Annotated in this window: 39 protein-coding genes; 10 read left to right on the top strand and 29 right to left on the bottom strand. The window is 37.9% G+C overall.

What is annotated here, in order from left to right:
• Positions 1–361 (top strand): hypothetical protein (locus A9Y75_RS28600; RefSeq protein ID WP_177176219.1); only part of this gene is annotated, 361 nt, incomplete at its 5' end.
• A gap of 165 nt (positions 362–526) precedes the next feature.
• Here the strand turns inward: A9Y75_RS28600 and A9Y75_RS16555 are convergent.
• Entirely contained in the window at positions 527–1,708 is a 1,182-nt protein-coding gene (locus A9Y75_RS16555) for a M20 family metallopeptidase (RefSeq protein WP_071190648.1), read from the bottom strand.
• Between the two features lie 506 nt (positions 1,709–2,214).
• Here A9Y75_RS16555 and fba point away from each other — a divergent pair.
• The gene (gene fba / locus A9Y75_RS16565; protein ID WP_071190650.1) at positions 2,215–3,288 is read left to right on the top strand and encodes a class II fructose-bisphosphate aldolase; all 1,074 of its coding nucleotides are present in this window, start codon (positions 2,215–2,217) and stop codon (positions 3,286–3,288) included.
• 301 nt (positions 3,289–3,589) lie between these two features.
• Here the strand turns inward: fba and A9Y75_RS16570 are convergent, their stop codons facing one another.
• From A9Y75_RS16570 to A9Y75_RS16590, 5 genes are read right to left on the bottom strand one after another with little or no spacing between them, the layout of a single operon-like run.
• Entirely contained in the window at positions 3,590–5,959 is a 2,370-nt protein-coding gene (locus tag A9Y75_RS16570; RefSeq protein ID WP_071190651.1) for a hypothetical protein, read from the bottom strand.
• Between the two features lie 3 nt (positions 5,960–5,962).
• Positions 5,963–7,669: a phospholipase D-like domain-containing protein gene (locus tag A9Y75_RS16575; RefSeq protein WP_071190652.1), complete on the bottom strand. Its 1,707-nt coding sequence runs from the start codon at positions 7,667–7,669 to the stop codon at positions 5,963–5,965.
• A 17-nt stretch (positions 7,670–7,686) separates the two neighbouring features.
• Positions 7,687–9,273, bottom strand: a complete 1,587-nt coding sequence (locus A9Y75_RS16580) for an AAA domain-containing protein (RefSeq protein ID WP_071190653.1) — start codon at positions 9,271–9,273, stop codon at positions 7,687–7,689.
• Entirely contained in the window at positions 9,270–10,844 is a 1,575-nt protein-coding gene (locus tag A9Y75_RS16585) for a DUF2357 domain-containing protein (RefSeq protein WP_071190654.1), read from the bottom strand. The genes A9Y75_RS16580 and A9Y75_RS16585 overlap by 4 nt, the downstream gene beginning before the upstream one ends.
• The gene (locus tag A9Y75_RS16590) at positions 10,841–13,018 is read right to left on the bottom strand and encodes an AAA family ATPase (protein ID WP_071190655.1); all 2,178 of its coding nucleotides are present in this window, start codon (positions 13,016–13,018) and stop codon (positions 10,841–10,843) included. The genes A9Y75_RS16585 and A9Y75_RS16590 overlap by 4 nt, the downstream gene beginning before the upstream one ends.
• 406 nt (positions 13,019–13,424) lie before the next feature.
• On the opposite strand from A9Y75_RS16590, the gene A9Y75_RS16595 reads away from it, so the two are divergent.
• On the top strand, positions 13,425–13,925 hold the full coding sequence (locus A9Y75_RS16595; RefSeq protein ID WP_269086312.1) for a bifunctional DNA primase/polymerase: 501 nt from the start codon (positions 13,425–13,427) through the stop codon (positions 13,923–13,925).
• Between the two features lie 137 nt (positions 13,926–14,062).
• Here A9Y75_RS16595 and A9Y75_RS16600 read toward each other — a convergent pair whose 3' ends face one another.
• The 5 genes from A9Y75_RS16600 to A9Y75_RS16620 form a co-directional block, all read right to left on the bottom strand.
• Positions 14,063–14,875, bottom strand: coding sequence for a carbon-nitrogen hydrolase family protein (locus A9Y75_RS16600; RefSeq protein WP_071190656.1), 813 nt, complete (start codon positions 14,873–14,875; stop codon positions 14,063–14,065).
• Positions 14,876–15,254: 379 nt separating this feature from the next.
• Complete coding sequence (locus A9Y75_RS16605) at positions 15,255–15,908, bottom strand: HAD family hydrolase (protein WP_071190657.1); 654 nt, start codon at positions 15,906–15,908, stop codon at positions 15,255–15,257.
• 356 nt (positions 15,909–16,264) lie between these two features.
• Entirely contained in the window at positions 16,265–17,458 is a 1,194-nt protein-coding gene (locus tag A9Y75_RS16610) for an NAD(P)/FAD-dependent oxidoreductase (protein WP_071190658.1), read from the bottom strand.
• A 41-nt stretch (positions 17,459–17,499) separates the two neighbouring features.
• Entirely contained in the window at positions 17,500–18,072 is a 573-nt protein-coding gene (locus tag A9Y75_RS16615) for a GNAT family N-acetyltransferase (protein WP_071190659.1), read from the bottom strand.
• A 213-nt stretch (positions 18,073–18,285) separates the two neighbouring features.
• Entirely contained in the window at positions 18,286–19,917 is a 1,632-nt protein-coding gene (locus A9Y75_RS16620; protein WP_071190660.1) for a DUF655 domain-containing protein, read from the bottom strand.
• A 312-nt stretch (positions 19,918–20,229) separates the two neighbouring features.
• On the opposite strand from A9Y75_RS16620, the gene A9Y75_RS16625 reads away from it, so the two are divergent.
• Positions 20,230–21,396, top strand: a complete 1,167-nt coding sequence (locus tag A9Y75_RS16625) for a cysteine desulfurase family protein (RefSeq protein WP_071190661.1) — start codon at positions 20,230–20,232, stop codon at positions 21,394–21,396.
• 134 nt (positions 21,397–21,530) lie between these two features.
• Positions 21,531–22,265 carry a DUF1995 family protein gene (locus A9Y75_RS16630; protein WP_071190662.1) on the top strand — a complete coding sequence of 245 codons (735 nt, stop codon included), beginning with the start codon at positions 21,531–21,533 and terminating at the stop codon, positions 22,263–22,265.
• 243 nt (positions 22,266–22,508) lie between these two features.
• On the opposite strand, the gene A9Y75_RS16635 is transcribed toward A9Y75_RS16630, so the two are convergent.
• The gene (locus A9Y75_RS16635; RefSeq protein ID WP_071190663.1) at positions 22,509–25,364 is read right to left on the bottom strand and encodes a zinc-dependent metalloprotease; all 2,856 of its coding nucleotides are present in this window, start codon (positions 25,362–25,364) and stop codon (positions 22,509–22,511) included.
• A 229-nt stretch (positions 25,365–25,593) separates the two neighbouring features.
• Between A9Y75_RS16635 and A9Y75_RS16640 the strand changes: the two genes are divergently transcribed.
• Entirely contained in the window at positions 25,594–26,274 is a 681-nt protein-coding gene (locus A9Y75_RS16640; protein WP_071190664.1) for a uracil-DNA glycosylase, read from the top strand.
• 16 nt (positions 26,275–26,290) lie between these two features.
• Here A9Y75_RS16640 and A9Y75_RS16645 read toward each other — a convergent pair whose 3' ends face one another.
• The 3 genes from A9Y75_RS16645 to tyrS form a co-directional block, all read right to left on the bottom strand.
• Complete coding sequence (locus tag A9Y75_RS16645; RefSeq protein ID WP_071190665.1) at positions 26,291–26,884, bottom strand: hypothetical protein; 594 nt, start codon at positions 26,882–26,884, stop codon at positions 26,291–26,293.
• The gene (gene pyrF / locus A9Y75_RS16650) at positions 26,881–27,597 is read right to left on the bottom strand and encodes an orotidine-5'-phosphate decarboxylase (protein ID WP_071190666.1); all 717 of its coding nucleotides are present in this window, start codon (positions 27,595–27,597) and stop codon (positions 26,881–26,883) included. The genes A9Y75_RS16645 and pyrF overlap by 4 nt, the downstream gene beginning before the upstream one ends.
• A 260-nt stretch (positions 27,598–27,857) precedes the next feature.
• Positions 27,858–29,087 carry a tyrosine--tRNA ligase gene (gene tyrS / locus A9Y75_RS16655; protein ID WP_071190667.1) on the bottom strand — a complete coding sequence of 410 codons (1,230 nt, stop codon included), beginning with the start codon at positions 29,085–29,087 and terminating at the stop codon, positions 27,858–27,860.
• Positions 29,088–29,260: 173 nt separating this feature from the next.
• Between tyrS and A9Y75_RS16660 the strand changes: the two genes are divergently transcribed.
• Complete coding sequence (locus A9Y75_RS16660; protein WP_071190668.1) at positions 29,261–31,183, top strand: transglycosylase domain-containing protein; 1,923 nt, start codon at positions 29,261–29,263, stop codon at positions 31,181–31,183.
• 157 nt (positions 31,184–31,340) lie between these two features.
• Here A9Y75_RS16660 and A9Y75_RS16665 read toward each other — a convergent pair whose 3' ends face one another.
• Together A9Y75_RS16665 and A9Y75_RS16670 are read right to left on the bottom strand one after the other, a co-directional pair.
• Positions 31,341–31,664, bottom strand: coding sequence for a DUF1825 family protein (locus A9Y75_RS16665; RefSeq protein ID WP_071190669.1), 324 nt, complete (start codon positions 31,662–31,664; stop codon positions 31,341–31,343).
• 324 nt (positions 31,665–31,988) lie between these two features.
• Positions 31,989–32,924 carry a DnaJ domain-containing protein gene (locus A9Y75_RS16670; protein WP_071190670.1) on the bottom strand — a complete coding sequence of 312 codons (936 nt, stop codon included), beginning with the start codon at positions 32,922–32,924 and terminating at the stop codon, positions 31,989–31,991.
• Between the two features lie 503 nt (positions 32,925–33,427).
• Between A9Y75_RS16670 and A9Y75_RS16675 the strand changes: the two genes are divergently transcribed.
• Positions 33,428–33,802, top strand: coding sequence for an NINE protein (locus A9Y75_RS16675; RefSeq protein ID WP_071190942.1), 375 nt, complete (start codon positions 33,428–33,430; stop codon positions 33,800–33,802).
• Positions 33,803–33,816: 14 nt separating this feature from the next.
• The gene (locus A9Y75_RS16680; RefSeq protein WP_071190671.1) at positions 33,817–34,350 is read left to right on the top strand and encodes a ComEA family DNA-binding protein; all 534 of its coding nucleotides are present in this window, start codon (positions 33,817–33,819) and stop codon (positions 34,348–34,350) included.
• Here the strand turns inward: A9Y75_RS16680 and A9Y75_RS29720 are convergent.
• The 8 genes from A9Y75_RS29720 to A9Y75_RS16715 all read right to left on the bottom strand — a co-directional run bounded on the left by A9Y75_RS29720 (position 34,327) and on the right by A9Y75_RS16715 (position 42,644).
• On the bottom strand, positions 34,327–34,611 hold the full coding sequence (locus tag A9Y75_RS29720; protein ID WP_177176220.1) for a hypothetical protein: 285 nt from the start codon (positions 34,609–34,611) through the stop codon (positions 34,327–34,329). The genes A9Y75_RS16680 and A9Y75_RS29720 overlap by 24 nt on opposite strands.
• Before the next feature lie 109 nt (positions 34,612–34,720).
• Positions 34,721–35,293 carry a signal peptidase I gene (gene lepB, locus A9Y75_RS16685; protein WP_071190672.1) on the bottom strand — a complete coding sequence of 191 codons (573 nt, stop codon included), beginning with the start codon at positions 35,291–35,293 and terminating at the stop codon, positions 34,721–34,723.
• 219 nt (positions 35,294–35,512) lie between these two features.
• Positions 35,513–36,040, bottom strand: a complete 528-nt coding sequence (grpE, locus tag A9Y75_RS16690; RefSeq protein WP_071190673.1) for a nucleotide exchange factor GrpE — start codon at positions 36,038–36,040, stop codon at positions 35,513–35,515.
• A 2-nt stretch (positions 36,041–36,042) separates the two neighbouring features.
• Positions 36,043–36,648, bottom strand: coding sequence for a molecular chaperone DnaJ (locus A9Y75_RS16695; protein WP_071190675.1), 606 nt, complete (start codon positions 36,646–36,648; stop codon positions 36,043–36,045).
• Between the two features lie 13 nt (positions 36,649–36,661).
• Positions 36,662–39,106 (bottom strand): peptidase M, neutral zinc metallopeptidase site, encoded by a 2,445-nt coding sequence (locus A9Y75_RS16700; RefSeq protein WP_071190677.1) that lies wholly within the window; start codon positions 39,104–39,106, stop codon positions 36,662–36,664.
• The gene (locus A9Y75_RS16705; RefSeq protein WP_071190679.1) at positions 39,103–39,594 is read right to left on the bottom strand and encodes a LysM peptidoglycan-binding domain-containing protein; all 492 of its coding nucleotides are present in this window, start codon (positions 39,592–39,594) and stop codon (positions 39,103–39,105) included. The genes A9Y75_RS16700 and A9Y75_RS16705 overlap by 4 nt, the downstream gene beginning before the upstream one ends.
• Entirely contained in the window at positions 39,591–41,774 is a 2,184-nt protein-coding gene (locus tag A9Y75_RS16710; protein WP_071190681.1) for an Hsp70 family protein, read from the bottom strand. The genes A9Y75_RS16705 and A9Y75_RS16710 overlap by 4 nt, the downstream gene beginning before the upstream one ends.
• A gap of 507 nt (positions 41,775–42,281) precedes the next feature.
• On the bottom strand, positions 42,282–42,644 hold the full coding sequence (locus A9Y75_RS16715) for a hypothetical protein (protein ID WP_071190683.1): 363 nt from the start codon (positions 42,642–42,644) through the stop codon (positions 42,282–42,284).
• 337 nt (positions 42,645–42,981) lie between these two features.
• Between A9Y75_RS16715 and uvrB the strand changes: the two genes are divergently transcribed.
• Positions 42,982–44,979 (top strand): excinuclease ABC subunit UvrB, encoded by a 1,998-nt coding sequence (gene uvrB / locus A9Y75_RS16720; protein WP_071190684.1) that lies wholly within the window; start codon positions 42,982–42,984, stop codon positions 44,977–44,979.
• On the opposite strand, the gene A9Y75_RS16725 is transcribed toward uvrB, so the two are convergent.
• From A9Y75_RS16725 to A9Y75_RS16740, 4 genes are all read right to left on the bottom strand, one after another.
• Positions 44,976–45,323: an STAS-like domain-containing protein gene (locus tag A9Y75_RS16725; RefSeq protein ID WP_071190685.1), complete on the bottom strand. Its 348-nt coding sequence runs from the start codon at positions 45,321–45,323 to the stop codon at positions 44,976–44,978. The two genes, uvrB and A9Y75_RS16725, sit on opposite strands and share 4 nt — an antisense overlap.
• Positions 45,324–45,335: 12 nt before the next feature.
• Positions 45,336–47,426 carry a hypothetical protein gene (locus A9Y75_RS16730; protein ID WP_071190686.1) on the bottom strand — a complete coding sequence of 697 codons (2,091 nt, stop codon included), beginning with the start codon at positions 47,424–47,426 and terminating at the stop codon, positions 45,336–45,338.
• Between the two features lie 78 nt (positions 47,427–47,504).
• Entirely contained in the window at positions 47,505–48,125 is a 621-nt protein-coding gene (locus A9Y75_RS16735; protein WP_071190687.1) for a hypothetical protein, read from the bottom strand.
• 57 nt (positions 48,126–48,182) lie between these two features.
• A complete protein-coding gene (locus tag A9Y75_RS16740) occupies positions 48,183–50,426 on the bottom strand; it encodes a bifunctional serine/threonine-protein kinase/formylglycine-generating enzyme family protein (protein ID WP_071190688.1) in 2,244 nt (747 codons plus the stop codon).
• Positions 50,427–50,741 lie beyond the last annotated feature (315 nt).

Genomic DNA, 50,741 nt, shown 5'->3' on the forward strand with positions numbered 1-50,741 from the left:
AGGGAACAGGGAACAGGGAACAGGGAACAGGGAACAGGGAACAGGGAACAGGGAACAGGGAACAGGGAACAGGGAACAGGGAACAGGGAACAGGGAACAGGGAACAGGGAACAGGGAACAGGGAACAGGGAACAGGGAACAGGGAACAGGGAACAGGGAACAGGGAACAGGGAACAGGGAACAGGGAACAGGGAACAGGGAACAGGGAACAGGGAACAGGGAACAGGGAACAGGGAACAGGGAACAGGGAACAGGGAACAGGGAACAGGGAACAGGGAACAGGGAACAGGGAACAGGGAACAGGGAACAGGGAACAGGAAGAGAGCTTTGGGCGATTTTACTTTTCTTCACATACCTTTAAATTTTTCTGTTAACCTACTTAGTTGATTTTTAGTTAAACTTGCTCAATTCACATCTTGCACCTTTTCAATAAGAGTTGGTGGGCAATGCCCACCCTAGGAAATAATCAGGTTTTTAGACTTGTATTGTCGCGGCGAAGATAACTGTCCATACTTTTTAGAACTATTTATTTTAGTAGCCAATACTTATAAGCTGCATAAGCCAAAGTCACAACCCCGGTAATAATTGCAGACTCATCAACTTCAAATTGAGGATGATGTAAGGGGTGATTAATAATTCTATCTTTGTAGCCGACACCCAAGCGAAACATTGAACCGGGGGCGTGTTCCAAATAAACAGAAAAATCTTCAGCCCCAAGGGAAGGTTCGGGTAAGACTTGGACGAATTCGCTACTCCAAGCTTCTTCTGCTGATGATTGTAATAATTGTGTCAAGGCATAATCATTTTGGACACTTGGTACACCCTGACGATAATTAACTTGGTATTTTGCGCCGTAAGAATTGCAAAGATTAGAGACAATGCTTTCAATCCAGTTTGGTAGTTGGGCGCGGGTTTCTGGGTGGAGCGATCGCACAGTTCCCAACAATTGTACTTTATCAGCAATTACATTTGGCGCTCTGCCACCATTAATCTGTCCAATACTCAACACTACAGGACGTAAAGGATTTTGAGTGCGGCTAATAGCTTGTTGCAGCGCCGTAATCACTTGGGAAGCAATCCAAATTGCATCAACTGCTTCATGGGGACGCGCACCATGTCCCGATTCACCAATAATTATAATCTCTAAATTATCTGCGGCTGCGGTCAAAGCCCCATAACGGATGCCAATAGAACCAGCAGGAATAGAAGGGAAAACATGAACTCCTAAGATAGCTGAAACATTATCCATCACCCCGTCTTTTACCATCCAGTTTGCCCCTTGGGCAATTTCCTCTGCTGGCTGAAATAAAAACCTGACGTTACCCCCCAACTCTGCTGCCATTTGGGATAGTACCATTGCTGTACCTAACCCTACTGTCGTGTGGACATCGTGTCCACAAGCGTGCATTACACCTTCTATCCGAGAAGCATAGTCCAATCCGCTGCGCTCTTGAATCGGTAAGGCATCCATATCAGTACGAATTGCTAATACCCGATCATTTTGCTTAGTGCCTTGTAGTTCACCAATGACACCAGTTTTGCCCACGCATTCTTGTACGTGTAAGCCACTAGAAGACAAGACACCAGCAACAAAAGCAGATGTTTGATACTCTTGTCCGCTGAGTTCTGGGTGTAAGTGGATATGGCGGCGAATTTCCACTAACCGGGGTGCTAGAGTGGTGGCTAAGTCTTTAATTCGGTTCAGCATTGGATTAATTTTAGTTTACAAGCTTTGTTCTCATCATAAAGAAGTGTTATTGAGCAAAATGATCTAGTCTGACAAGACAACGCAGGAAATTAGAAATTTTTACCGAATAATTACTAATTCGTAATTCGTAATCATGCCTACGGTCCCGCTAGGGATACGTAATTAAAGGTTAAGTAGATCAGCGTCAAAAACCCAACCCAAACTCTGTAAAGAAATATGAAATAGGGTACAACCCTGTTTTCGCCTGTCCCCTGTAAGAAAGCCTCTTGTATACCCAGCGACCAAACTTTCTGAGTTGACGGTAGCGAATATTACAGCATCATATGGAAATGATAGATTATTTTGATATAGTAAGACCGCAAAGTTTTTCAGCATAAACATCCGCTACTAGTTATAATTTCCTATAAGTTGAAAAAAACCTTAAGATTAGCGTAAAAATTACATTAAAATAAATATTACGCTTCTATCAAACTGACTGGCTGATACCCAAATTAGGAGGAATATATATGGCGCTTGTACCACTGCGGTTGCTTTTGGATCACGCGGCTGAAAACGGTTACGGCATTCCAGCTTTTAACGTTAATAACTTAGAACAGATTCAGGCAATTATGAAGGCGGCGGCTGACACAGATAGCCCCGTAATCTTACAAGCTTCTCGCGGCGCTCGTAATTATGCAGGGGAAAACTTCCTGCGCCACCTGATTTTGGCAGCAGTAGAAACCTATCCTCAGATTCCCATTGTCATGCACCAAGATCATGGTAATGCGCCTTCTACCTGCTACTCAGCTATTAAGAACAACTTCACCAGTGTGATGATGGATGGTTCTTTAGAAGCTGACGCTAAAACCCCTGCCAGCTTTGAATATAACGTTAAAGTTACCAGCGAAGTTGTCAACGTTGCTCACTCTTTGGGTGTTAGCGTTGAAGGTGAACTTGGTTGTTTGGGTTCTCTAGAAACTGGTGCTGGTGAAGCTGAAGATGGTCACGGTTTTGAAGGTACACTAGACCATTCTCAACTGTTAACTGACCCTGATGAAGCTGTTAACTTTGTAGAAGCAACTCAAGTAGATGCTTTGGCTGTGGCTATTGGCACAAGTCATGGTGCTTACAAGTTTACCCGTAAGCCTACTGGCGAAATTTTGGCTATCAGCCGCATTGAAGAAATTCACCGTCGTCTACCTAACACCCACTTGGTAATGCACGGTTCTTCTTCTGTACCTGAAGATTTGATTGCACTGATTAACCAATATGGTGGTGCTATTCCTGAAACCTACGGTGTACCTGTAGAAGAAATTCAAAAAGGTATCAAGAGTGGTGTTCGTAAGGTCAATATTGACACCGACAATCGTTTGGCTATTACTGCGGCTGTGCGTGAAGCTTTGGCTTCTAATCCCAAGGAATTTGATCCTCGTCACTTCCTCAAGCCTTCTATTAAATATATGCAGAAGGTTTGTGCTGACCGTTATGAACAGTTTGGTACTGCTGGTAACGCAAGCAAGATTAAGCAAATTTCTTTAGAAGATTTTGCTGCTAAGTATGCTAAAGGTGAATTGGTAATGAGAGCAGCGGCTAAAGTTTAATTTTTTGACTTTTTCTCAGCAATAAATAGGGTGTAGCGATACTATGCCCACATTATGAATAAACCGGGGGCGTTTCAGTTTCCCGGTTTTTTTGTTTTTAGCTGAGGAAATGGCAGCAATAAATTATTTAACTACTTGTGGTTGTTCTTCATTCAATGTCATAATATTCAACCGATATTGCGGGTCAGTGTAATATAGTAAGGAGAAGGTATAGATAAGGTTATCTGCTATGACTACCAACTTACAACCTACATCTTTGAATAATCATCTTTTGTCTATAAATTGATTATAAATAGGTTATTTAACCTTGAAGAAGATTTGCTATTTCCTCTGCTGTGGAAGTACCTTCAATCATTTCTTGGAAATACTGATTTAATGACTTTTTTCTACTAATTGTGTTTAAAATAATTTTATCATGCTGGAAATGTTCAACAACTTGCTTTGCTAAAATAAATTCTCGTGAATTTTTACCACAAAAATCTGAGTTATGAGCGCGAAAAGTTAGAAGATAAATTAGGGATAAAAAAGCATTTTGTTTATATCCGTCAGAGAATGTTCTATATTGTTTTGTCAGTAAATAATTTATTATTTTCATAAAATGTTCTTGATAATTTAGACATGAACTGAAAGAATTAAAATTATAGTACCAAAGCAAAATTCTTCCATATCCCCATAGGTACTGACTTTTTTGTAAACTATATTGAGAATCAAATAAACTGAAATATTTTCCTTGTAATTCTTCATTAATTGCTATTCTAGCTAGACATTGCCAATATTCATTATATAGATTACGATATCTAACTTTATCAGCATTATTTAATTGTAATTGTAATTGAGAAAATAATCTATCTGATAATATATATTCGGAAAATTGATATAGTTTACCTATTAAAATAATCGTATCTACTAACAAATCTTTTTTTTGATTATTTAAAGGTTGATTAGATATGAGTGTGTTATATACAATATCAACTAACCTCGAAAGGTTTCCTTGATTTAAGTTTGCTATTAGTTTATTAACAACTAGCTCATTTGATGAAATATCTATAAACTGTAATAAATCAGGTTGTTGATGTATTTTGGACTTAAAACGCTTAATACTTGTATTTAGAACATGATAATTATTTTTTTGAAAATTTTGACTAGTAATTTTATTTAATCCACTAGCAATTTCAGTTAAATTATTTATCAATTCTTGGAAACCACTACGTCTTTCTAATCGTTGAATTTGATCTAATGATCGTTGCTGACGATTCGCTGTAATTTGTTCAGGTAAAATATGACTATAATATTTCTGAGTGCTATTATCTGTCTGTTGTCTATTAATAAAGCTAGTCTTGATTTTATAATTATCTTTTAAATCCCTAACCTTGAGTTCTGGAAAAGAACCAGGTTGCAAATTAAACTGAATTTTGACAAGGGTTTCATCTGATCCTTGATAGTTCTCGATTTGTATTTTATAATCTTGCGGTACACCATTAATACAGTAATCTTTACCATTAACTCGAATAGGTAAATTAGCATTACTTCTACCTTGTGTAATACGTACAAAATCTTGATTTAAACTAGGAATAGCTCCTATTAATAGTGTAGGTTTACCTTCGTAAGAAATAAAATCTTTTTCATCAGATAATTTAATCCATTCTATTTTATCAAAAATAGCAACAGCAAATTCAATTTCATCCAGATAAATCGCAAATAAAGGAAAATTTAAATTATTTTTTTCTCTCCAAATTTGTGGGAACTGTTGATTATTTTGGTAAAGGATAATAAAATTAGGTAGATGTGTATTAATGTTTTTTGAAAAATTATATTGACTAACTAAGACAAATTGATATTGAGAATATTGATTTGCTATTTTCTGGAGATCAGTAAAATTAATTTGCTCAAAAACAATATTAGAAATATCTGATATTATTAAATTAATTTGCTTATATAAAATCTGATTTTCTCGTTTAATTTCAATAATCAAATCTACAGATTCTTGATTTTCACAAGATTGAATGAGTTGTAAAAAGTTAATTTTTTGCAAATAATTAGATAAATGATAAACTGTTTCTACATTTGTTAATAACGGAGGAAATTGATTTAATAAACTTTGAGATACCGCATAACAAATATTTTTGTATATTGCTTGACAGTCAAAAATATTATCTAATAATATTTTATTCTTAGTATCAAGAATAGGGATTTGATAATAACTATTTTCAGTTTGTGTTAACCTGACAGGAATTAAATTAGAAATACCAAAATTATCTAAATCAAGAAATATCAATGGTTTAGTAATTTGATGTTGATGAATTTCGGTATAATGATTCCAATAATGATAAGCACTGCTATATAAATAACCGTCACCACGTCCTAAAATATTACTGTTACTCAGTGTCATTAAATCTAATGTATCACTGATAACAAACAAGTGTTTTTGTTCTCCCGTAGTTAATTCATTTCCTACAGATAAATAATTTAATGCTGAGGAATTAATAGTTAGTTTTGATGAACGATTGTTATTAATAATTGGTGCTGATAAATAACGATTTTCACTATATTTATCTAATAATGCTTTGTATTTTTCTCTGGAGTCAGGAATTGATTGTTCTGGTGAATTTTGAAATATGCGAGTATATTGACAAGCATCAATATAGGATTCTAAATTGAATAATGTAGTCATAGTTTATGAATCTAGTAATGGTAGTTGACGAATTATCTGATTTATTTCTTTTGCGTCGGTGGTTTTATACATTAAATCATGTGTCCGTGAAAAATTAGAATTGAAATTAAAATTAATTCCTCCAATATATGCTACTTGATTTCCTAAAATAGTTATTTTAGCATGGAGATTATTAATTTTATAAATATTCAAGTTTTGGTTTTTAACTGACATACTTGAATCTATAAAAATCTGTGTGTCTAACCGACGTAGACAAGTTGCTATTTCTGCTGATGGTTGAAAACTGCGACTGTAAATTTTTACCTCTCCTTTAAAGTTTGTTAGTTCTTTAATTAAATCTCTTTCATATTGTGATGATGTCAAAAAATCAGGATAATATATATATTGATTTTGATGATTATGCAAGAGAGAACGCAAACGAAAACCATCATTATTTATATCTGGTATTACCTCATCGCTACTGCGTTTTTGCCAAAATTGCTGAAATAAATTAATTAGGTTTTGATGCTGAGAATTATTCCTAAAAACTATCCCCGCTTCTTTATTAATATCTAAACTTCCGCGAGTAAGATTACAAGAACCTAAATAAGAATATTGTTCAGAAATATAGGTTTTTAAATGAAAAGCCCCGCTACGAATGGGAATATCTGCATTGAGTAACATTCTTAAACAAGTTTTTTTCCGTTCATCTGAAATCTTATATTGTTCGGGGATAGAAATATTATCTGATATTTGTTCATCAATACGATCTAAAACTTCGTTTCTCAAGTCTGTTAATATCCAAACTCCTTGAGGTAGTTGCAATGATTTTTCACAAATTAGTGTTGTTAGTTCTTCATCTTCAATAATATAACTAGAAATTAGTAAAAATTGACGAGCATCGTTAATGATTTTATGGAAAATATTCCGATTTTGACGATTACGAATAAACAACCCACTTTGAGGAGTTGAATTAGAGTTAGGTTGTAACTGTTCAGGTAACTTAATTTGTTCATATCTATATCTTGATTGATATTCCTCTACTAATGATTGCACTGATATTGATAAATTTGATGTGTTAGTTTCCTGTAAGCGTAAAAATGTAATTGCTGTTCTTAATTCTAAGGGTAATTCTTGAATAGAAATAAAAGCCGTAATTTTTTGATGATTAATACAAATTTGTTGAGAATTACTAGATTGTAAAATAAATTCTATTTTGTTAATTGCTGGTAAATTCTGCCAATAATCACTAATATTATTCCATATTGTTTGGATAAATTCCTGATCTAAATCAGGATAAATAGGTTGTTTTATGGTAATGATATAATTTCCTGGTTGTTGAGAAATAGCGCCAGGGAAACTGGGAATTTGTGGATCATCTGCTGTTAGTTGAATATTACCTTTTTCAGAAATAAATTGATAAGCATATTTGTTAATAGTTTGGTTGTTTAATTGAGACTCAATAGGGTGTAATAATTTCAGGGAATGTATTTGATAAAGTTCATTATCGTTAGCAATATTTCTTGCTTGTTTGCACAAGTTAATTAATACTGATTCTGGGATAAAATCTAACCCAAAAGATTGACGTAATAGTTGGGGTGTACGTCTGCGATGTTGTGTAGCTACTGCTTGCACTTCCTGCATTAAATCATTTACAGATATAGCTATTTCTTCTGTACCACTCAATAGGAAACGTTGAAATTTTCCTGATATTTGAATTTCGATTTTCATAATTTATATTTGATATTTTATATTAAAACTAGACGTTCCTTATATAATCCTGGTTGATTCAATAATGATTGAATTGGAGATTTATAGGTTTTCCATAAATCATAATCACCGAATAAAAATAAATAGTCTTTTCCTCTTGTGAGTGCTGTATTAATATTTTCTATTGTCATATTTTCAGGAGTTACTGCACAATTAACAATAATTATCTCTTTTTCATTTCCATACCATTCTTCGATTGTACCAATAAATGTTTTATTATTTTCTATGGTTAAGTTGTTTTTTAGATAATTTCGATTTTCTAGGGAAAAAGTAATTATGCCAATTTTCTGGATAATTTCTGAATTTAAATTTTGAAGACTTTGAATAAAGTTAATAATTTGTTGCTCTACATTTCCATGATGTACATCGTGCCAAACTAATCTTTGTGTAGTTTGAGGAAGAGGATCATTAATGTTCCAATATCGCGTTTGTACCCAATCTTTAGAAATACATGGATAAACAATTTCAGCTATTTCTAAATGGATTCTAAATTGTTCCTTTAGCTGATAAACATAAGTTGGTAGCAAATGCTGCTTTAACCACTGGAAACATTGAGGAAAGCGGGTAAAGAATGAGTTTATATTGCGATTTTTCCGATAATATGTAGGGATTTCTTCACCCAATAAAACTAATTTTTGGCATAATCCTGATAATATAATTAATTCTATCCAGTTGAGAGAATGTGCTTCATCCACAATAATTAAATCAAAATTGGATTCCCAAAAATAACAATTTTCTGTTTGCATAAATTCCGCAACAGTTGCCAAAATTGGAATTTGGGAACTTTCCATCATCTGATTAGCAATTTCTGCCAATGCTTTTTCTGATAGATGATTATATATCTGACTTAATTTCAATTGCTGTTCTAGTAATGATTCTAATTGTTTCAGACGATAAGCTAATAGTTGAAGACGTGATTGTGATAAGTGAGGAAATTCGGATTTTAATAGTTCTATTAATTGTTGATGTAAATTATTTTGAATAATTGGCAACCATTTTTCTAGTTTTGCAGATGTTCGCAGTCTTGCTAATTCTACATCTGGTAACAGATGTAATGGCAAATAATCCATCTGCGGTTGTGCGAAATTTTGAGAACGCAATTGATTAATTATCCATTGCTGATAATTTTGTGTTTGAGATAATAAAAAGGGATAAGTTGTTAGGTTATAATAAGCTGTTAAGGACGCAGTGTGATGAGTTAAAATTAGAACTCGATGAGAATGGTTGATAGCTGCATGAGCAAGATTATTTGCAATACGAGTTTTTCCTGTTGCTGCTGTTCCAGAAATTAAAGCAATGGGACTATTTGAAAGTGCCATTTCTAATGCTACTTGTTGATTTCCACTGAGGGAAATATGCGGTATAATTGAGGGAAAGTTTAAATGCGATCGCTCATTAAAATAAACTGCACCATTACACACAGTTTCTATAATTAATTGCGTAGGTAATGATGGAGAATCTTGAATTTGTAATAACTTCTCAGATTGTGCTTGAGTTGTTTCTGAAAGTTCCCTAGATTGATAAATTAATTGTTGTAATTCTCTCCAAAACTCTTGTTGATTCATACTGTTAACTCCATAGATGCTTGAATTACTTTGGCAATAAAATTAACTATTTGATCAAATCCTTGTAATGTAATTGGGTTAGGTAATGGAACTAACCATAATTTTCTATCACAAAAATGCTCTATCTTCACTTTAGTTAACACTTGACTGGGAAGAAATTGTAAATAAAATAATAATCCTAGTTTGACATTTTTGGTATTTATTATATCTTGTACATATTCCTGCATTTGCATAATTATTTCATCACTAGGACGATACCAAAATACCCAAATCGGAAATACTAACTTTTTAGTTTCTAATTCCATCGAATCTAATTGATGAATTTCTAAATCCAATACCAAATCACTTTTGATATCATCAATTTGCTTTTTCACACTAAATACATAAACTTGTTTTTCTAAAAAGACCTTAACTGTAATATTTTCTCCCCTCTCCAGATAACGTCCTTTATCGGGAATTAAACTACCAATAATGGCTAAATTAGCATCTACATCTATTCCTTCAAATTTGAGCAATGCTGCTGCTAAATAAATATAAACAGTGTCCGCTAATAATACACTCCTGAAACTCCATACCCTTTGTTTTTCATTCTTTCGTCGCAGATATTCCAAATAAGCTTGATAGAAACTCCTGTATATAGGATTTTGCTGCAATACATAATTAGGTTTAGTAAATTGATAGCTTCTATCTTGAATAGTTTTCACTATTGGTTGTTGTTTAAATAAATCAATTACTAATCTAATTTTTCTAATTTCTGATTGAAATTGACTTGCTCCACTTTTCTTATATTGAAAACAATTTAAACCTAAAATCTGACCTAGAAACTTATTTTCAGGTGTATTAAAATCTTGATAGCGTTTAATCCCCATTAGCTGTTGTTTTGAACCCGCTTTTTCTACAGCAGTTAACCCAGGTCTACGGACATAATCACGCAAACAATAACTATCCATTTCTTGAATTCTACCAACAGGCATTAATTCCGCTTGTCTTCTCAGTTGGTGACGCAATCTATCACTGATTGCTTCTAGTTTTCGGTGCAGTTGATATTTTCTATCTAAGCTAATTACAATGGGTAAATTAGCATCTTCAAGATTAATTATAGCTAACTTTTCAGATAAATCAATTAGTAATATTTGAGCTTTCGCTGATTTTTTATCTGTCAATATTTCAGTAAACATTCCAATAAATAAACGGATTAATTCAGCCGTTGTTTTATCTACCAAAGATTTACCTAATTTATTTTCCCATGCTTCTATTTCTGATTCTTCTTTGATAGTTTCTACATCTAATACTTCATCACTAATATTTACAGTACAAGATTGTCCAGAAATATCTAAATTTAACTTAGATACTAAATTAGGCTGATCATGTTGTAAATCTGTAGGTTGTAAATAAGGAAAACCTACTTCATACACTCTATCATCAATAGGAATTAACCAAGGTATTGCTGATAAAACTTCCTCTGATTCTAAAACAATAACTGGACGTTGACTAGCTTTGAGTAAGTTATCATCATCGGAACTCATAGGTGAGTTATTCAAATAAGCAAACAAACTAGGGTAAATCTTCATGATACTTGCTCATCCTCATAAACTAAACCTTGCCAGCTAAATTGTCCATAACGTCCTTTTCGTGCTTTCTTAAAAGCTGTAATTAATGGTTTATCATCAATTTCTAAAATAATTTTCTCCAGTTCGTCTAATTCTTTTGATGCTTCATCAACCATCACACCCCGCAGTTTTGGTAATAATTTTTGTCCAAATTGATCAGCAATGGCAAATTTAAAATCAGATGAATTAATATTCTCAACTCCTGGATAATTAACCACATATTGAGTAATAGCTTGATAAACACGATGGGCAAAAGGATGACCCAATTTTTCCATCACTTCATTAGTATAATTCAAGATATCTTTAACTTTTTTAACTAACTCAGAATTAGGATCTGGGATTTTAACCCATTTTTGAAAATGACTGTAAGGCAAATATTCTGAACGTTGATTTCTACTATTTCCATTTTGGTTTTCCTGACGTAATTTCAAATTTTGTGGTTTACCAAAAGTTAACACATTTGCCCGATCTAAAACCTTATCTGATAAAGTTTGTGTAGTTTCATCTTCATTCATTGTTCCCACAAACAAAAACTCATTGGGAATCTTTAACCGACGTTCATTTTCGCTTATCCTTAAACTACCAACATCAATTTCTAAATAAGTTGCATGATTACGACGACTTTCTAATTTAGATAAAAACTCACTGAAATAATATTCTACTCTAGCTAAATTCATTTCATCGAGCAACACAATCACAATTCTATCTTGCATTTTTGGATCATGATTATATTGATATAATCCCCGCATTAAATCAGTCGGTTTAAACTTCTTCTCCACATAGTTATAAAAACCCTGTAAATCTTGTGGAGAATCCCAACGAGGTTGTACAGCTAAAGTTAATAATTGCGCTCCAATGTAATTTGCATATCTTTGTGGTAGTTCACTTTTACCTGTGCCACTAATTCCTGCTAAAATTGCCAAAGCTGATATATCTTGTACTTTTAAAGATGTATGAAAAGCGTTAATTACTCGTGTTGAAAAAGTTAATCCTTGAGATTGAATATTACTAATAAAATCTCTAATAAATTCTGTTTCTTCTAGTTGTAATTGGATGACAGGTAAATACTGCCAAAGATTTTCTCTAAGAGATTGTAAAGCTAGTTTAGCACTATTTTCTATTTCTGTAATTTCTCCTTTAAGTCTTTTAATTATTTCTTCAAGTTCCTGTTTTTCTACTTGTAAATGAGCAATATTCTCTTCCAGTGCTGATTTGATACCCTGTAAATGCTGGATTTCCCTGTCTAACTGTCTTAATTCTGATTCATGATCTCTGATGGTAATTTTTAAGTTATGTAATATCCGACGCAGTTCTTCAACTTTATGATAGTCATTTTGGCTTTCTTGAATTGCTTGTAAAACGCGTTGTTTTTCAGCTTCTAATCTTTCTATTTCTGGCTTTAGCTGATTGACTCTTGTTTCAAAATTTTCTTTTTCTCCTAAAAGACCATCATAAGTAACACGCAATAATTCTACTTCTGTTGCCCGCTGTTCTAATTGTTGAGCTTGATTTTGCAGTTTTTCAAATCCTATATTAAGATTATCCAAACTTATTTGTTTAGCTGCTAATTCTGATTCAACATTCTGGAGAGTTACTTTTTGTGACTCCAAAGATTTAACTTGAGAATTTAAGGCATTAATTTGACCTTCTAACCCACTTTTATCAATTTTAAATTTTTCAATTTGTTGTTGCAGCTTTTCTAGTTCAGACAAATCTGGCTTTTTCTGATTAATTACAGCAATGCGGTTTTCTAATTCCTGTTCTTGCTGTTTCAGAGCAGTTAAATTTTGATTAATTTGTTTTAATGCTGCTAGTTTTTCCTGATATTGTCCTTTAACTGGTGCTAGTGCTGCTTGCTCTTTTTGTAAATCTTCTACTCTTGGTTGGAGAATTGCTACTTGTTGATTTAACTTTGTTAATTCCTCTTGTGTAGCTACTAATTTCTTGAGTTTATCTAATTCATTTACTGTATCATGCTGTCTCTTATCCTGTAATTTCCCTGAAACAGCAGCACCTATAACTGCTCCTGTAGTGCTTCCTAGCAAACCTACGCTGACTTGTCCTGTCAAAGAACCAGTTATACCAACACCAAACGTAAAAGCACCAACTATCATCCAGTCTGAGAACTGCGCCATTTCGACCCCCTTAACAATTTTTATACTAACTTACTTTTATTAAATCACACCATGTACAAGTAGTCATCTTACTGTCAATGTGCTGTTACTTACACCGTTTTTTAGAAAGCTGATTGCAAAGTGATTAAAGATTTCCAAATACAAAAATATCCCATAGCTTTTAGGGTAGGAGAGCAGGGGAAAAAAAATCGTTTTGATCCTGTGAAAATGAATCATTTATTTGTTGGATTTCTCTTAGCAGCTTGAGGAGGTAGTGGTAAAAAGTTCCAGTTTGTAGCGTTGTGGAGTGAATTGTCTGCTAACGCAGACCTCATTGAAAAACAAATAGGTAATAAAAGCTTGATTAAAAAAACCACCAATCCAAAAGCTGATTGATACCCTCAAACTACTCCCTCCACACTGGCCTATCATTCCCACTCAAGGAAAAAGACCATTAGGGTATCAATGGGAACAACATCCCTGGTCTCCTCAAACATTGCTGAATGAACTACAGCAATATGAAAAAGTACCAGTTAGAAACCGACATCACGGGTTTTACAAAGTCACCCCCACCGGTATAGGTGTCCTTTGCGGTCAAAACTCCCAAGAATTTTTAATCGCCATAGACTGTGATGGATACAGCGCCCAGGCAGCAATTATCGCTCATCAACCACTACCCACCACAGTTGCATTTACATCAGGACGACCAGGACGGGCGCAATATTTACTGAAATTGCCAGATATCAATCATCCTCAACTCAAATCCCGCAAAATCACCACCGCCCCTGGTGAAGTTTTAGAATTTAGAGGTACTAAACTACCATCAATACTTCCCCCCAGTGTTCATCCACAAACAGGTTATTATCGTTGGCTGAGTGGTTGTCGTCCTGACCAAATCGAAATAGCGATCGCACATATGAAGATATAGCACTTCCCAGTGTCATGAGGTACAAGAACCCCACCCCAACCCCCTAAGAGCAAGCGATGAGGGGCTATGACGTACCTTATAACAAAGGAATCCGCTGTATAGATCCCCGATTTGTTATAAGTCAGGGATCTGAGTTTCTAAAACACGCGATGCTGTAAAGATGGCATTTGCCGACGCACTTGTTCTAATCTAGTGGGTTTGATTTCTGCGATCGCTACTCCTGGTTTATCTCCTGCATCTGCTAAAATTACACCCCAAGGGTCGATAATCATGGCGTGTCCGTGGGTTTGACGACGGGCGTAGTTAGTACCAGTTTGGGCTGGTGCAATGACATAACAAGTATTTTCAATCGCTCTAGCTTGTAGTAATACTTGCCAATGGTCTTTACCTGTAAAAGCAGTGAAAGCCGCAGGAATAAAGACAACATCGGCTCCCTTGTCTGCTAGATGTCGATATAGTTCCGGGAAGCGGACATCATAGCAAATAGAAAGTCCTAAATTACCCAATTCGTCGGAGAAATAGACTGGGGGCAAGGCTTTACCAGCCATAACTGTACTAGATTCTTGGTAAGTGTTGCCGTCAGGGACATTGACATCAAATAAATGTGCTTTGTGGTAACGGGCGAGTTCTTCACCGTTGGGATTGATTAGTAAAGCCGTGTTGTAGACTTTACTTGTGCCGTCTACAGGGACGGGAAAGCCGCCGCCAAGGATGGTAATTTGGTAGCGTTGTGCCATCGTTTTCAGAAATTTTGCTGATTCAAATGCGATCGCTTCCCCTTGTGTGAATTTGTCTTTTTCTTCTCCCATGAAGGAGAAATTTTCTGGTAAACCCACCAATTCCGCACCCTGACGCACAGCCAGATCAATCAATTCTTCTGCCTGTGTCAAGTTTTTCTGTAGATCAGGCACACTGGTCATTTGAATAGCGGCGGCTAAATAAGACTTCATAGATTCAAAAACAAACAGTGAATTTGTACGGGATAGATTTTTAAATATATCTTTATTGGTAGATGCTAGTACCGCAGGGCTAAATTAAAAATAAAAATAAAAACTTAAAAAAGCTTGTTTTATTTGCTCTTCGGCTATTTTTTAGATTTTAGATGGAGTTTCGCAGCAGTTTACTAGTGAGAATTGCGTCATTGGCGGTTTTTTGGCAATTCTCTCCCCTAATCTTCTTCTGGGTAAAAAAGTTGAGGGGATCAAGAATAAGGGACTTGCAAATAAAAAAATACCCAATCGCTTTTAGGGCAGGGTGCAGGGTGCAGGGAGAGGAAAAGTCGTTTTGATTCGGTAAAATTGGATAATTTATTGTTTGGAGTTCCCTAATTTAATAATTTTGCTCGCGGTTAATCCAAATCCCCCTGATTCCAGCAGCTTTAGCACCGTAATAATCATCTGTAATACTGTCACCAATATGCCATGCTTCGTCTGGGGAACAGTTATGGGTTTGCAGGGCTAGTTTAAAAATTTGCGGATCTGGTTTAGCTGCACGCACTTGAGTAGAAATGGTGATGGATTTAAAATAATCTCTGAGTCCCAAGCTTTGTAAAACTGAGTACAGCCGAGAATCGAAATTAGACAATACACCCAATTCTACTCCTAACCGTCGCCAGTTCACCAAAGCTAGGGGAACATCTGGATAAACAAACCAAGGTTCAGCAGTGCCAAAGTGGATATAGAGTTCACTAAAGAAAGCGGAAAAGTCAGAAAATTCTTTGAGAACGCCTGCACCTGCAAAGGTATTGAGGGCTATGATTCGCCACCAATCAAATTCCCGTTGAGCAATATCTTTAATATCTGCATCAAGAAATACTGGTGGTGGTGCAGCTTTAAAGCTTTTAAAAAATTCTATATTCAGGATTTCGGGGGAAACCACAACGCCAAATTCTTGAGCGATTTGACTATAAACTATGCCTACGCTGCCTTTGATACCAAAGAGTGTACCTACAGCATCTACAAAAATAACTTTCGGTTTTTTCATAATAAATAATAATAATACCTAATGCTAATTACTTATAAATCAATAGGGTTCAATTAGGACTGATATAGGAATTATCAACGATATCTGATATCATTTCCGTCTAATCACTTATCAAAAAAAATCTCCGCGTCCCCGCGTCTCCCTCTCTCCGCGTCAGTCTAAATGATAAGTATTCAACCGGACAGGATATGATAGCTTGCGTGGCGTAGCCATAAAATTTTAAGTCTCCTAGGGTGGGAAATACCAACCGGTCAATGATTTAGGTGGGCATTGCCCACCCTACGGTTGAATGTATTTACCAATTCTTTTCTTTTCCTACACCCCACACCCAGCCTCAACAGAAGATCGAAAGCGATTTACCGAGAAAGGGTTTCGATAATCGGACGCAGTAGCCAGTTAAAGCCTACTTTGAGTTGATGATCTAAAGTTGGAAGCCTATACAAATAAGCTAGACGACGGGCGAGGTATGCTAAAGAACCATCTAGTTTGATACCTAAACCTGTGAGGGTGGCGTTGTCTATTCCCAAGGCCATGATTTCGCCTAATTGTTGATAGCGGAAGGGAAGTAGGGGACGATTGGTTAAAGAAGCCCAGATGTTCCATGCTGTATAATCAGCTTGTTGAAAGGCGACTTGGGCTGTGGCGGGTACTTGCTTTCCTTCTGCGTCAAGACAATCTGCTAAGTCTCCTAATGCAAAAATTTCTGGATGTTCAAGTACTTGCAGTTGAGGTGTTGTGGTGATTTGGCCGCGCGGGTTTTGCTTGAGGGGTAGGGTTTTGATCACCGGGGCGATTCTTGTTCCTACTGTCCAAATTACCAAATCTACGGGAATTTCGTCTATTTGATCTTTATACTCTAGGGAGATGGTATCTTCTGCAATTGATACTACTTTGGTTTCTAAGTCAATAAACACGCCTTTGGTTTCTAGGGCTTTTTTGGCGGCTTGGCGGTTAAACTCTGGGGAAGTTCGTAAAATTTGATCGCTGATTTCAATGAGGCGGAAGCGTCCTTTTTCGCCAATTCTATCTGCGAGTTTACAGGCTAATTCTACGCCACTGTAACCAGCACCAACGATGGCGACGCGAATTTTTTCAGTATTTGATTCTTCTAAAATTCGCAATCTTTCTTCTAAACGATAAACGTCAGTGATGCTACGGAAGGGATAGGCGTATTCTGTCGCGCCTGGTACTAAATCTAGGGGTGTTTCGCCACCTAAAGCTAATACTAGCCGGTCGTAGGAAATTCCTGGACTATCTTGTAACTGTACCCGTTGCTTGTCTATGTCAATTCCTGAGACAACTGCTTGATGAAAACGCACTCCTGTACCTTGTAATAGTTCTTGGTAGGGAGGAGCAATTTCCCAGGTTTGGAGTTCGTCGGTGAGGAGTTCGTAGAGTAGGGGAGAGAAGATAAAGCGATCGCTCTGATCTACTAATATAATTTCAGGTTTGGAACTAGATTCCCAAGGTAATTGGCTTAAACGGAGGGCGGTGTAGAGGCCACCAAAGCCTCCACCTAGGATACAAATTCTTGTAGTTGGTTGAGTCATGGTTTTTTATAAGAAAGCTAAATCCCAGCCAGGCATTTATTTTAGTGTAATGATTTATTGCGGTCTATTGCCATTAGCCAGCAATCCTGATGTTTTCCCTCGTGCAGTTCATAGGAGGGTAACAGCTTAATTTTCACAAACCCTGATTTTTCATAGCAGCGGATAGCGCGGGGATTTTTTACACTTGGATCAATTACTATTCTAACAGCTTGTAGTTCTGTAAAAATGAACTCTACGGCTGATGAAAGCACTTGTGTACCAATTCCTAGATTCCAATATTGAGTTTCGCCGATAAATAAGTCAATTCCATAGACATTATCTGTATTTTCTAAACAATACATTTGTCTAATTTCTTCTGGTATTTGATTGAGGCAATAATATTGTAAATAACCAATATCCTGATTTTTATAGGAGAAGATACAGGGAATTACAGGTTCTTCTCCCTGAGTTCTCGGTTGATAGGTGGCAATAACTTTTTCTAGGTAATGAGGATCATCTCGTCCTCCATAATATTTTAATACTTGCTCATCTGTCCGCCATTTTTCCATTAACTCATAATCATAAAGATTATCTTGCATAGGACGAAGTTTAATTTCGTTTTGAATAATTAGCATATTCAAGATTTCTATAGAAAAAACGGTCTACATAAATTATAAACCGTCTAATAATTTTTGTAGGTTGGCGTAGGCAGTCGCAACCCCATAAAAGTCCGTAAATGTTGGGTTTCCTTCCGTCAACCCAACCTACAAAAATTAATTGCCAAGGGAAAATGCCCATTTGACAATATTTTTATTGGCATCTGATGTAAAAAATACAGATTATTCACATTACCAAGTTACACGTTCTTGCCATTTTTCTAAGGTTTTCACACTAATTCCTGGGACTTTTTCTACATCTTGTAAGGATGTAAATTTTTGCTGTTGACGAGCAATAATTATCCTTTCGGCTAATTTCTTACCTACACCTGGGAGAGTTTCTAATTCTTCCTGGGTTGCTGTGTTGAGATTGATTGTTGTAGTTTCTAACTTTTCCAAAGATGTAGGAGTTTTAATTTGGGGACATTTTTTGACTTCTGCATCAATTTTAGCTTGAATTCTTGGCGGTAAACCTGGTTTGATATTTGTATAAAGTCGATTAAATTCACGTTGATAATGAGCCGCTACTGTAGGATTTTCAATGACTAGTAAAGTTTCATCATTACCATGATTAGCTGCTTCTGACCAATTATGTGAACCTGTAATTACGGTTTGGTTATCAACGACAGCAAATTTATGATGTAAAACATCTCCTTTGGCTAATGTGGGAACTCCAACTGTAGAAATAGGATTTTTCCAAAGACGGTTATCAATTTCATATTTACAGTTATCACTGACAGCAATTCCCATCATATCTAAAGCTTCACTATAGAAACGATAGGCAAATTGTGGTTCAATTAAAGCCCGAATTTGTACATTTTGATGATGACGATTTTCTAAAATATTGGCTAATTGTTGATCTGAAAATACAAATAATGCCATATCTATAGATTGAGTGGCTGTATCCAAGGTTTTACCAATTAACCCATTGCTAGTATTACTCCAAATCTGAGTTGCTGAAGTCGGTGAAAAATGTACGGTAATTTTATTATTAGCTAAAGTGATTTGTTTGGGTAAACGCAGCGGCTTTTTCACACCAAATATACTATCTGGTTTTCCTCCTGCTCCATCACCCCACATGATGTTAAACTCTTCTGTAAATAAAGTCGCTAATTCGGGACTATCTATTCTTAATAAGTTGTTGGCGTTTCCTAAACTGCTGGGATTTGTAAAATCACCGAAAGTATCGCTTAAGGTAAAATTAGCAGAAGTAATAATCACAAAGCGATTATCTACGATTACAAATTTATGGTGCATTAAACTGCTACCTTTGGAACCATCGGCGGTATCATCTATCCAGGGTATTTTGGCATTTTGGATAATGGCTAAAGCATCTCGTTGACTAATTTCTTCAGGTGTGATTTGATTGTCTTGGTTGATATCAACAAATTTACGAAATTCTTGATGTCGGTCTTGTTGTCTTTTTGCTAATTTCTGGATTTCTGCTGGTGTGAAATTACTCAAAGGACGAGAATAGTTATTCTCTAAAATTATTCTCACTTTTACCCCAGATTTATGTTTAGCAGCTAGGGCTTGAGCAATTTTGGGTAAACGCAATTCTTGTATTGCTACGTCTACAGTAGATGTGGCTTGGGAAATAACATCAACAATCTGTGTTTCTAAGTCATCTCCTAAGCGGGTTTGTTGACGGTAAGCTTCCTGATATTCTGAAGATTGGGAATGATTAAAGTAAACTTGAATTAATGGATCTTGGGGTAATGGCGCTAAACGCTGATTTGAAGACTGGACTTTTTGACAACCAAAAAGAGTGAAGATTAATAAAAAAATATAAGATAAATATCTTTGATGAGGGAAAATAGACACGGTAATCTGATAAAAGTGAATTAAGGGTTAACGTTTTTATTATTCCCCAAAAGGTGTATGTCGAATTATATAGAAAACCCACTGCGTCAAAATGGAATAGATCCGCATTGAGGACTAACTCAGTAATACGGAGATGGGAAAATTATTCTTTGATATACTGCAAACGGCTTAAAACTTGACCCCTCTCCAAACCTCTCCCCGTCCACGGGGAGAGGCTTAGAACCTAGTTTTTTAGTCAAGAGAAAGTAAAATTCTTAACCGTTTTGAGTATAAATAAATAGGCGAACATGGTATAACTCAATTATTGATTTTATGCAAATATATTTAGATTACAGTGCAACTACTCCTACTCGTCCAGAAGCGATCGCCATCATGCAAGCAGTTCTCTCCCAAGAATGGGGTAATCCTTCCAGTTTACATGAATGGGGCAACCGTTCAGCCTTGGTTCTGGAACAGGCGAGAATGCAAGTTGCAGGATTAATTAACGCCATTCCTGAATCAATTATCTTTACTTCTGGGGGAACGGAAGCAGATAATTTAGCCATTATGGGGATAGCGCGATGTTACAGTGTCCCCCAACATATGATTATTTCTAGTGTGGAACATTCTGCGATCGCTGAACCGACAAGAATGTTAGAAAGTTGGGGTTGGGATGTAACCCGGTTGGGTGTTGATCATCAAGGTAGAGTCAATCCCCTAGATTTAAAAGCAGCTTTGCGTCATAACACGGTTTTAGTCTCCGTGATTTACGGACAAAGTGAAGTCGGGACAGTACAACCGATTGCAGAATTGGGTAAAATTGCTAAAATACATGGTGCTTTATTTCACACAGATGCAGTCCAAGTTGCTGGACGTTTACCTATAGATGTGCAGACTTTACCTGTAGATTTACTAAGTCTATCTAGTCATAAACTATATGGTGCTTTGGGTGCTGGGGCGTTGTATGTGCGTCCCGGTGTGGATTTAATGCCTTTGGTGGGGGGAGGTGGACAAGAAAGAGGAATGCGTTCGGGTACACAAGCAACACCTGCTATTGCGAGTTTTGGGGTAGCTGCGGAATTAGCAGCGCAAGAATTGGTGGGGGAAAGGTTAAGATTGATCGGATTGCGCGATCGCTTATTTTCTCTTTTAGCAGATGTTCCCGGTTTAGTTCCTACGGGTGATTTAATTCACCGTCTTCCTCATCATCTCAGTTTTTATTTAAAATACGCCGACGGGGAAAAAATCAGCGGGAAAACATTGGTACGTCAGCTAAACTTGGCGGGAATTGGTATTAGTGCCGGTGCTGCTTGTCATAGTGGTAAATTAAGCCCTAGTCCGATTTTATTAGCAATGGGTTATTCTGAAAAAGCGGCTTTGTCAGGAATTCGGTTGACATTGGGAAAACAGACTACAGCAGCTGATATTGATTGGACAGCGATGGTGTTGAAACAAGTTTTGCAGAGATTGATGCCGGATTTATCTTTAGTAAAATATTAAATCTAATAGACATCGACCTTTCTTTAAATATGCGTGACCTAAAACCATTGTAGAGACGTTCCATGGAACGTCTCTACAATATTTACCACCAGATGTCTAATATTGATCAAGAGACTTTATCGAATATCTAAATTATGCCAGAACTACCCAAAACTTTAGAAGATGCGATCGCCCAATCCCGTGAAGCTGTAAAATCTGCTTTAGCTGATGGCATGACTCGCATTCAAGTTGATTTTCTGTTTCCCGAACTCAAATTTATGCCAGTTGCAGCACAATTTCTGCCTGTGTTGGCTGAATATGAATCCCGTCTGAAAGTCTTTTTTGCTGATGCGGGTGCAGCTGCTTTAGCCCGTCGAGATTGGCAAGATGTACCATTTAAAATTGAAGATATTGGTACAGGTAGGGCTGCTTCTTTACAAACCAAAATTCAGCCAGAAGATGAAATTTTCCTCTTTATCGCCCCAACTTCCGTAGAAGTACCGCAAATAGAAAAGCTATGTGAAGTAATTGGTACACGCCCTTTCATCATGTTAAACCCTCGTCTCGAAGATTCGGGTGTCGTCGGTATTGGTTACGCTGCTAGGGAAACCCGTCGCCGTTTCATCAGCACCATTGAATCTTGCTATTACCTTCGCCCTGTTGATGAAGAAAGCGCCGTTTTGCGTAGCTATCCTGGACAGTGGGAAGTATGGTTAGAAATTGAAGGCGAATATCAAAAAATCGCCGAACTACCAAAAAGACCGGCAGGTGATGAGTTAGATATGATTCTCATGAAGGGACAACCGATAAACTCCACAGATGGAACACCTGCAAAAAAACCCAGTGTGTTTAAGAGTTTGCAACGGTTTATCAAAGCTTTGAGTAATTAAGGGTCGGAAAATGTAGAGATGTTTCCTGAAAAGTCTCTACAATATAGGGACTTCCAAATAAAAAAATCCCCAATCTGTAGGGTGGGTTAGCGCAGCGTAACCCACCATTATCCCCTAAATTTATGGTGGGTTACGGACTACCGTCCTAACTCACCCTACGATTTTTGGGTAATTTATTTTTTGGTGTTCCCATAGCAATCCTATTTGAGTTGAAAAAGCCCTAATTACGAATTACGAATTATTCTAATTCCCTTGTAATGGTGCGTTTAAGGTTTTCTCAATGCGATCGCGCGTTTCTAATAGAAAAGCTTTGGTATATTCATCTTCAGAATTAACTCTTCTGAGTTTGCTATTCAATTGTTGGAGTTTATACCAAGCTAAAGTCCGAGCATCTTCTGGTACACCTTCTTTCCGCAACACCATAGCCATCAACAGATTCAGGTATTCCCGTTGTAAACCTCGCCGCAAACTAGAAATTTTTAATTTACCTTTGGGTTGTAAAACTTCCGTCCAAATTCCATTTTGCAAAGTATCGAATAACTCAGGTAAAGTCAATGATTGCCCAGCTTTACTTTTCAATTCAATATCCTTGAGACGAGAAAGGCGATCGCCTGAAAGTAAATCCCCCAACACAGCACTCTGAACAAACAACACCAAATTATGAATTGGATAATCTAAACGTCCCGTTTTCGGATTACTACCCCAATGTCGCCATCGAGAAGGTGCTAATTTATTCAGCAATTCTGGAGAAAAATTCAGCGCATCTTCAGCAAACACATATTTTTGTAATGTTCCTAATGCCTGCCTTTGTTGTTCTACTGGAACTGCTACAAAAGGCAATTTGCCCTTTCCTTGATTGGGATGAACTCGATAAAAAGACTGTCCACCAATGTATTTACTAGTATAGAATAACTGCTGTAAATAATTACCTAATACAGTTTCAAAGCGATCGCTTAAATCACTATAACTTTCTCCCGCTATTGGATAACCCTGATTTAAACGTTGCCACATCAGACGGGAATTATCCAACTGCCATTGAGAATAAACCAGCACATTGCCGCTATTATCCCAAGCCCCCGAAGTCGGATCAATATCAGATGTATCCTCATCAGGAGAATAACTCAACTCTGGTTTTACTGATTGTTCAGCAATTTTATCTAAAAATGGTTTTTCCGCAATAGGAGTTTTCGCGTCAGAGGGACTGTAGCCATACTGAATTGCCCAGTCATCATAAGTTCCCACCATACTGGGAAAATAATCTCCCTGCTGCGTACCTTGGGGGGCAATATTGGGGGGAATATAATCCATTACCGATGATGTCAAGCCTTTGCTACGGCTAATTTCTACATTATTCATCTCCTCTGGTGCTAAGAGGGTACTACCACGAAAATTGTGCCGTAAACCTAAAGTATGACCAACTTCATGAGCAATAATTAAACGTAAATATTGATGAATATAATCTTGCACCTGCTCTTTGGTCGGAGTAATATTTGGCAATAGTGACATCGCCAGCGAACCATAAGCAAATTGGTTAGCAGATTCTATTCCGTAGCATAAATCATACTCTCCTGCTAGTTTGGATAAATTACCTAATAATCCTTTAGCAGTTTTATCACCTTTGTTACAAAGCAGACGATTTTGAATCAATGCTGATAAGGAAGTACGAGTTTGTGTTTGGTTAGGTAAAACAATTTGACGATAATCCTTTTTTAATACCCTGACAAAACTAGCATCTACGAGAATATCTGCATCTAAAATTTCTCCAGTTAAAGGATTACTACGAGATGGCCCCATCGCAAAATATCCATCTACAGTATTAATCCAGCGGATTGTATTGTAACGAACGTCCGCTGCATCCCATGTGGCATTATCTGGCATTTGTCGGACTTCGATTGCATCTTTAAATCCCGCTTTTAAAAAGGCTTGATTCCACATCAAGACACCTTCTTTAATTGCACTCCGGTACTCCAAAGGTACAGCATTATCAATCCAGAAAACTATCGGTTTTTTGGGTGGAGAAATTTCTGCTTTGGGATCTTGTTTTTCTAAATTCCAGCGATTAATGTAACGCACAAAAGGATCATTACGATCATCTGTGGATAAATCTTGATAAGCGGTGAGGAAATAACCCACTCTATCGTCTGCTAACCGGGGTTGATAATTATTTTTAGGTAGTTCGGAAAGGCTGTAATGAACTCGCAGAGTAAAGCCCCGATTATCAGGTAGCACATTAAAATTTTGGTTTTGATTATTGCTACTTTTACCACTGCTAGAAAAATTGAAAACCGATTCAATTTCTACATTTCCTGGAAAAACTTTAGCATTGCCAAAATAGTTTTGGTCAGGACTAGCAGCCAATTCTAAACCCGCAGATAATCCAGCTAAATCTGTCAGCAGCAATTCACCTAAATCAATGAGAACGGTTTTGCGTTCTGGATTAATACTTTTAATTGGGATAGTATAGAGAATAGAGTCACTAAAAGACCGGGCCAGCGATCGCGCTTGGGGGTCTCCTTCACGGGTACGAAAATTAACATTACGAACTACAAATTGTAAGTTATTATCTACTCGTTGGAAATAAAATAAAAAATCTTGCAATGGCATACCACTGTAAATACCTCTTTCACCAATCCCCGATTCTAAGGTGGCTGTAGCTAAGAAGTTTTTCTGTAGTTGCTCTGGTTTAATCTCTAAATATATTTTATTTTTCTCTTTTTGGCGATAAAGAGTAAACATCCCTTCTAGTTTTTCAGCATCTTTGACTACTTGATTAAATTGCTCTAATTCGTCCGGTTTCGCGGGTTTAGTGGTAGGAGTAGGCTTTTTTGTGGGCTGATTAGGAGTTTTAGCAATTTGTAAAAATGGTTGCTGTCTGGCTTTATGTAGATCTTGCACTACCCACATAAAAGGTTGTTTTTGTACTTGTTTATTTTGATTAATTACCCATATTTTTGATGTTGGTAATGTGTTCTCAGCCACCTTTACCCCTGCTTCAGTTCCCAGTTTAAGTCGATTGATTGGTAGTGACTTAGCACCAGCAGTTCCCATTCCTAAAAACAAACTATGTAACAAAACGATATAAAAGGTTAATTTGTTCATTCTTTGCCACCCTAAGAAGTCAGTATTCCGGGTTAACTTGCTATTGTCCCAAAACTAAGCCTAGATTTCACTTAGCCAATAGTTTAATTTCCGAATACTGGTTATACATCAATTTAATATACACTCAAAAACACAACAGAAAATAAATAAAAACCCTAATACTCATATACAATAATATTTAAATAAGCACCTACTTTAGAAAAATTGCCCAGTCAAAATCCCAATTTTCATGAGCAACGATACTCAACTTAGCCTTTTTAACGAATCAAGCTTTAACCAAAAAGATCTAATTCCCACAGATTCTAAAATTCCCATTCCTACCGATACTTATGCCAAGATAGACGATTTGGCACAGCATTGTCGTATCTGCCAACGTTGTGAATTGGGGAAAACTCGCACTCATGCTGTAGTGGGACGTGGTAACTTGCAAGCTACAATCATGATTATTGGGGAAGCACCGGGGCAACAAGAAGACGAAACCGGTTTACCATTTGTGGGTAAATCAGGGCAATTACTAGATAAAATTTTGGCATCTGTAGAATTAAATCCAGATAACGACGTATATATTTGTAATATTGTCAAATGCCGTCCACCAGAAAATCGAGTTCCCACACCCGATGAAATGGCGGCTTGTAAGCCTTATTTATTAGAACAAATTCGTCTAGTTAATCCGAAAATTATTTTATTAACAGGTGCAACTGCTGTCAAAGCTGTAACAGGCGATAAGCGACAAATTACGAAAATTCGCGGTCAATGGCTAGAGTGGTCAGGGCGTTTATGTATGCCGATTTTCCATCCTTCCTACTTGTTGCGTAATCCTTCTAAAGACAAGGGTTCTCCTAAATGGTTGATGTGGCAGGATATACAGGCAGTGCGGGGGAAGTTTGATGAAATCCGAAATCACGGCTGATGAAACTTATTTCCAACTATCGCATTCGCACAGTTCCGGCTTGACAATCGCGTAACCAAAGTTTAACACCTTGAGCGATCGCACCGTTACTACTATCTCTTGCTGGTGCAATAGTTGATTTGGCTGGATAAGCAGCAGTTTGAGTCAACATCATGACCAAATTCCAACCATTTTTAGTTTTGGTTAAAAACAGTCTGTGAAATTGTTGCAATTCTATCGCTTTTTTATTTATATACTGTCGTTCCAAGGTAGTAAAAAAAATCTGCTCAACTCCCTCCGATTCGTATTTGACGGCATCAATACCGGGATTTAAAGGTAGAGATTGAAACTCCGGTTTACCTGCTGCCAATATATAAGGGAAAATGTCTACACTTCTTCCCAGACGACGGGCGCGTTGGGTGGTACGGTTGGCGTAACTCGGTAAATCACGCAACAACTGAGTAGTTATTGTTTCTAAACTTTGCTCAGAACAGAAAAAACCGATTTTTTCATTTTCCCCCTGCCTGCTATCCTGGGGGGTGAGAGTTTTGGAAAATGCAGGGTAATGAAGGCTATTAGAGATTAAAAGCCAGCAGCTAGAAGTTACAAGCCAGCTGATTCTTGCTTTCATGAGACTGTGTTAACTTCTTCAACAATCTGATTCCAAGCTAATTCAGGTTCAGCCGCAGCAGTGATAGGACGACCAATAACTAGATAATCTGCACCTGCAAGTATAGCTTGAGAAGGTGTGAGCGATCGCTTTTGATCTCCCTTTTCTGCCCAAGTTGGACGTACTCCTGGACAAACTAGTAAAAAATCATTTCCACAACTTTCTCGTAATTGTCCTACTTCTTGGGGAGAACAAACCGCCCCATCTAAACCAGATTCTTGAGCTAAAAGCGCCATTTGTAAAGCAAATTCCGGCAATTCTAAAGGAATTTTCAAATCAAACGCCAACTGTCTTGTAGAAATGCTAGTTAACAAAGTAATAGCGATTAACTTTGGTGGTTTAGTCCCCGCTTTTTCCGCCCCAATTTGCACAGCTTCCACCGCAGCCTTGAGGGCATCTTCACCATTAGTAGCGTGAATTGTCAATAAATCCACTCCATAACTAGCCGCAGCCCGACAAGCACCGGCGACAGTGTTGGGGATATCGTGAAATTTCAAATCTAGAAAAATCCGCTTTTGGCGAGATTTGAGAATTTCCAGAATAGTCGGACCAGTGCCGGTAAACAACTCCAAACCAACTTTCCAGAAAGTGACTTGAGGAAGTTTATCAACAAGAGCGATCGCACTTTCTAAATCTGGTACATCTAAAGGAACGATAATTTTTTCAGTAGTCATTAGTCATTAGTCATTAGTCATTGGTCATTAGTCAGGGGAAAACTCTTTGCTGTCTCCAGTCACCTATACCTCGTTCCCAGTCTCTGACTGGGAATGCCATCATTGAGGCTCTGCCTCTGTTATCTTTGATAGCCCAGCGTAAGCCATAGTCAGAGACTTATAGAATTCATTGCCATACAGAGTATGGGAACGAGAAAAAGAGAATAGTCTAGTATTCTGCGCCGTAACGCAGCCTAATAGCTTTTTTCAACAACATTTGACTATATAATAGGCATCGCTTCTTTTAAGCTTTCCTTAGAAGAAACAAGTTTGATAAACTTATTTTTACCAACTTGTAAAACTCTACCGTCTAATTCGCTATGTTGTTGGTAAGAGGTATCAACATCAGTAATTTTAGTACCATCTAAGCGCACTCCACCTTCTTGAATTTTGCGTTTCCCTTCTCCTGTACTCTTACACAAACCACAAGCACCGAGAATATAGGCTAATTTAGCGGGAAATTGAGGTATGGTATCTAGGAAAAAGATTGGTAATGCACCTTCCTTACCACCGCTTTTCGCTGCCTCTTTCGCCTCATTAGCCGCTTGTTCGCCGTGATACTGACGGACAATTTCCCAAGCGAGAAATTCTTGGCGATCGCGCGGGTTTTCTGGCAGACTATCCAAAGGTAAATCTGTCAGCAATTCAAAATACTGTGACAGTAAATTATCTGGCACACCTTGCAACTTCTGATATTTTTGGGAAGGATGTTCTCCCAAAGCAACATAATTACCTAAAGACTTAGACATCTTTTGTACACCATCAGTACCAATCAAAATTGGCAGAAGTAGCCCAAACTGAGGCTTTATCCCGAAATGGCGTTGTAAATCTCGCCCCACAGCGATGTTAAATTTTTGGTCAGTTCCGCCCAACTCCACGTCAGCCTCAACAGCCACAGAATCAAAACCCTGCATTAGTGGATACAGGAACTCATGGAGGAAAATCGGATTCTCCTTTTTATAACGTTCTGCAAAACCTTCTTTGGCTAACATTTGTCCAACAGTCATGGTGGAAAGTAACTCCAAAGTTTTCCCCAAATCTAGACGGGAAAGCCATTCCGAGTTATAACGCACCTCCAACCGACCAGGTGTGTCAAAATCTAAAATAGGACGCACTTGGTCAAGATAAGTTTGGGCATTTTGTGCTACATCAGCTTCTGTCAGTTGACGACGCACATCAGATTTGCCAGTAGGATCACCAATACGTGCGGTAAAATCACCAATAATCAGAACAGCTGTATGACCAGCATCTTGAAAAGCCCGTAGTTTGCGTACTGGTATACTATGACCAAGATGAATATCCGCACCCGTAGGATCAATACCCAGCTTGACTCTTAAAGGACGATTTGCATTTGCTAAACGCTGTTCTAGACTTTCAGTTTCACTATGATCATGAGGTTCCGGAAAAATTTCTGCCACACCACGATGCAGCCAAGAGAAATCTTGAGCCATACTAAGGGATTCACTATTAACTACATTTTGCACTTTAGAAATTAGGTTAGTTATGTTCACTGGCAAATTATCCGTTTACTGCGCTGCCAAACTACTATAATTGCAAAAAATTAACCGTCTGATTTCATTGAATGAATTACATTTATATTTACAAGTGAGGAAGTGAGATCGCCGTGTCGTCTAGGACTTTTGAAGACAAACAGCCACCAGAGAAGGCTTCATCTGGTTTTGAGTTTTTCAAAGGAGTAGGTCAGGTAACTGGCGGTACTCTGTTATCTATCACCTTGCTGGCAAGCTCTATTGTAGCCGGAGGACTAGTTGGACTAGCCATTAGTTTCCGCAATTTGCCAGATGTGAGACAACTACGTAACTTTTCTCCTTCAGAAACTACATTCATATATGACATTAAAGGTAAGCTCTTAACAAGTGTTCACGGGGAAGCAAACCGAGAAGTTGTACCCCTAGATAAAATTTCCCCCAATCTCAAACGGGCAGTATTAGCCAGTGAAGATGCTACCTTCTACACTCACCACGGTATTAACCCTAGTGGTGTTGGGCGGGCTGTGGTAGTCAACTTGATAGCAGGGGGTGTGAAAGAGGGTGGTTCTACCATCACCATGCAGTTGGTGAAAAACCTGTTTTTGTCTCAAAAGCGTGCTTTTACCCGCAAGTTAGCAGAGGCAGTTTTAGCAATTAGGCTAGAGCAAATTCTCACCAAAGACCAAATTTTAGAAATGTACCTCAATCAAGTTTATTGGGGTCATAACAACTACGGTGTACAAACAGCGGCACGTAGTTACTTTAACAAGTCATCAGCAAGTTTAACTTTGGCTGAGTCAGCAATGATGGCGGGTTTAATCCCAGCCCCAGAAGAATACAGCCCATTTGCCAATATGAAGCTGGCAAAACAGAAACAAAAGGAAGTTCTGGGGCGGATGCTAGAATTGACTTGGATTACCCAAAAGGAATACGACGACGCTCTCAAGCAAGAAATCAAACTTGGTAGAATTAGGTCATTTCAAGGCAGTGCTTCACCTTATATCACCAATACCGTAGCCCAAGAATTGGCGAAAAAGTTTGGGCGGGAAGCGCTGCTAAAAGGTGGAATGCGGGTGCAAACCACAGTTGATGCCAAATTTCAAGAAATGGCAGAGGCAACGGTCAACAAGTGGCATAAAACTTTACTTGGACAAGGGTTATACAAAAACCAACTCGCCCTAGTAGCAGTTGATCCCCGGACACATTTTGTCAAAGCTCTAGTCGGTGGAGTAGATCCTAAAGCCAGTGAATTCAATCGCGCCACCCAAGCTCTACGCCAGCCAGGATCTTCTTTTAAACCCTTTGTTTATTATGCAGCCTTTGCCACTGGCAAATATGGGCCAGATAGCACAGTGGTAGATTCCCCAGTCAGCTACCGAGATGGTAATGGTTGGTACTTTCCGAGAAACTATGATGGCGGCTTTAGCGGCTCTATGTCAATTCGCACTGCTCTGGCTCAGTCTCGCAATATCCCCGTGATTAAGCTTGGTAAAGCGGTGGGCATGAATAAAGTAATTGAAATCTGTCGCACTTTGGGCATTATGAGTCCAATGGAACCTGTAACTTCTTTGCCTTTAGGTGCAATTGGGATGACACCTCTAGAAATGGCTAGTGCCTATGCTACCTTTGCCAATTATGGCTGGCAGTCGCCACCAACAGTAATTGTGCGAGTCACAGATAGCAGTGGGAATGTGTTACTCGACAACACACCCAAACCGCAGCGAGTCCTTGATCCTTGGGCATCGGCAGCGATTATTGATGTCATGCAATCTGTAGTCACAAGTGGTACAGGTAAAGGTGCTGCTCTAGATAGGCCAGCCGCAGGTAAGACGGGAACAACTTCCTCTGAAAAAGATATTTGGTTTGTGGGTACAGTACCACAACTCACAACTGCTGTCTGGGTAGGGAGGGACGATAACCGTCAATTGTCCAGTGGTGCAACAGGTGGTGGTATGGTTGCTCCCATCTGGCGTGATTTTATGGTGAAAGCTCTCAAGGATGTACCTGTAGAAAAGTTCAAGTCACCCTCCCAGTTTACTCGCCCTAAATCAAATTAGTGTTAATGGAGGCAGGGAGCGGGGCAGGGGGCAGGGAGCAGGGAGCAGTAGGTAATTATTTCTCCTCATCTCCCCATCTCCCCATCTTGAGCGTCCCCGCGTCCCCGCGTCTCCCTGTCCCCGCGTCTCCCCATCTCCCCATCTCCCCAGTCTCCAGTCATAATTGTTTTTCTAGCTCTGTTTTCATCCTTTGTAGGGTGACATTCATTTGCTCAAACATTTGTTGCGGAGTGACACCAAACTGACCCATCTGAGTTTTAAGCTGCTGCATGGTCATTTGCGCCATGAAATCTTCTGATAGCTCGAACCGCTTCATAAAGACGCGATATCTATCCATCATTGCTTCCATTTGCTCAATAAACAGCTTTTTGCCCTCGCGGTCAAATTTGCCGTAGTTGTTGCCAAGTTGAATCAGCGCTTGATAATCTTCAAACAGCTGTTTGGCTTCTTGCTGAACTATTTCAGAATCAAAGAATCCCATTTTGCTTCTATTCAACCGAGTGTTATTACTCAGTAACTTCAAATTTTGCCTCTATTTCTATTTTAGTCCAGGGGACAAATCAATTCAAAATTCAAAATATAGCAGGAGTCAGGAGTCAGGAGTCAGGAGTAAAACCCTCTTGTAGTGGGAGTTTCATTATCAATTGATGTCCTAACCACCCTGTCCACGGCTATAGTGCTGACAGCAGGCCACTTTTACAAAATTCCATAGAACTGCTGAGAGGGATTGGGATATTTTTTAATTTGGAAGTCCCTAACCGTCCCCGCGTCCCCGTTTCTCCGCGTCCCCGTGTCTTCTGCGGGCTTAAGAATCTTTTTTAGATAAAAATCGATTTAATAAGGCGGCGATACCCACAGCTTTGGCAACTGATTTAGGATTAGCGTTTTCAGTAGATTGAATGTTCAGTTGAGCAGCGTATTTCAAAGCTAGGGGTTGAGTGGGATTGAGTTTTAATGCTTGACGTATGTAAACCTTAGCCATTCCTAGGAATTTCTGTTGGAAATGTACTACCCCCAGTAATGCATAATAATCGCTGTTATTTGGTTCTAGCTTGATAGCATCGCGCAGTTCTTGTACTGCTAGATCCCATTTTCCTTGTTCTCCATACTGAACAGCCCGCTCATAGTTACGTCGAGCATAGTTGATCGGATTGGGGGTAAGATTTTTTTCTTGAGGTAATTTCAGATCGACTGGTTTGATTTCTGGTCGGGGGATGATGGACTTCGATGAAGTTGTCCACTGTTCTGTGTTTGAAGCATTATTTTTGTGTAAGGATAAATAAACTAAATTCAGTTTACTGATTTGTTTAGTAACTTGATGTGATTGCGAGAGTGACTTATATTGGGCAGAGGCATAAGAAGTGATGGCTTTTTCATAGAAAAACTCAGCCTCATTAAGAGACAGGGACATGATGTCGAGATTGAGTCCAGTTTGAAGAACTAAAACTTCCTGTTGGTCTAAGTCTAGAGCTTTTAAGCGCAACATTTCTACTATGTTGAGCCGTTTTTTTGTCTGTTTCAATTCCTGGTAAGCTGGGTTAACTAAACGAGTCAATATGACTCTGCCTAATTCAGCATCTCGATTATTAGTATTGATATAGTTATCAGGATGTAGTTGCTTTGCTAAGGCATGATAACGTTTAAAAACTTGATGATCATCCGCATTCACAGAAACTCCCAATACAGCATATGGGTCAATGAGTAGTTCAAGTACTTCTGGTGGCAGGGAGTTCTGTGACATTTTAGTAAAATTTGCATATAAAAGCTTTAAGGTGGCAGCAAAGCTAAGTGCAGACTCAGAAATGTTGAATTAGGGGAATTAATGCCCAGGGTTTGTAATGATATATATAGCAGTTATATGTGATTTTTTTGTATCCCTGACGGGAGTGTATGGCTAAGGCCACCCAAGCTAGAGTCAAAATGGTCTGTGTTCTGGCTGGGCTTAAACAACTCAGTACCCGGATTTTCCTTGTTTTCTGTTAAGAGTTAAGAGTTAAGTAGATGGTTAGAAAATTAAGATGTTGGTCGGTTTTTTCAACAATTAAACAGGAATTGTACATAGCTTAGTTGTTTGAATTTACTTAACTTGTCAGAAGTAACCGATAACTATTGACTAAATCCATAAAATAGATTTAGATATGCATTTTTTGTTTCATAGTTCACTATGCTGAATTAATCTAAGTGAATTTGCTAGGTTGACTGTTTTGTCTTAGGAGTTGTGGTATTTGGAGACTGATGGATATGATTTTAAACAAACGGAAAAGCCGAAGCATTGCTGCTATTTTAGCCTTTTCTGGCACAATGACAATTTCAGGATTACATAAATTTTACTTAGGACAACCACTATGGGGAATTGTATATGTTTTGTTGTCTTGGACACCAATCCCTAAAGTGGCTAGTGCTATAGAGGGAGTTTGGTATTTAGCCCAAGATGAAGAGGCTTTTGACCGAAATTTTAATTTCGGTAAGTCAGCAGCTAAGGTTTCTCTTCAGGTCAGTAATCAAGTAGAATCAGTAGCTAGTGCGGTACGTGAGTTGGATGCTCTGCGCCAAGATGGTTTAATTTCGGAGTATGAATTTGAGCAAAAGCGCCGCCATCTGCTAGACCAGATTTCTTGAAGCAAGCACAAACGATGAACAACTGGCTACCTTTAAATCTGAAATTGCAAAAACTCCGCGCCAAGCTGGTGAACGATCCTTACTATCGTCTCCAATCTGGGGAAGAAATTCAGATGGCGGCACAACTGGGTATGCGTATTGATGCTAATCAAGCAACTGTTGATGATTGGCTGCGTTTACCTGGTTTGTCTATTCATCAAGGGCGATCGCTTGTGGAACTTTCCCGCTCTGGTGTTAAATTTTATTGTATTGAGGATATTGCTGCGGCTTTGAGTGTGCCTGTACAGCGGCTAGAACCACTGAAACCTCTACTTAATTTTAGTTACTATGATGACGAATCTCTAGATAAACCTACTTACTTGCTGAACCCGAATACAGCAACATTAGAGAGTTTAGCGAAAATTCCTTTTATAGATTTGCCCCTAGCCCAAGCAGTATTGCAGAACCGTGTCACTGCTGGGCTTTATCGTAATCTGGTTGATTTTCAGCAACGCCTAGAATTATCTGGTGAAGCGATCGCTCAGTTAATGTATTATCTGCGGTTTTAGGAAGAAGGTGACAGGTGACAGGTGAACCAGCGCGGTCTTGGGGGTTTCCCCCATGAGCGACTGGTGAACCCGAAGGGTGACAGGTGACAGGTGAACCAGCGCGGTCTTGGGGGTTTCCCCCATGAGCGACTGGTGAACCCGAAGGGTGACAGGTGACAGGTGAACCAGCGCGGTCTTGGGGGTTTCCCCCATGAGCGACTGGTGAACCCGAAGGGTGACAGGTGACAGGTGAACCAGCGCGGTCTTGGGGGTTTCCCCCATGAGCGACTGGTGAACCCGAAGGGTGACAGGTGACAGAAAGAAAGCAGAGGAGGCAGGGAGAGATTAACTAATGACCAATGACCAATGACTAATGACTAATGATTAATGATTAAATTACCCCAAGACGGTCTAAAGGCCAGAAGCGAAAGGTAGCGCGACCAATGAGGTTTTTTCGTGGTAAAAAGCCCCAGTAGCGAGAGTCATTGCTATCGTTGCGGTTGTCTCCCATCACAAAAAATTCATTTTCTGGGACTGTTACGGCTGGGAATGGTTGATTTGGGGGTTCGGCGATGTAGTCTTCTGGTAAGGGTTGACCATTGAGGTAAACTTTACCCTTATTAACACTAATTACCTCTCCGGGCATACCAATTACCCGTTTGATAAAGGCTTGATTTTTTTCATATCCCCGACGTTGCAATTCTGGTGGTGAGGAAAAAACGACTATATCGCCAGTTTTGGGAAGGTGAAAATGATAGGATACTTTTTCTACTACTAAGCGATCGCCTGTGTGTAAGGTGGGGTACATTGATGCTGATGGGATTAACCGAGGTTCGGCGATAAATGTTCTAATCACCAGTGCTAAACATAAAGCGATCGCAATTAAAGTCAGATTTTCTTGCCAACCATGCCATGTTTTTGAGGATGTGGAAGTTTCTTTAATATTACTTTTGTCAGGATTCATAGTATTTTTCAGCAAGTTTAAATTTGGAACTACCTTGACTATTGTGACTCTAAATGTATATTTATTAGTACTTTTGGTTCTGTGCGAACCTTTACAAATAAATAATCTGAATATAGCGTTTCTTAATCACATGAGGTACATTATAGCCACCTCCACGAAACAGCGGGGAGGGGGTTGGGGGTGGGGTGATTGTATCTCACTCAACCGATAAACGCTATATTAATTTATAGTTTCATTTATAATTTCATTTATATTATCATCTAAATTTGATTCTACTTTAGCGGTAATTACTTCTGTAGGACGGAGAATTTTATCACCCCAACGAAATCCGCGACGGACAATTTTAGTAATTGTTTGGTCGGGAACATCAGTTCTTTCTTCTCGATCTATGACTCGACACAAGTTAAAATCTGGTTCTGTAGTTGTCAATTCTATAGGTAAAAGTTGGCGTTTTCCTAGTACGCTGATAAATTTACGATTAACTGCGGCTATGGAACGGGGTAAGCGTTCTATAAATTCTGGACTGGGGTTAGGGTTATTTTCCAGATAGTCTAATAATGCTTCTAGTGCATCAGCAACTTCTAACAGTTCTAAAAATAAATCTTCAGTTTGGGCTGCGGTTTGAGTTTTTTGTTCTCTTAGAGATTGTTGCAAGACAACATTTTCTTTTTCGAGAATACCAAGTTTTTGGATGAGTAAATCGCGTAACTCTTGACTTAGAGGATAAATTGGAGGTAATTCAGACACGGTTATGTTTTTTTAGATAACATAGCTAAGATTTTGTTAGCCCAAGTATTTACTTGAGGATGAGTATGATTACTCAACATTTGCGAAATGGCCTTCGCTCTTTGTAATTGTCCACCCATTTGATAGGCTTTAATCAACCATATTTGCGCTTGCAGATAGTTTTGACTATTGTGTTCTTTACAGCGTTGGCAGTAGTCTTCTAGGTATTTGATCGCTTTGGGATAGCGTCCTTCTCTACAGGCTGTGATGCCTTCTGTGAATAGTTCTGATAAAGGAATTGGTAAAGGTTCTCGTTCTAGGTTTTCTTGTTGGGTGGCTTGAGCGATCGCATGATCTAAATTATCAAATTCTGATAATAAAGTCAGTGAGGGTGCTGTTTGTGTCAACGCCTCTAAATTACTATACTTGAAGCGCTTAATAGTTGGCAATATTGGACGCAAATAGTCTGCAATTATTCTTTCTTCTGACTTCATTAAGCTTTTTTGCGCTTTAGCAATCACATCTATAGGATATTGTTTGCGCTTTATTGCTAAGGCTACAGCTTTGGTAATTTCAGCTTTTGATGCAGCTTGAGATATACCGAGAATATCGTAGGGATTACTTTTCATCATTCACCCTTTTTCAACAAAGTTTGAGGCTACGGTAAATTTCTTGGAATGCAGGTTCATCTGGACAAATTTCATAAGCCCATCTTCCTAGATTAAGCATGGCTTCACCATCAGTTAAAGTATCATTTTTAATCCCATTAATTAATAAATCTATAAAAAGTTCGGCGACAATATAACGTACTCTATCATAGCGTGATTTTTTAGCCTTACTCACCATTTGTTCAAAACGATTTTGATGAAAAAGTTGCTCAATTTCTTCCAAATCTTGGTTAAATTCCACTTTTTCGATCATACTAATGACAACAGGATTATCGTCATCAATATTTTTAATCTCTTGAAGTTTTTCTAAAGCTTTTACTGCGGTAATTTCTTCATTAATCAGCTGCTTTCTGATTTCTTCTGCTTTATATTCAGCTAAATAACTTCTAGCAGCATTACTGCTGAAAATATCATACCAAAACTGAGCAAATTTTAAATGTTCTGAAAATTCTGATATAGCTTGACGTTGCAAACTAAAAAGTCTATCGATTTCTTTTTGCCAATCTTGATTATCTTGAATTTCGGCTTTAGCATCTTGCAACGGTAGAATTGCTAATTGCCATTTTTGTTGTTGTAAGTAATAGCAACCTTGATAATAAGCGATGAAGCTATGAGCAAATTGTTCGATTTCATTATTAGCTGGAGTTGTCGGTTTGATTTCAATTGCTCTTTGAATATCACTTTCTAAACAAGCAGCTACTGCTAAACCCCAAGGGGTATAGAGAGAACGGAGAATTTTTTGACTAGGATATATTTTATATATTAAAAGATTTTGCCAGTGGGAACTAAATTTTTGATAACAGCCAGGTGTAATAAATACATCATTGACTTGCATTCCTGAGTTTGCAGGTTCTCCCATAAATCTGAGTGCGACTAACTCGCAACGGTAGTAATCGCGCAGTTTTAAATAATATTCATAATGTTCATAATCTTCAATATTGGTATTTTTGATATTATCAATTGCTGCTTCTAAACGGCGTTTTAATTCTAAAGATATGGAAGTAAAATCAACAGCTTGATTTCCCAGCCAAGGTACATCTTCAAGAGTTGGATCTGTTGTTAAATTTGCTATAGCAGTTGATAGAGAAATAATTAAATCTAATAATTTATCAGGGTTATTTTGAGAATAATAATAAGTAGCTACTGCCCAATTGTGTAATGTAGTAATATTAGGATTAACCATCCAGATATTTTTCATTTCAGTAGCAATCTTCGTCCAGTCTGAATCTTTCCAAACTGCGGCTTCTAAACTTGGTTGGATATGTTCTTGAAGATTAACTTCAACTACAGAATTAGCTCCAAATTTTTGGATATATTCCGTACTGGCTATTTTAGCTGCTGCTAGATTTTCAGCTTTAACTAACTCTTCAATATTCTGTAAAGATAGTAAACGTTGATGTTGAGCAATGTGTTTAATAATTTCTCGTTGTTCAGTTATTGATCCAGCAGATACACCTTGCCATTCTCGATAAGCTAATTGTAAATTTGCTTGTTGAGCTAGTACAAAACCTCGCAAATAAGCGGCTTGTTGTCCTGATAAACCTTGTAAGTGAGATAGTGCATTTTCCCAATCTTGCATTTTAATTGCAACTAAACCTAAGCGGATTTGGCAATCTGTAAAATTCGGTAAAAGAGATTTTGCATTTTCATACAAAGATTTAGCTGCTGGTAAATACCCGGCTTTTTCGGCTGCTAATCCTTGACGGAATAGTTCTCTACCTTGAACTATTGATTTGATCTTTTCAAGTAAATTTATGCCGTCGGAACGAGGAAAGTTTGTCAAAGAAAAATCTAAAAGTGCGATCGCTCCCCGTAATCTGCCTTCAGATACTGCTTGCTTTGCTTTTTGTAGCGCCGAAGTGTAAATTTCTTCTTGCTGAACTTGGATTTGAATTTCTGAAATAGCTTGTTTTATTGCATCTGTAGAATATAACTTTTCAGCTTCTTGATATGTAGAGAGTGCATTGATAAAAAAGCGATTTTCTGCCTGTGATTGTGCTTGCTTTACCAAGACTTGAAATTGTTCTCGCTTTTCCAGTTCCTGTTGGCTGTTTTGAATCGCTAATGATACCTGCTTATCGTGAAGAATTCGGTTATGAAGATGATAAAGTGCGATCGCACTAGATAAAGCTTGAGTTTCTAAAGGATCACCATGATCTCGTTGAAGAATCAATTGAGCTTGATTAGCTAAATTATCTGCTTGTGCAACTTGTTTACGCCAATCTTCTAATTGTTGTTCTAGCTTATCTACAAGATTACCGATGAATAATTTACCCAGCCAACGTTCCCAGAAAGCAGGTTTTTCAGCCCAAACAGCGAGTGCAGTTTGAGCAACGGTAATAGCTTCTCGCAGTTGCTTGTGTTGAGCGAGTTTTTCGGCTTGCTGACTTGTTTCTTTGATGCTGTCAAGAATGCTCATTGGTTCTTCTCCTGACAACTACGAGGAATCATTAATTTTTCACCAGGATCTATATAGTAGTTTTCCCGTTTTTCTAATAGAGGATTAGCTTCAACTAGAACTTCCCAAGCGGTTCCTTTCTCGCAAATTTTTTCAGAAATTAAACTCAGGCTATCTCCTGGTTTGACTGTGTAAATAATTGATGGTGGCTGCTTCAATGTTACCGGAGAATTGACAGATGGTTTGGGGGTACTAACTATTGTGGAAATAAAAGGAGATGATTTTACAATCAAAAAACTGCCTCCTGCACCCAATCCAATACCTATCATCAACATTAGCAAAGCTACAGTCAAAGTCCATTTACTAAATTTGCTTTGTGAAAGCGGTTTTTTTAGTTGAGGTAAATCTTGAAGTGTGCGAATGAGGGCAAGATCAGTATCACAGTTAGGGCAAATATTACCCTCAATTTCTTGATAACCACACACAGGACAATTGAGCTTGGTATTCATCGCGTCAGTCCTGTGATAATGCTATTAGTTGGTAAATCTTGATTTAGCCAATGTTGGACATCTGGTTGCAGTTCACGCAACAAACGTTCGGCTTCGTTACCATCACCATTAGACATTGCTAACAGTGTGCGGGAAAGTTTGTCAGACATCGCATTTGCTTGGGTAGGTGCGACTGCTTTGGCTTGTTGGATGGCGATAATACAAGCTTGAATTACCTGTACTTCTTCGGGTAGGTTGGTGAGTTCTCGTCTTGCTTCTTCGCTGTGATACTCCATTGCGGAGCGGTTATTGGTGTTAATTGCAGATGCCAATTCTTGACTTAGTGTTTGCAATCTTTCTTGCTGGGGTTTGAGAATCATAAACCCACAAAGTCTGACTATGCGATCGCACTCATGCATCTGAGTTTCTGCTTCTAGGCGTTCTGGACACATAGAAACTTGGAATTTTTGCAAATTTTCTCCAGCCCGTAGACGTAAATCGCTGCGTTCTTCTCCTGTGACAGGATTAATAATTTGGTTAGTTAATTGTACCACTGGTACTGCTAACTTGAGTGCTTCTTCCACACCGAATATAGTCAGATTTTGGTGATTGAGTTGAGCGATCGCATCTTCTAAATCTTGATATATTCTCTCATCGGAACGACCACGAGAAAAAGTACAACTAACTTTCACCGCTGGAGCATTTTTTAAAGTTGCTGTCATTCGCAAATCGCTGTTCTTTTCATCCAACTCTAAATACACTGTAATTTCGGTTCCGGCTGGATATTTTTCATTTAAACCCAACCACATTTCCCCAATTCTTTCATAATTATTATTTTCATCTGGGCTGAAAAACTGAAAATGAATTAGCCGTTGTCCCTCAGCGATAGTTTTAAAAGTGTGGGATGTTGTCACTGGCAAAATATCACCCCGATTAATCACTTTTGTATACTTGCCATCTGCTAATTTAATGGCATAATCGCGGGATACTGTGGTGACTTTATCTGTTTGTCCAGCCGCTACAATTGCTGCACCTTCAGCCACTGCGTACATAGGCCGGGGATGCAAAACTACTTTATTAGCGCCAAAAGCCTGTTTAAGTTTGCTTTGTACCAAGGGAATTTGGGAAGAACCACCTACCAAAAGCACCACATCTACCATTTCTAAGTGATATTGAGCATACTCTAAAGCTTGGCGGCAAATTTGCAGCGAATTTTCTACCAAATCACTAATCATGATTTCAAATTGCTCGCGGGTGATTTCCACCTCAATGGGAATTGCAATTCCCAATTCATCAAATAGTTGCGTAGAAGGCGCAATCATCGCCACTGTAAAACTACTTAATTCGACTTTTGCCCTTTCTACCGCTATTTTTAGATCAGCGTTAAACCTTACCCGTTGGTAATAGGGCATTTTGGCGATTAATTCCTCAATATCGCCAATTCTTTCTTGTTGAGCAATTTGCTCTTTGACAAACTTAACTAGCCGTGAGTCGATGTCATCGCCACCTAACCATAAATCTCCTGCTTTTCCCTGTTCAATAAATGAAGTTCCGGCTGCGGTAATTACTGAAGCATCAAATGTCCCACCGCCAAAGTCATAAACCAAAATCGTTTTTACATCGTCGCTATTAGGTGAAAACCCGTAGGATATCGCTGCTGCTGTCGGTTCTGGTAGCAGTTCCAAAGGAGTTAGTCCGGCTTTCAGTGCGGCGGTGCGGGTAGCATAGCGCTGTTTATCGTTGAAATATGCCGGAATAGTAATTACAGCTTGGTCGATTTTACCAATTCCTTGGCGATAAGCTTGGGCATTTTGCACCACTTTTTTGAGAATTTCCGCTGAAATATCCTCTGGTTGGTATTCTTGATTTCCTAACCACACCGCAATGCTGTTGTCTGTTCCCTGTGTCGGTTGGGAAATTTTGTAACCAAATTCCGATTTTTGCTTATTTACTGCTGAATCACCAAAACCTCTACCCATCAAGCGTTTAATCGAAATAACTACGTTTTCGGGGTCATGGCGTAGCTGGTTGTAAGCTTGTTCTCCGACTAAAAATTTACCTTGGTCGTAAGCAACTACAGAGCGCGTGAGTTTCCTCTCTGGAGGGGTGTTATCATTTGCCGTCACTACTTCCACTTCTGCCAACTTAAAAGCAGCGACAGAGTTAGTTGTCCCTAAATCAATTCCTATTGCCTTACCCATTGCTGATCTTCACCATGCTGATAATGTCGATTTTTCTAATACTCTAGGCAGACTGCCACGTTATTATCCACATATTCAGGGCAGAAGCCAGCTATTTATTAAGATTAATACATATACAGCTAAAAACCTACTATAGAAAATTTACGTAAATTTTATAGATGTTTCCCTAATTCTACTAATATCATTTCTGTAGGGGTAAAGCGCATTGCTCATTGGTGTCAAAAGTTATATATCTCGTTCCCAGTCTCTGACTGGTAATGTGATCACAGAGGCTCTGCCTCAAGCGGTTATTAAAGGCAGAGCCTTCTAGAATTCATTCCCATACAGAGTATGGGAACGAGAAAACTTAATTACGAATTACGTTGGCGGTAGCCTGCCGTAGGCACTATTACGAATTACGAATTACGAATTATTTAAAGTAATTATGCCTCCAGCAAACTACGTAACTGCTAAATCGTAGAGTGCTAGAGGCAATATTTAATCCGCCCAAAACTTTTCAGATCGACTCTAATCTAGAAAACCCATCAGAATTTCCGAATCATCAACAATATTTGGTGCTATTGGACGATTACCGAAAACTGAATAATTTTCAGAAACTATTATTGAACTAGAACCAATGGGACGAATACCAGACAGGTTAATACTACTAACAACTTGGAATGTGTTAGCACCAATGGGACGAATTCCCATTTCGTTATAGGATTCAACCACTTCTAAACTACTTGTGCCAATAGGACGTAATCCAGCGATTGAGAATGTTTCTGCGACTTGTAAGCCATTGCTGCCAACGGGATGCTCTCCAGCAACTATAATTGTTCCCTGAGAACCTTCTTCTGTGTTCAAATTATTACTCTGGTTATTTTCTTCCACTGTTATGTCTCCTGTGAAGCTCAGGCGCTTGATAAATTAACACCTATGGCTTGTTAAGTGAATTTTACAATAAGTAAGGAAAGATATATTTTTTCCTATATATGAGAGTGTAACCTTAAAAAACCTCCTTTAAAGATAAGTTTCTTTACAACCGACATATAAGTAAATGTAAAGAGTCAAATTTTGTTAAAAATTATTGCTAATTATTTCCCCGCGTCCCTCATTCTCCGCGTCCCTCCATCTCCGCGTCCTCTACTGACTCCTGAATTTTGCTGTAAAACCCCACGGTAACAGATGGTGAAGCTACTATGGTAAAGGGTATCTTCAGCAAAACTGTATGACGGAATTTTGTCTTCAAGCTCCCTTTACTCCAACTGGCGATCAACCTCAAGCGATCGCACAACTTGTAGCCAGCATCCAAGCAGGTAATCGTTACCAAACTTTACTCGGTGCGACGGGAACTGGTAAGACTTTTTCCATCGCCGCAGTTATTGAGAAAATCGGGAAACCGACTTTAGTTTTGGCGCATAATAAAACCCTAGCCGCGCAATTATGTAATGAATTACGGGAGTTCTTCCCCAACAACGCTGTTGAGTATTTTGTCAGCTATTACGACTATTATCAACCAGAAGCTTATATTCCCGTCACTGACACATATATAGAAAAAACAGCGGCGATTAATGATGAGATAGATATGTTGCGACATTCCGCCACCCGTTCTCTATTTGAACGCAAGGATGTCATCGTTGTGGCTTCTATTAGCTGCATTTACGGCTTAGGAATGCCGGCAGAATACTTAAAAGCAGCTATCCCTTTGCAGATAGGTATGGAAGTTAATCAAAGGCAGATTTTGCGCGATTTGACATCTGTGCAGTATAGCCGCAACGATATAGAAATGGGCAGGGGAAAATTCCGCGTTCGGGGTGATGTTTTAGAAATTGGCCCCGCTTATGAAGACCGCATTATTCGCGTTGAATTTTTTGGTGATGAAATTGACGCAATTCGCTATATCGACCCGGTAACTGGAGAAATTCTCAGTAGTTTGCAAGCTGTAAATATTTACCCTGCACGTCACTTTGTCACCCCAGAAGAACGTTTAGAAGTTGCTTGTGAAGATATTTCCGCAGAATTAAAACAGCAAAAATTATCATTAGAAGAATTAGGAAAATTAGTAGAAGCACAACGTATAGACCAACGCACCCGTTACGACTTAGAAATGTTGCGAGAAGTCGGATATTGTAACGGTGTAGAAAACTATTCTCGTCATTTAGCAGGTAGACAAGCTGGAGAACCACCAGAATGTTTAATTGATTATTTTCCTAAAGATTGGTTATTGGTAATAGATGAATCTCACGTTACTGTTCCCCAAATTCGGGGGATGTATAACGGCGACCAAGCGCGGAAAAAAGTATTAATTGATCATGGTTTTCGCCTTCCCAGTGCGGCGGATAATCGTCCTTTAAAAGCAGAGGAATTTTGGCAAAAGCCTAATCAATGTATTTTTGTTTCTGCTACTCCTGGAAATTGGGAATTAGAAATTTCGGAAGATAATATAGTTGAGCAAGTAATTAGACCAACGGGAGTAGTTGACCCGGAAATTTTTGTCCGTCCCACTGAAGGACAAATTGATGACTTGTTAGGAGAAATAAAGGATAGAGTTGACCGCCACGAAAGAACGTTAATTACTACTTTAACTAAACGCATGGCGGAAGATTTAACTGAATATTTGGAAGACAAAGCAATTAAAGTCAGATATTTGCATTCTGAGATTAATTCCATTCAACGCATTGAGATTTTACAAGATTTACGCGAAGGTAAATTTGATGTGTTGGTTGGGGTGAATTTGCTGAGAGAAGGTTTGGATTTACCAGAAGTTTCTTTAGTTGCAATTATGGACGCAGATAAAGAAGGTTTCTTACGTGCGGAACGTTCTTTAATTCAAACTATTGGCCGCGCAGCACGCCATATTCGTGGGAAAGCGATCATGTATGCTGATAATTTAACAAAAAGCATGATTAAAGCCATTGATGAAACCGACCGCAGAAGGGGTATTCAAATAGCACATAATAAAATGCACGGAATTACACCACAACCAATTGTGAAAAAATCCGGTAATGCAATTTTGTCGTTTTTAGATGTATCTCGGCGGTTAAATTCAGGTGATTTAAAGGTGGTAGATGATCATTTAGATGAATTATCGTTAGAAGATATTCCAGAGTTAATTACCCTGTTAGAAAAACAGATGAAAGAAGCTGCGAAGAAGTTGGAATTTGAGGAAGCGGGAAAATTGCGCGATCGCATTAAACATCTCAGGGATAAAATGTTGGGACGTTAGAAAGTTCTAGCCATATCTGTAATAACCGTATCCACAGCAGTACGATATTTTTCATCAGAGTAATAACGTTTAGCATTAGCCATCACGTGTTTAATAACATCCCACCCATCATCATTGAGAGAAGTGAATTCCAGTAATTGATTCAACTTCTCTGCTGGGATATCTTTCAACAATTGACCAAATGCAAAATTTACGAATGGAGGTGCAAAAATTTCCACTCCTGCAAAATCTAACTCTACAGTTTCACTATTTAGTAAACATGGATGAATCTGAGTATATAGCTTTTCTCCACCATTAACTGTGATGGCATATTTACCGACGATATCATAAACTTTGTATATCATTTCTCTATCTCCTTACCCTAGCAAATCTCTAGCAAATGAATATTCACGATAAAAATCCAGTGTACTTGCAGATAAGCTGCGCGTTTTCCATAATTCTGTTTTTAGCGAGTCATTAGAATTTACGTTATCAAGTAAAACTAATAACTGTGGAACACTAAGAAACCAACTGTTGGAAAAAGGTGAAGAGTTGGAAGTAGTACAGTTTAAATTATTTAGTTTTTTTAAAAGGTCATTTATTTCCTTCAGAATTTTATCAGCTTTTGTTTGAGATGGCAAATCGGTTATATGAATTTGATTCCTAATCATTAAATCGAGTAAAAATACAATATTTCTATCATTTAATCCACCAAAATCTAGTAGTGTAATTGCTATTTTAGCAACATCTCTTCCATCTAAATCAATTCTTGAACCAGTTTTTAGCGGTAAGCAACCAGATTTCCTAATTAATTCTTCATGTCCTGCAAGCTGAGTTTGTGCTTTTATTAAACTTCTAGTAATATCAAGAAATATATCAACTTGATTACCACCCTTGGCTTGTGGCGTTAATTCTTTCTTTTTAACTTCAATAAATATTATTGTATCCTTAGTTTCCACAACTAAGTCACATTCACCTTGGATACCATTAATCTTATATTTACCGAATTTGCAAGATATTCCTTTTTTTTGAAACTCCTCTTTAATAAATTTTTCAATCTCATCACCAACTTTTTGATCAAGGCTTTTATTGTCAAATTGCTGTTTAATATAAGAAATTATATATTCATTTTGTTTTAGAAAAGAAATAATAGCTTGATAAAAAGCAGGTGAACACCATGATGGATTTAACATTACATATTCATCATTGCTTGTTTTCAAAAGAGGCTTAAATTGAAAATCTACAGATGAAATATCATTGGGGAATTTTAAGTTGTGATTAGCAGATTTCTCATGTGATAGGATATCTAAGATTTTTCTCAGACTTTCGTGAGAAATATTGGGCATTTTTGATGCTAGAGATTGAAAATCATAATAAGTTGGTGTTCTATCATGATTTGCTGATTGAATAATTGTCTCTATAACTTCAAAGATTTGATCTAAATCTAACCCTGTTTTAGTTCTAAACAAACCTCTATCAATCCATCCAAACAAACCAAGTAAAATTCTTAAAACATCAGATGGTCGCAATTGAGTTAGAGTAAATATGCTATCATAAACTGTAATATCTTGTAAAAAGTTGACTAAAGTGTCTATTGTTTGGAAAAATATTTGAAGTTGTTCGTAAGGCTGTACATCAAATATTGCTGCAAATTCCGTAGAAGTTTCAATTAATCTTTTCCAAGCATCTTCTGGAGAACCAGAAATGTATATAGATGATTTAAGAGGATTTTTAACAGCTAGATTTAGAAGATAAGATACAGGTACATTTGGCTCATTTGAGTCAAATGTGCGGACTAAATGATATCTTTCTTGTTTATGATTAAACGAATATTCATTTTCTATCCAAGCAAATAAATTAGAAACTACGTTTATACCACCAAGAAATTTTATATCATCCTCAAGTTGCTTGATTAATCTCTCTTTTTCTGAAGATTTCATTATTACTTTTCCATCTTCAATACTTAATTCATAACCTTTTTTCTTTAAATTCTTGGCCGCCTGACCTACTGCAAATTGACGTTTATATCTTTCTTGAAAGTCTTCCATGCTAGGTTCTGCAATCGGACCAGCTAGAGTTCTAATATCCTTAACTGCTTGAATAGCTGTTCGCCATTGATTTTCATGATCTAAAGAATAAATACTACCGTTTGTTATAAAGAAGAGAATTTTTTCTAAAATAGCCAAATAAGGCTGTAAAGTTTTTTTATCAACTATATAGCTTAGAATAAAATATTCTCTTAATTTCCGTAAATGTGATACCTTAAAATCAGAGTCACAGCCACCACAAAGAGATTCTTGTACTACTCGTTGAAGATGAAGCTCTACTATTTCACCTTTTAAAGAATCGTCATAAGCTATTCCATAGTGTTCATACTGCCTATAAAAATCTAATTTCTCTATATCATATTCAGCTAATGTTGAGCTTGTGGTATCAACCAGGTTTCTAAATTGAATTTCTAAAGACATATTGTGTACAGCTTTTTGAGTTAAGATTTTAGCGTTTGTTGGTATTTAGGTATTATAACAGCATCCGTTTTTAACGCGCTACATCCACCCCCGCAATTTTTTATGCACCACCGCTAAATACCACATATAATCATCAATCTTGTAATTATCAGCAGCTTTAACAATATACTCTTGCGCTAATTCAATATTATTCTCAGCTTCGTAATACAAACCTAAATAAAGATGACTATAGAAATTACCTTTTACTCCTTGCAACTTACCAACATTTAACACATCATCAGTTGCACAATTTCCCGCAAACAAATCATAGACAGAACGCATAATTTGTCTGGAGTCATTTTTCACAGGTAATAGAGAATTACGCGCTTCCGTCACACCTGAGAAACGCGCTATACAAAGATATCTCCAAACTGTTTCTTCCACATCTTGAGAATTTACAGTTAAATCTATTTCAAACTGTTTCGCACCCTCAGCAAATCTTTGGGCATAATAATAAGATAAACCACGTTGCCAAAGATAGGGTGTAATTTTAGAATCTAACTTTTCTGCGGTGTCAAAATCTTGAATTGATTCCTCAATTTTAGCAAGTTTAAAGTAAAACATCCCTCGCTGAATGTAAGCATTAGGGTTATTTGGTTGATTACGAATAATTTCGTTCCAGCGTTGAAGTTGATTCTCTAGAGAATTGGTAGAAAACATGATTTGTGAAATTGAAAAATCTTATTTTGTGAAGTAGGAATATTTTATAAAGAACTACTAACTCGACGTAACAGAACAAGCAACACGAAAACCATGATTGAAATCCTTGCAAGTCGCAACGTAACTAACGCGATAAGCAGAACGGCAGTAGACAGGACGGTAAGACCAAGAACCTCCGCGCAGCAAACGACGAGGGTGATTATTACTTCCACTCAGTCGCGCACTACCATCAATTGGCGCACCTATATAATTATCGTACCAACCATCTTCGCACCACTCCCATACATTACCATGCATATCGTGTAAACCGAAAGCATTAGCGGGAAAAGTTCCTACATTTGTAGTTTCTTTGCGGTTAACACCTTTTGAGCCATTACTATAAACATATTCACCATTATAATTTGCTAAATGAGTGCTAAGAGTAGCGCCAAAATTAAATGGTGTAGTTGTCCCTGCACGACAAGCATATTCCCATTCTGCTTCACTGGGTAAGCGATATAATTTACCTGTTTTTCGTGATAATCTGGCGCAAAACTCCTGTGCTTCATACCATGATATCTGTTCCGCTGGTCGGTTAGCACCTTTAAAATGAGATGGGTCTGAGTTTAAATCAATTTTAACTTTTGGTAAGCTAGAAACGGCTTTCCATTGTGCTTGAGTGACAGTAAATTTCCCCATGAAAAATGGTTTGATAGTCACTTCATGTTGAGGACTTCCCCTATCCGTGCTTTCCAGTTCATTTTCTGGCGAACCCATTAAAAAATTACCACTAGGAATTGCCACTAATTCTAAAATTATGCCATTTTCTAATTCTTCTAAAAACAATGCTGATTTTTTTATACTGCGCTGAATTTCCCAGGTTGTTCCTATACCCATAAATCTAGATTTTGAAATCAATTGTGCTGTTTCAAACTCAAATAAGTTTGTTTTTAAACTAGATGAAGATTGTGAACTATCACTCAACTTATCGGCTAATTTTTGCTGCTTTTCTTGAGTATCAGTTTTAGGTTTTTCCTCTTTGACCGAAACTGGTAGCTGAGTTTGATTTATTTTTTTTGCTTCTTGTCGCCGACGTTCATACTCTGCTCTTTTTGAACTCAGAACTCGTTTCTCAATCACAGATGAATCTTCATTTTTCAGCCCTAAATACTGACGAAAGTCTTGCAAGTCTTTAATCATTGTTGGACTAAAAGGATATTGTTGATTAACAGCTGCTTTTAAAACTTGTTCATACTCTTTTAACTTGCTTTCTTGTTCCTGAAGTAGTTCTTGTTGCTGACGTTCAGACTCCCGATAAAGTTGTAAAACCTCTGCTCTAATGTTCAGTGCTTCTAGTTCAGATAAACCTAACTCAATTCTTTTCGCTTCCAATATTTTCAACGCCACAACCGAAACATTTCCCTGACTTTGTTGAGCGTGTGTAGTCGCTTCTTGAAAATAGATATCTCTAGAAGAATTAACTATAATTTGGGATGCTGGAATTGCTAAAGGTGAAGCAGAAGTTAATTTTTTCAAATCCTCCAAAGCCGCTTGAGCATTGGCATAGCGTAAACTATAGTGACGACGCACCATTTTCGTGAGTACTGCTGCTAAATTGTCACTTAGCTGGACTTCTTGTTTCCATTCTAACTCTCCTGTTTCCAGGTTTTCTTCGATATTTTGAGGTGGTAAACCGGTTAATGCTTGAATAGCGGTTACTCCCAACGCATAAATATCACTTTGAAAAACAGTTTTTCCTCTAGCTTGTTCTGCTGGCATATAACCAGAAGTACCTGCTACAATGGAACTTTGCATATTACCGTGACTATTCACGATTTGAGAAGCCATTTCCTTAACAATACCAAAGTCAATTAAACACACTTTGCCATCTTGTTGTCGCCGAATCAGATTTGGTGGTTTGATATCACGGTGAATCACCCCTTGTTGGTGAACAAAAGCTAAAACTTCTAAAAGATCCTGTAATAATTTGGTGACATAACCTTCACTCAGTCGCTTACCGCGCAGAATTTCTTTGTCTAAACACTTTCCTTGAATAAATTCTTGGACTATGTAGAATTTTTCCTTTTCTTCAAAGTACGCTAGTAAATGAGGAATTTGGGAATGTGTACCCAATACTTCTAAAATTCTCGCTTCTTTTTCAAAAAAATTGGCAACGCGAGTATTGAAATGGTGTTGAGGTAGAAGTTCCTTCACCACACATATAGGTTTACTGGGTTTTTGGGTGTCTGTAGCTTTATAGGTAATGCCAAAACCACCAGTTCCTAAAACTTCGATCATCTCATAACGTCCACCTAGTAGCATAGTCTAATTGCACCTAAAAACCGATACAGAGGTAATATATACAGCTTAATCTAGTATACAGCGGTTTCCGCTCTTATGAGGTACATCTTAGCCCCCTCCTCGCTTGCGGGGAGGGGGTTGGGGGTGGGGTTCTTGTACCTCATAACACCGGGAAGTGCTGTAAGTCTTAGTAAGTACAATGATCTAGGACTTACGCATTGACAGAATAACAAAATAGTGCATTGATAAATAAGAGTCGTCGAGTAATGGGTATGAGAGAATGAGAGAAATTACTAAACCCTCGACAGCACAATGCAATCTAGACATCTACACCTT

This window comes from Trichormus sp. NMC-1, assembly GCF_001858025.1.
Taxonomy (GTDB): domain Bacteria; phylum Cyanobacteriota; class Cyanobacteriia; order Cyanobacteriales; family Nostocaceae; genus Anabaena.

Coding starts and splice junctions, on each gene's coding strand:
- A9Y75_RS16555 (WP_071190648.1), bottom strand. CDS start 1,708: ATGCTGAACCGAATTAAAGACTTAGCCACCACTCTAGCACCCCGGTTA.
- fba (WP_071190650.1), top strand. CDS start 2,215: ATGGCGCTTGTACCACTGCGGTTGCTTTTGGATCACGCGGCTGAAAAC.
- A9Y75_RS16570 (WP_071190651.1), bottom strand. CDS start 5,959: ATGACTACATTATTCAATTTAGAATCCTATATTGATGCTTGTCAATAT.
- A9Y75_RS16575 (WP_071190652.1), bottom strand. CDS start 7,669: ATGAAAATCGAAATTCAAATATCAGGAAAATTTCAACGTTTCCTATTG.
- A9Y75_RS16580 (WP_071190653.1), bottom strand. CDS start 9,273: ATGAATCAACAAGAGTTTTGGAGAGAATTACAACAATTAATTTATCAA.
- A9Y75_RS16585 (WP_071190654.1), bottom strand. CDS start 10,844: ATGAAGATTTACCCTAGTTTGTTTGCTTATTTGAATAACTCACCTATG.
- A9Y75_RS16590 (WP_071190655.1), bottom strand. CDS start 13,018: ATGGCGCAGTTCTCAGACTGGATGATAGTTGGTGCTTTTACGTTTGGT.
- A9Y75_RS16600 (WP_071190656.1), bottom strand. CDS start 14,875: ATGAAGTCTTATTTAGCCGCCGCTATTCAAATGACCAGTGTGCCTGAT.
- A9Y75_RS16605 (WP_071190657.1), bottom strand. CDS start 15,908: ATGAAAAAACCGAAAGTTATTTTTGTAGATGCTGTAGGTACACTCTTT.
- A9Y75_RS16610 (WP_071190658.1), bottom strand. CDS start 17,458: ATGACTCAACCAACTACAAGAATTTGTATCCTAGGTGGAGGCTTTGGT.
- A9Y75_RS16615 (WP_071190659.1), bottom strand. CDS start 18,072: ATGCTAATTATTCAAAACGAAATTAAACTTCGTCCTATGCAAGATAAT.
- A9Y75_RS16625 (WP_071190661.1), top strand. CDS start 20,230: ATGCAAATATATTTAGATTACAGTGCAACTACTCCTACTCGTCCAGAA.
- A9Y75_RS16630 (WP_071190662.1), top strand. CDS start 21,531: ATGCCAGAACTACCCAAAACTTTAGAAGATGCGATCGCCCAATCCCGT.
- A9Y75_RS16635 (WP_071190663.1), bottom strand. CDS start 25,364: ATGAACAAATTAACCTTTTATATCGTTTTGTTACATAGTTTGTTTTTA.
- A9Y75_RS16640 (WP_071190664.1), top strand. CDS start 25,594: ATGAGCAACGATACTCAACTTAGCCTTTTTAACGAATCAAGCTTTAAC.
- A9Y75_RS16645 (WP_071190665.1), bottom strand. CDS start 26,884: ATGAAAGCAAGAATCAGCTGGCTTGTAACTTCTAGCTGCTGGCTTTTA.
- pyrF (WP_071190666.1), bottom strand. CDS start 27,597: ATGACTACTGAAAAAATTATCGTTCCTTTAGATGTACCAGATTTAGAA.
- tyrS (WP_071190667.1), bottom strand. CDS start 29,087: ATGGCTCAAGATTTCTCTTGGCTGCATCGTGGTGTGGCAGAAATTTTT.
- A9Y75_RS16665 (WP_071190669.1), bottom strand. CDS start 31,664: ATGGGATTCTTTGATTCTGAAATAGTTCAGCAAGAAGCCAAACAGCTG.
- A9Y75_RS16670 (WP_071190670.1), bottom strand. CDS start 32,924: ATGTCACAGAACTCCCTGCCACCAGAAGTACTTGAACTACTCATTGAC.
- A9Y75_RS16680 (WP_071190671.1), top strand. CDS start 33,817: ATGAACAACTGGCTACCTTTAAATCTGAAATTGCAAAAACTCCGCGCC.
- A9Y75_RS29720 (WP_177176220.1), bottom strand. CDS start 34,611: ATGGGGGAAACCCCCAAGACCGCGCTGGTTCACCTGTCACCTGTCACC.
- lepB (WP_071190672.1), bottom strand. CDS start 35,293: ATGAATCCTGACAAAAGTAATATTAAAGAAACTTCCACATCCTCAAAA.
- A9Y75_RS16695 (WP_071190675.1), bottom strand. CDS start 36,648: ATGAAAAGTAATCCCTACGATATTCTCGGTATATCTCAAGCTGCATCA.
- A9Y75_RS16700 (WP_071190677.1), bottom strand. CDS start 39,106: ATGAGCATTCTTGACAGCATCAAAGAAACAAGTCAGCAAGCCGAAAAA.
- A9Y75_RS16705 (WP_071190679.1), bottom strand. CDS start 39,594: ATGAATACCAAGCTCAATTGTCCTGTGTGTGGTTATCAAGAAATTGAG.
- A9Y75_RS16710 (WP_071190681.1), bottom strand. CDS start 41,774: ATGGGTAAGGCAATAGGAATTGATTTAGGGACAACTAACTCTGTCGCT.
- uvrB (WP_071190684.1), top strand. CDS start 42,982: ATGACGGAATTTTGTCTTCAAGCTCCCTTTACTCCAACTGGCGATCAA.
- A9Y75_RS16725 (WP_071190685.1), bottom strand. CDS start 45,323: ATGATATACAAAGTTTATGATATCGTCGGTAAATATGCCATCACAGTT.
- A9Y75_RS16730 (WP_071190686.1), bottom strand. CDS start 47,426: ATGTCTTTAGAAATTCAATTTAGAAACCTGGTTGATACCACAAGCTCA.
- A9Y75_RS16735 (WP_071190687.1), bottom strand. CDS start 48,125: ATGTTTTCTACCAATTCTCTAGAGAATCAACTTCAACGCTGGAACGAA.
- A9Y75_RS16740 (WP_071190688.1), bottom strand. CDS start 50,426: ATGCTACTAGGTGGACGTTATGAGATGATCGAAGTTTTAGGAACTGGT.